This is a genomic window from Streptomyces albipurpureus (assembly GCF_023701525.1).
GTDB classification, from domain to species: Bacteria; Actinomycetota; Actinomycetes; order Streptomycetales; family Streptomycetaceae; genus Streptomyces; species Streptomyces albipurpureus.
The window spans coordinates 218,474-276,144 of record NZ_JAMQAW010000011.1; the positions used below are offsets into that span (position 1 = coordinate 218,474).

Consider the following 57,671-nt stretch of genomic DNA (forward strand, 5'->3'; position numbering starts at 1 on the left):
CGGTGGGCTGGGTGATCAGCGCCTCCACCCGCCCATCGGGCTGTAGCCGCCACCAGCCGCTCTCCCGAGCCGACGGCCGCAGAGGAGCGCCATCCCCGTCGAGCAGCCAGGCGCGCGACTCATAGTGGAGGAAGGGACGCCCGTCATGGCTGAAGGTGACCTCCTGCGCATAGCTGAACTCCTCGTCGAGCGTCGGGTATCCACCACGACCCCGACCCGCCCAGGTGCCCAGGAACCCGATCAGGGGCGCCAGCAGGGCATGCGGCGCGGGCCCTTCGTCCGGCCGGAACGCGTCGGGGTACGGGTACTTCTGGGCAGGGTCGAACACGATGTGCGCTCCTAGGTCGAAGGCCGGTGTCATTCGGCAGCCTAGGGCGTCGATCCGCTGCCGCCGGACAGCGGTGTGTTGGACACCATGGCTGGGCCGTCAGCGGCCTCGACGCTGATGAGCGCTCTTCGGTTGCTCCGCGTGCACCGGCCTCGAAGGACCGTCTGTGCTCCACGCTCGCCATAGCCGCGCGTAGGGGCCGCTGGCGGCGACGAGTTCCTCATGAGTGCCGGTCTCGACCACCCGTCCGGCGTCGAGTACGAGAACGCGGTCCGCGGTCGCGGCCTGGGAGAGCCGATGGGCGATCACCAACGCCGCCCGCCCCCGGACAGCGGCAGTGGCGGCATGGTCCAGCAGGGCGGCGTCGACGGTGCCGGCGTCAGCGGTGGCCTCGTCCAGGATCACCAACTCCGCGTCGGCGAGCACCAGCCGTGCGAGGGCGGCGAGTTGTGCCTGCGCCGCGGTCAGCGGATGGCCGCCGTGCCCAACCGGGGTGTCCAGCCCGTCGGGCAACGCGGACACCAGGGCCGTGGCGCCGACCGCCGCTAGTGCTCGCAGGATGCGCTCCTCGTCCGCTACGGGGGTCGCGAGGGTGAGGTTGTCGCGGAGGGTACCGGTGAAGACGTGGGTCTCCTGGGTCACGGTCATGATCCCGGCCCTCGGGACGCTTCGGGTGATCCGGCCCGCAAGGGGCTGGTGAACGCCGGAGACGAGGGAGGCGATCGTTGACTTTCCGGACCCTGTCGCGCCGACCAGGGCGACCACCTCACCGCGAGCGATCCGAAGACTGACACCGGACAGCACCGGGTTGTGTGGGCGGTAGGCGAAGTGCACTTCCTCAGCCGTCACGGCAGCGACGGGGTCACCGTGGGTGGTTGTGCCCGGCCCATCGATGTCCGCGTCGTCTCCATCGGTCAAGGGCGTTGGCTCATGCCCATCCGGGGGGCAGGGGTGATGGATGACACCGATGAGTCGTCCGAGGGCTGCGAGGGCGGATTGCATATCGTCCATGACGAAGAGCAGCGCGTCGATCGGGGCGACCGTGCGCAGGAACAGCAGCGCGGCGGCGGTCACCTGGCCGGGAGTGGCGTCGCCGGTGAGGGCGAGCCAGGCACCGATGCCGAGGACGGCGATCAGTCCGACCGCTTCGCCGAGGTTGAGACGCCCGAAGAGCCGATTCTGCACGATCCGGGTGCGCATGGCCCACCGCACCGCCTGCCAGGTGGAGTCCCTGATGCGTTCCAGTTGGCGGTTTTCGAGGCGGTGGGCGGTGACGGTGGGAAGCTCGGTGAGGGTGCCCAGGATGTGTTGCCCGCGCAGGGACTGGGCGGCGCGTTCGGCGGCGTAGACCTTCGGGGCGGTGCGCAGGTACCAGTGCACGGTGAAGGCGTAGAACGGGATGGTGACCGCGAAACCGAGCAGGTAGCGGAGGTCGAGTGCGCCGAGGCCCACGGCGACGAGCACGATCGTGAACCCCGATGCGCACAGGCGGGGCAGCACCTCCGGCAGGGGTCCCGAGATCTGGGCGATGTCGTCGCTGGCCCGGGTGACCACGTCCCCGGCGCCGGCGCTCTCCACCACCGGGCGCGGGAGGTCGAGGGCGGCGGCGACATAGGCCTCGCGCACTTCCGCGATCAGCGTCTCCGCGAAACGGGCCAACGCCGCCGCGGCAACCCAGGCAAGTGCCCCCGCAGCGACCGCCGCACCGATCAGAAGCGCGACCCGCCACCAGAACCCACCCGGCGCCCCTGTCCCGTCGGCGGCGATCACCGTGTCCGTCAGACCGCCGACAACCAGGGGGAACACGAGGGACATGGCGGCCTCGGCCAGGAAGAGGAGCAGAATTCCGGCCAGGGCGAGGCGGCGGCCGTGCAGCGCCCTCCACAGTTCCGCAGCCACCTGCCCGCCTGAGGCGACCGGCAACAACCGGCCGTCGCTCGTTAGAACCGTCAGCGGCTCAGACATCGACTCTCGTCTCCTCGTGGATCACGACAACCAGGTCGGCGACGGTGCGGAAGGCGGCGGAGGCGGTGAGTACCAGTGTGGTCCGCCCGGCCCGGTGTTCCCGCAGTCGGGTGGCGATGCCCTGCTCGGTGACCGCATCCACCGAGGTGGTCGGCTCGATCAGTACCAGCACCTCGGGGTCGGCGGCGATCGACCGGGCCAGGGCGACCCGCTGGCGCTGCCCACCCGACAGTTCCCATCCACCGTCGGCGAGCACGGTGTCGTATCCGTCGGGAAGTTCGGCGGCGTCAACACCCGCGACGGTCAGCGCAGTCCGTGCCGTCTCGACCGAGTTCGGGGTGGAGCCGGCGCGGACGTTGTCCAGCACCGTCCCGGCCAGCACTCCCGGCGTACGCGGGGCGACGAGCAGGTGCTCACGGAGCATCGTGGGATGGTGCTGGTGCACGGCCCGGCCACCATAGGTGACACCTCCCGCCGACGGCGCCGCCCGGAGGGTGAGGAGACCGGTGAGAGTCGCCTGGGCGGACTGCGGTAGATCGAGCACAGCGAACTGACCGGTGCGGACGGCGGCGTCGAGCACAACACCCTCGACCAGGCCGAGTTGGTCGAACACCAGGGCCCGGTCCACCTTGTCGACCGGCGCCGCCGTGCCGGCCGCGGCAGGATGGGGTGGGGTGGCCGCCAGATCGAGCACGCGCTGGGCGGAGGCCTGTGAGACCGCCCAGAACGACCCGAGCGTGCCCACCAGGCTGTCGAGGGGTCCGATCAGGGTGACCCCGACTCCGGCGACGGTGACCAGTTGCCCAGGCGTGATCTCCCCGCTGAAGGCCCGCGCTGCGGCGGCGATCACCACCGCGGCGGCAAAGGCCTGCGCCGTGGCGGTGCTCAGACCCTCGAACCGGGCCTGCGCACCGCGCGCCGACAGGGTCGCCCGCAACGCGGCACGGCTCACGCTCCGGTACCGGGCAGCAGCGGTGTGCTGGGCGTGCAGGCCTCGGATCACCCGATATCCCGCCACCAGGTCGGCGGCCGCCGCAGCCGCATCGGCCAAACCCGCCTGCTCTGCCCCGCTGCCACGGCGCAGGGGCCGGGCGGCGAGATGCATCAGCAGCAGCACCACAGGCAGCGCGACGATCACCCCGATACCGAGGGCCGGGTGCACCCAGAACAGGATGCCGGCCGCGACGATCAGGCCGATGGCCTCGCCCGGCGGGTAGACGGTGACGTACAGGGCCAGACAGGCGCGGTGCACATCGGCGGTCGCCAGCGACAGCAGCCAGCCCGGTGCCCGGGCGGCCCCAGCCAGGCCGCGTTCGTCGAGGATGCGGCCGAGCACGGCCTGCGACAGCTCGTACTGCGCTCGCTGCACCCCGAACCAGCCCAGCCGCCCGCCGAAGCGGTATCCGATGTTGATCAGGGCGTACAGGCCCATGAGTACGGCGAGCCAGCCCGTCAGCGCCGATCCGATCGAACCGAGGCTCGCCCCCGTGGAGGCTGGTGTGATCACCGTGTCGACGAACTGCCCGACGGCAACCGGCACCGCCATCGTGGCGACGTTGAACACCACCAGCAGCAGCGCGCCGGGCAGCACCCACGCCCACGCGGAACGGATGATCGCCCCACTCAACCGCGCCGGTGACCAGCCGGGATCGACGCGCAGCCGGGGCTCCCGGGGTGCGGCGCCGGCCTCGAACAGGCCCCAGCGCTGTTCGTCTCGTCTGCCTTGCGGTGCACACATCCGGGTCAGCCCCGAGGGGCGAGGGTGTAGAGGGTGTAGCCCCACCCGACCGTGGTGCGCTCCACGAGGTGCAGTCCCGCGGCGGTGAACAGCGCGCGGTGTGCTTCGTGATCCCGTGTGCCGCCGCCGTACAAGGCGAAGTCGATCAGATCGTCCTCGTAGTCGTGCTCGTCCGCCACATCCGGGTTGAGGACATCACCGAACACCAGCACCCGGCCGCCGGGGTTCAGGCTGCCGGCGGCCTGACGCAGCACATGGGCCGCGTCGGCGTCGGTGAGGGTGCGCAGCACATCTGCCAGGAGCACGGCGTCGGCGGGCACGGGGCGCGGCCCGAGCAGACTGCCGGGCTCGTAGGCGATGTGCTGGTTTGCCGGGTACACCCGTTGGAGGGCCTCGATCTCCGAGGGGGCGGCAACGATCGTTGCGCGCAGTTCGGGATGGACCTTGGTGAGGGCGGTGGCGAAGCTGCCGGGAGCCGGGCCTGCGACAGCGACCGTGGAGAGGCCGGCGAACGCGGCGGCAGCGGCGAGTGCGCCGGCGACGTAGAGCGCCTCCTCGGCCTCGTGCTCGGTGCGGGCGGCAAGCAGGGCGGGGTCGTTCTGGACGCGCTGGGCGTACTCGGCGCCGAACCATCGGGCGTGATCGCCCTGGCCGGTGCGCACGGCGGCGAGCAGTGACAGTACGCCGCCGAGTTCACGCTGGGCGCGCAGCCCATCGAGGTGGAAGGCTTCGGTGAGGTAGTCGCTCTCCAACTCGCCGCCCAGGCCGGTGAGTTGGTAGCGGTCGCCGTCGAGCCGTTCGGTCAGGTTGACGGCGGCGAGATAGCGCAGCAGTTTGCCGAGCCCTGCCGGGTCGCTGCCGGTCGCGGTGGCGAGCTCTGCGATGGTGCGCGGTTGACCGTCGAATGCGGCCGCGAGGCCGATGGTCGCCGCGATCCGGACGGCGAAGCCGGGGAGGATCTCGGCGAGTTCATGGAACCGCTTCGTTTCGTCCTCGCTCGCGGTGAAGTCGGGGAGCGAGGCGTCTTGGTCGGAGACCGCGACCTGTTGGCGACGCCAGTACCCGGTGATGTCGACCTGTTCCTTGGCCAGGCCCTTCTCGTTCCTCAGCCACCGTCGGATCGGGGTGAGGGTGAGGGTTTCTCCGGCGATCCAGGCGTGTACCGTGCCCTGCCGCCAGGGAGCCTCGCGGATGGCGTCGAACAGCAGGGTGGTCGTGCCCGGTTCGGCACCGTCGCGGCTCAGCCAGGTCAGCGTCACCCCGTCCGGGACCGGGAGGTCCTGCCGGTGCTGGGGCTGGCCGATCTCGATGAACACCTGGCCGCGGGCGCCGGCGGGCCACTCCTCCAGCCACCGGCCGATCGCCGGTAGCGCGGTCTCGTCACCGGCCACCAGCGTCCAGTCCGCGCCTTCGGGAGGAAGCGAGGAGGACTTCGGGCCGGCGATCTGCACCCGCTCACCCGGCCGCACCCGATACGCCCAGGCCGCCGCGGGACCGACGCCGTGTTGGACGAAATCGATGTCCAGCTCTCCGGCCACCGGGTCCCAACGGCGCACGGTGTAGGTGCGGAAGAGCATATGAGGGTCTTCGCGGGGCCAGTTCAGCACGCCGTCCGCCTGCGTCGGTCCCACGGCGGCCTCGGCGTCGGGATGCTTGAGGATGATCTTGAATTCATCATCGAACCCCTCCGAGCGGAACGCCGCCACCGGGTATCCGTTCGCCGCGGTGTGGGCGGCCAGTTCGGGACCGCCCAGGGTGACCCGCCGCATCCCGGGCGTCACATCCGTCACACGGAGAACGTCCAGGGTGCGGGTGGTGATGGGGAATACCTCGATGGACCTCAGGCTGCGTGCCATGGCTATCACTTCTCCGGGTGGATGTCGGCCGTGATGGGGCTGGTGGACGGGACGGGGCCTGCCACCGATGCGTCTACGTCGAGTACGCCTGGTGTATCCGTTCCGCCAGGCTGAACAGGCACCCCAGGGGCAACGGGCGGAACGGGCTGGGCAGTCACCACGGGCCGCACTGGCCGGACAGGTGCCACCGGCGGCACTGGCTGGGCAGGTGCCGCTCGCGGGTCCAACGGCACCACCATCGGGGTACCGGTGACGGGGTCGGGAACGACCAGGGAACGCAACCCGAATACTTCCTCGATCAACTCCGCGGTGATGACCTCGCCCGGTCTGCCGGTGGTGACGATGCCGCCGTTGTTCATGACCACCAGGTGGTCGGCGTAGCGAGCGGCCTGGTTCAGGTCGTGGAGAACCGTCACGATCGTCTTGCCCTGGTCGTGGAAGGTACGGAACAGCTCCATCAGTTCGTACTGGTGGGCGATGTCCAGGAACGTGGTCGGTTCATCCAGCAGCACGATCGGCGTCTGCTGCGCCAGCAGCATCGCCACCCACACCCGTTGGCGCTGGCCCCCCGACAGTTCGTCCACCAGGCGCCCGGACAGTTCGGTCAGCCGGGTCGCCCGCATCGCAGCCGCGACGGCGTCCTCGTCCGATGGACGCCACTGATGGACCAGGCTCTGGTAAGGGGCACGACCGCGGGCCACCAGGTCCGCGACCCGAATCCCGTCGGGAGCGAGGGAGGTCTGCGGGAGTAGGCCCATCCGGCGGGCGATCTCCTTGGACCGGTAGGTGCTGATCGCCCTGCCGTCCAGCAGTACGCGGCCCGCCCTCGGGGTCAGCACTCGGGCGAGTGCCCGCAACAGGGTCGACTTGCCGCACCCGTTCGGCCCGATGATCGCCGTGAATGACCCATCGGGTATCCGCACCGACAGGTGCTCGGAGATGACGGTCCTGTCGTATCCGATCGTCGCCTCATCGACGACAAGCCGTGGCTGGGCTGCGACGGCCGTGTCATCGGGTGGTTGTTCGTCGGTTCGTTTCTGATCGGTCATGAGGTCCATGGGTTCGTTCTCTTCGGTGCGATCAGTGCGGTGGGTTCGAGGCGTGCGGTGAGTGATGCCGGTGCGGTGGGTTCGAGCAGTGCGATGAGTGATGCCGGTGCGATGAGTGATGCCGGTGCGGTGGGTGCCGTCATGGGGAAACGCCGTACTGCCGTCGGGACTCACGGATCAGTAGCCGGATCAGATACAGACCGCCCAGGCAGACGGTGATCAGACCGACCGGGATCGGTCGATAGAACTGGGCGATGAGCATCGCGAGGAAGTGCGCGGCCGCCAGCAGTGCCGCCCCCATCGCGGCGGCCGAGAGCATGCTCACCCCGGGTGAGCGGGTCAGTCTCCGGGCCAGTTGCGGGGCGACGAGGGCGACAAACCCGATCGGCCCCGCCGCGGCGGTCACCAGCGCCGTCGTCGCGACGCCTACCACCAGCAATGCCAGTCGGGCGGGTTGGACCCTGGTGCCCAGGGTGATGGCCGCGTCGTCACCGAGCTCCAACCGACGCAGGTACGGCGCGAGGAGCACCGCCGCCAGAACGATCACCACGGCGATGACCAGCGAAGGGAACATGCCGCTCCACGCCACTCGGGTGATGGACCCGGCGCCCCAGAACCCGACGGTCATCGCGTCGGTGAGGTCGGCGCGGGCGATCAGATAGGCATTGATCGAGCCGAGCATCGCCGACACACCGATGCCCACGATGATCAAACGGAAGCCCTGTACTCCGCGCCGGTAGGCCAGCACGTACACCAGCAACGCTGTGGCCAGACCGCCCACGATCGCCGCGCCGGCGACGGACCAGTAGCCGCCCCTGCCGAACACCAGGATGCACAGCACCACGGCCGTATAGGAGCCGGCGTCAAAACCGATCACATCCGGCGAGCCCAGCGGGTTACGGGTCAGCGACTGGAAGACGGCACCGCCGATGCCCAGCAGCGCGCCGAAGACGATTGCGGCCACGACCACCGGCAGGCGCCACTCCACCACGATCACCCGGTGGAACTCCGCCCCGGAACCGGTGAGTGCCGCGATGACATCACCGATCGTCAAGGCGTACTCCCCGAACCGAATCGACATCACCGCCAGTGTCAGCGCCGCGAGGAACAGAACCGCGCTCACCGTGGCCAGGCGCACACCCATCCGCACGGAGAACCAACGGCAGCGAAGGCCGCGGACCTCGTATCCGAAATCGACTCTGTTCGGGTCGCGCTCGCTGGCCGTTGAGGCCTCGCCGGACGGGTTCCGCGCGATATCCGCGTTCACAGCCCGCTCGCCTTCCGTCGCCGTACGAATGCGATCAGGGCGGGCGCTCCGATCACGGCGGTGAGGATGGCGACCTCTATCTCCCCAGGGCGGGCGATCACTCTCCCCAGCACGTCCGAAGCCAGTACCAGCACCGGGCCGGCCAGCGCCGAGTAGACGATGATCCACCATTGGTCCGGTCCGACGAACCAGCGCACGATGTGCGGCACCATCAGGCCCACGAACGCGATCCCGCCGGTCAGGGCCGTCGCGCCGCCGGCCAACAGGGTCACTGCGACGACACCGAGGATCCGTGTGCGTAGCACCTTCGCCCCCAGTGCGACCGCGAGGTCATCGCCGAGGGCGATCGAGTTCAGCGACCCCGAGACCGCCACCGCGATCACCAGACCGATGACCAGGAGCGGAGCGACCGCGACCGTGTCGTCCAGGCTTGTGCGGGAGATGGAACCCAGGCCCCAGTTGCGGATCGAGCGGAAGGTCTCCGGGTTGATCAGGGTCAGGAACGTGCTGAATCCGTTCAGGACCGCGCCCAGCGCGACTCCGGCCAACACGAGCGTCACCGGTGTGACTGTCCCTCGCTCGGCTGAGCCGATCAGATAGACCAGCACCGTCGCGGCGGCCGCGCCCGCGAACGCGAACCAGACGTAGCCGGTGATCCCGCTCAGTCCGAAGAACCCGACCCCGAGGGTGACGGCGAACCCCGCGCCAGCGTTCACCCCGAGGATGCCGGGGTCGGCCAGCGGGTTGCGCGTCAGCGCCTGGATCGATGCCCCGGCCGCACCCAACGCCGCACCCAACGCGATTCCCACGACCGTGCGCGGAACCCGGAGGGTCCAGACGATGACCGATGCATCCGATCTGTCACGGTTCCAAAAACCCTGCCATACCTGGGCACCCGACAACTGGTTGGCGCCGACGGCCAGGCTCGCCAGGATGGTCAGCGCCAGTACGCACAGGAGCAGCGCGAGACCCAGGAGGCGACGAGGCGGGTCGATGTTCCGTCCGGCAGGAGCGGTCAGGCGGCTGGCGTGCTCGCGAACAGTCGTCATACGGAGGGAACCGCCCAACGAGCAGCGAAACCGTTGGGACGACTTCCGGAGTGCCCGGGAAGGCCGACCCCAGGTGGCTGCCTTCCCGACGTGTTGTGTCTCAACGGATCGCCTTCGCACCGAAATCGGCGAGCTGGTCAATCAGCCAGGGCACACTCAAGACGCTCTGGACGTTCAGTCCCCATGCGAAGTGGTTGGTGCGCGTCTTCTTGTCTGCCGGATTGACGATCGCCCGCCCGTCGGCCACCGCCGGAACGGCCTTGACCAGTGGCGCGTCGACGAAGTACTCGGGGTTGGCAGACGTGCTGAGCAGCAGGAAGTCGGCGTCGATCAGCCCGACGAGTTCGTCGCTGATGGTGCCGTCCTTGGTGAATTTCGCCGCTGCTTCGGGCAGTACGAAGCCCAGTTGCTCAAGGAGCAGTGCGGTGTCGGAGCCGGGGGAGCTCGCGTAGTACGGGCCGTACTTCTCCTCGTACACAATGATGTGAGTGGCGCTCCTGCCCTTGAACTCGGGATGATCGGAGCGGGTTTGCGCCACCTTCTTCTCCGCCGACGCGACAGCGTCCTTGGCCGCGGCGGTGAGGTCGAGGGTGTTCCCCAGCTTCCGGGTGAGCTCTTGCCAGGTCAGTTCGCCCTGCGCCGCGTAGAGCACGGGGGCGATGGTGCTGAGCTTGTCGAAACGAGCCTGATCGAACGTCTCGTAGGCGGCGAGGGCGACGATGAGATCCGGAGAGGCAGCGGCCACCGACTCGGCGGACACCTCGGTACCCGCGTCGGCGTCCCAGAGCTTCTTTATGCCCTTGACATCGCCCTTGTCGAGCCATGGGTTGCGGTCGACGGTGGACGGCGCAAACACCGGTGTGCCACCGAGAGCGAGCAGGGCATCGGTATCGAGGGTGTTCGCGGTGACGATCGCGATGCGCTCGGGACGCTTGTCGAGCGATGTGTCGCCAAAGGGCGTCTTCAGTGTGAGCGGGTACTCGGTGACGCCCTCGGCAGCGGGGAGGGCGACGGAGGTGCCACCCGAGGTCTCATCGGCGACGGGATCACCGGAGGCTGTGCATCCCGTGACCAGAAGCAGACCGGCGATGACGACGCCCATCAGGCGGGTGGCACGTGTGCGGGGCGTGCGCATGGCTTTCATGGGACCTCTCGGATGTTGATGCTCGGATCTTGATGCTCTTGGCCAGATCTGTGTGTCGGCCGAGCAGAGGGACGCCAGGGGCTCGCAACTATGGTTAGCCTTACCTATGTGATGGCTCCAGTGCGAAAAACGACAACTTCGCTGCAGATCGTGACAATCGGAGTGAGCTCGTGACCGGGCGTAGGAGGGATTCGCGATCACATGCGTCCCTCTCCTCGCTCGACTTCCCGCTCCATATACCGAGCGTCGACATCCCCGAACGAGTGCACGATGACGAACACATGGCGCTCTGGCAGATCAGGGGAAGCACCCTGGTGCAGTGCGGGGAGAGCGCCGTCGAGATCACCGAGGGAGAGGTCATCTGGTTGCCCGCGGGGACCAGACACGCGCTGGAGGTCCGGGCGAACTCGGTGCTGTTCCCGCTCTCCATCTCGGTGGATGAGATCGCCACCGTGCTCACCGGTATCACCGTGGTGTCGATCCGCAACGACGAGAAGATCTACTTCCTCGCCCTCCACCAGAGCCAGAGCACGATCATCAGGCCATCTGCGAACATCCAGCGACAGGTACTGTCGATCCTCGAACGCCGTGTGCTGGCCTCCGACGATCTGCCGCTGCCGACGAGCCCTGGTGCCGCGGCGGTGGCGGGTGCCCTGCTGTTCAATCCCGGCGATGACCGGCGCATCCTCGATTGGGCGCTGGAGGTGCGAACCAGCGGTCGCAGCCTGGAGCGGGCATTCGTCGCGGAGACCGGACTGACGTTTGGACAATGGCGCACCCGAAGCCGGATGCACGCCGCAGCCCGGCTACTGCGCGCGGGCTCGTCGGTGGTCTCCGTGTCACAACGAGTGGGGTACGAGGACCCCAGCAGCTTCGCCCGGGCTTTCCGTGACTTCCATGGCATGAGCCCCACCGAGTACGTGGCACCGGATCGGGAGACCTGACGAGGAGCCGACCGGAGCTGCTGGCGTTGTGCATCGGGGATTTCGCGGAGGAGGCGGCGCTCAGCGATCCAGGAGTCCAGCAGGCCGGGGTCTGTCGCAGTCAGCTCGCCGAGGACCAGTGGGAAGGAAGAGCCTACGTCGGTGCCCGGCTCCTCCCCCGGCCCACGCAGGCCACCATCCCCACCGATGCCGATCTCGGCGGCCGCCGTAGTAGCGGAAGCAGCACACGGAGAATCAGATGACCATGAGGTGCCCGGCCAGCGGCGGGCGTACTCCAGCAGTCTCTTTGTGAGGGCTTGGCAGAAAGCTGCGGCAGCTCTCCAGCGAAACACCAGACGGCGGCGCCCGGCCGAGTAACGCCTATCGTCAAGCGGACAGAGCGGGTAGGGGGCTCACCGCACCCGGGAACTCGACCCACGGTCAGAGCTGCTCCCCGCGTCGTCGCCGCTGTCGTCGTCTTCCTCCGGGACATGGACGTCGAAGACATGGATGTTGATCTCGACGACCTCCAGGCCCGTCATCGTCTCCACCGCGTCCGTCACATGCGTTCTGATCCGGTGGGCAAGTTCATGGATCGGTACGCCGTACTCCACCTCGATGGCGACGTCGATCGCCGTTTGCTTCTCTCCGACCTCGACTTTGACGGAGCGTCCCGCTCCGGACCCCCCGGAGATCTTTCCCGTAACCGCCCCGATCGCCTTCGTAGCTCCGCGGCCGAGGGAATGCACGCCCTCCGTCTCGACGATCGCGATGCCCGCGATCGTCGACACAACGGTGTCGGCGATCGTGGTCGTACCCCGCTCGGAGGCCGCGGCCGTGTTCCTGTCGGTCGACAAGTTCCTGCCTTCGGTACCAGCCATCGCTGCCTCACAGAGATTCGTCGCGAAGGGCGGCATCCGCCCGGATCGAACCCCCCACCCCACTCTGCGCCCGTTGGGGTCGATCCGCCATTGGGGGACCCCTGGGGGCGCTCACTGACCGAGGACGGCAGGGCGCGCAGTGACAGTCGTACGAGGGGTACGTCCGCGATGGCGATGACCCGGTCCGCGCTGATCAGCACTCCGGTGGCCAGCACTCGGTCCAGCAGGTCCCACGAGTGACACCCCGATGGGCCCGTCAGGGGTTCCGACCGTCCCAGGGCACCACGCCCGGCGACATCGTCACACCAACGAAGCAGTGGTGGACCCCTGGCCCGGAGAGCTCGATCTGTGCGCCGGTACGTTCCCGCAACGCGTCCACCAGCATCGCGAACCCGTCCGTCCGACGATCGACGAGCGGAAGGTGATGGCCGCGTTCTGGACCACGTGCTCAAGCCGCTCGCCGACCGGCCCCGGCCTGCCGCTGATCGAGGGCAGAGGCTTCGCCTCCAAGGAGTCCGAGGCCGACCTCGTCTTCCAGGCAGCGGGGTTGCCCCACCCGCCGTTCAGGCGGGAGCAGCCCGCCGCTGCCCACCACCCTGCCGGCCGTCGCGGCGCCGGGCGGATCTGTCAGCGCAGGTCGAGCCGCATCAGGACGCGGGGGTGACCGGCCAGCACCGAGGTGGTGCCGGCGGCGTGGACGAACCCAGCGCGCTCGAAGTTCTTCCGGATCCCGACGTACGCCATCGTCACATCGACCTTGGCGCCACCGTTGTCGAGCGGGTACGCCTCGATGGCCGGTGCACCGTGGGCACGAGCGAACTCGACCGCACCGGCGATCAGGGCGTGCGAAATCCCCTTCTTGCGATGGCCAGGGCGCACCCGGACGCACCACAGCGACCAGACCGGCAGGTCGTCAATGTGCGGGATCCTACGGCTGCGCGCGAAGGAGGTGTCCGAGCGGGGCGCCACGGCGGCCCAGCCGACCGGCTCGGCGCCGTCGTACGCGAGCACCCCCGGCGGGGGTTCCGCACGGCAGAGCTCGGCGACATACTCACCGCGGGCCGGCCCACGGAGCTCGTTGTTGAGCTTGGACGGGACCCGATAGCTCAGGCACCAGCAGACGTTGGCCCCAGGTGACTTCGGACCGACCAGGGTGCGCACATCCTCGAAGGCTGAAGCCGAGCGAACTGCGATGGTCATGGTCCCACGATGTCACGACGTACCTGGTGACACCCCTTAACCCCTTAACCCCATAACCCGGCAGCACGGCAGCACGGCATCGGAACTACTCGCCGGGGTCGGCGGTCAGGGCGATGAGGGCCGTGTCGTCGGTGACGGATCCGCCGGTGTGCCGCATGACGTCGGCGACGACCATCTCCAGTAGTTCGGCGGGATGGGAGAACAGTGTGTCCGCAAGTGCTGTGAGGGGCTCGTAGAAGGTGCCGTGGGCGTTTCTGGCCTCGGTCAGACCGTCCGTGTAGAGGAGCAGGGTGGCCTGCGGACCGAAGGGGTACTCCTGGGGCCGTACCTGTGCGGAGCCGAGCCCGGCCATCCCCAGCGGCAGCGCCGCCTGTTCGGGCTCCAGCAGCCGAGGTGTCCGGCCTGGATCGATGAGGAGCGGTGCGGGGTGACCGCGGTTGACCAGCCTCACCACCCCGCCCGCTGCCGGGAACTCAGCGAGGACCGCGGTGGCGAACAACTCGTCGGCTTCCTGGCCTCCGCGCCTCTCCCTCTCACGGGTCAGCGCGCCGTCCAACCAGCCGGCCACGGTCGCCAAATCGGCCTCCCTCTCGACAGCCTCTCGGAACGCGCCGACGGCCACCGCGACCGCGCCGACGGCTTCGAGCCCTTTGCCCCGTACGTCTCCCACCACGGCCCGCACCCCGTACGGTGTCGTCTGTACGGCGAAGAAGTCACCGCCGATCAGGGCGTCCGCGGCGGCGGCCTCATAACGCGCCGCGACCCGTAGGCCGTCGAATCGTTGCGCGGGTGTCGGCAGGACCGCGCGTTGCGCGGCCTCGGCGTTTTCCCGGGCGGAGGCCAGTTTCACTCCTCCGCGACGAATCACCACGTTGATCACCAGGGCCAGCGCGGAGACCATGACCAGGGTGATCTGCTCCGTGTACGCCTGCGGCTTTGCCAGAGTGCCGCCTTGGAGGTGTTCGGCGGTGACGACGGCGGTGGCCGTCAGGGCCGTCAGCAGGGTGCCAGTGAAGGAGAAGAAGGGCGCCGCGGCCAGCGGAGCGGCGGCGAGCAGGGGTACGGCCGTGAACTGCCGAGGTGTGGTGAAGGCGTACGCCGCGCCCGCCACGATCAGCAGCACGGGCAGCAGCCGGATGAATCTGGCGAACCCCGTCACATGTCGCTGCCTGCCCCCGGCCGGTACGGCGCTAACCGGTACGTACGCCAAATGGCCATGCATCCGTCGGGAGCCTGCCCTCGGATCTGCGAGGACACCCGCCTGCTCCTGGCCAAAGCCAGGACCTCGCGCAAGTCGGGTTCGCCTCTCGTGGATCCAGGGCTCGTTTGGATGGTGAAACGTACAGTTGGCCTATGAGCGCGCGGCTTGCCCTGCTCACTGCCGTCGACGAGGACGTCACGGAGAGTGAGGCGTACAGCTGGCCGTGGCTGCCTACCGACAGCGGGTTTCCAGTTCCGGTGTGTGCTCCGGGGTGTGCAGATCCCACCGGACGCTACCGACCAGCTCCTACGCCTGCCGTTCTCGTGTACGTCGGCTCCGGCCCTGGGCGAGCGTCTCCCGGACCGGTGCACATCTGCTGTCGCCTTCCGCTATCCGTACTCAGCCAGCCGAAGCCACAGGACCCCGAGGATCGTGGTGACCTGCGCCCACCAGGTGACGCCGGGGAACGCCAGCCCGTCCCCGCGCCGGAGCGCACACGCCCTGCCCGCGGGGGCGCGGGCGGGAACACCGCGGCGGACTCTGCCAGCGCGGCCGCCGGCGGCGCCGTCGCGGCCCGACCGCTGTCAGGAACCGCCATGGCCGGCGGCCCCGTTCCCACCAGCTACAGCCTCCCCTACTCTTACTTCCGGGACACCCTCCACGGTGTCAACGCGCAGGCGACCACGGCCCTGGCCTACTGGACGCGGACGCACGGTGGGGTATTCGCCGGAGCTCCAGGCCTTCCTCCTCTCGGCCGTCCACACGGACAACGACATCGCGTTCGACCCGTGAGCCTTTGACCTCTCACCCGGCGAAACGCGGCAGACGGGCCTCTTCACCAGATGGCACATCCCTCATGCTCGGGAGACCTCGATGAGCAACGACCCATCCCTGCACCACAACGCCCCGTCGTCACCGGACGTCGGCCGGCTCCATGACGAGCAAGCCGAGATCGTGGACGGCGCGGCCGTCGACGGGAACATCCACGTCGGCTACTGGGACAGCGCCGCAGACGAACGCTCACTCAACCAAGCCACCGACCGGCTCACCGACCTCGTGGCGGAGCGGCTGGCCGCCGCACCCGGCCAGCGCCTGCTGGACGTCGGCTGCGGAACCGGACGGCCCGCCCTGCGCATCGCCCGGGCCACCGGCGCCCATGTGTCAGGAGTCTCGGTCAGCAACCAGGATATCGACCTCGCCCGAACCCGGGCGGAAGCCGCCTCGCTCGCCGATCGGGTGGACTTCCGGTACGCGGACGCCTGCGCACTGCCCTTCGAAGCCGCGTCCTTCGACGGTGCCTGGGCGATCGAGTCCATGATGCACATCGGCGATCGGACCACCGCCCTCACCGAGATCGCCCGGACCCTGCGACCAGGTAGCCCGCTGGTCATCACCGATGTGCTGCTCCGGTCGCCGGTGACCGGGGATACCGCGGATCTGGTCCGCCAGACATGCCGGGCGTTCGGGTCCCCCTCGTTGCCCGAACCGGCGGAGCTCCGCACGGCCCTGGACCGCGCCGGTCTGGAGCTGGTGGAGTTCAACGACATCGGAGAGCACGTCCGGCGCACTTACCAGGCGTTCGCCGACGCCTTCGACGATGTCGCACCCCCAGCCGACGACCCCCATCACGAGTTCTTCAACTCCACCCGCTCCCTTCCCCGGTTCGGTGCGCTCCCTCAGATCGGCTACGTCTTCCTGGTCGCGCGCCGCCCGTGAACGAATGCCCCGCCCGGGGAGCAGGAGTGGTACCGCGGGACCCCGCCGGCAGGCAGGGGCGGACCGGCCCCCTGCCGGCAGGCCCCTGCTACTCCGGGCCGCCCGGCGGCCGGTGAGCGGTGTCCTCGTGGCGTCCGAGCCGCTCCGAGGGAGGGCGTATGTACGTGCGGGGAGGCGGGCCAGGCGAATGAGTCATCGCCGGCGTCTCGATCTTCGTCCGCTGCTGCCTGCCGCAATGCCGTACTGAGCGAGAAGGACCGACGTCTCCTGGCGGCGGCACGCCAGGTTCTGGATGCTGCCGAGCTCGCGGTCCGGGCAGCCCAGCCCAGCGAGCGTCGCCTCCGGCGTGTCGATGCGGTCGACGGGCGGCGTCACCGAGCCACGGTGAGTGGCCAATCTGGCCAACCTATTCCACCGCGAAACGGTCAACCGTGGCAGAAATTGATGTTTAGGGCAAGCGCGATAAGGAAACCCCTCGCGCCACGGAGTAGGTGGATCGAGACCATCATGGCCCGCGGATCGGTACGGGCCGCGCGAGCGCCTACGCCCGACCGGATGCGCGGTACTCATCAGGCCACACCCCTCAACACGCGAGTTGACACTCTGTCAAGAAGAAGTTGAGGCGTCCCGAAGCCTGTTGTGAACCCATGCACCTCCTAGGAGGCCAGGTAGTGTTCAGGGCGGAAATGTAGGTCCGATATAAATCATGATCCGGTGAGAATTCGGGCTTCTTTTGATGTTGCCGTTTGAGTTGTTCGACTGTGCGCGTGTTCTACCCTGCGCATGGTGCACGTGAGTTCTCTGTGCAGGTGAAATGAGGCAAGAATGGCCAGCTGGTTCCGTGAGGCAAGGCCTGCGACCGTAGGCGCAGCTGGAATTTCATTCCTCCCTCATTCCCTCCAAGAGCCGTTCCCGGCCGCTGCCGCGAACTCGTCTACCGTGCGATGCCCTCTCACAGGGGAGCAGGGGGAAACCCGCCTGGCTGGACATCCCGACGCCCCCCGCCACCACCTGCCCTGTGACAGAACCGCGCGGTACAGCCGCGAGGCGGCGACACCGCGCGAAACGCCTTCCATCAGGTCCTCACCCGCGATGCGCCCCATCGACCGGGCGCGGTGAACGGCTGACGTGACCGAGGTGAACGAACCCCGACGAGTGGTGGGCGCGCTGATCCGCGACCCGTACGACCGGATCTTCGTCCAGCGCCGCTCGGCCGACCGACTTCTCTTCCCCGAGTGCTGGGACGTCGTCGGCGGAGCCGTGGAGGAAGGGGAATCCCTCCTGGACGCGCTCCACAGGGAGATAGCGGAGGAGACCGGGTGGCGGCTGCACCGCGTTCTTGCCCGGGTGGCGCACGAGGAGTGGACGGCGAACGGACTACGGCACATCGAGTCGGACTATGTCGTCGAGGTGGACGGGGACCTCTCGTCGCCCGAACTCGAATGGGACAAGCACACCGACTTCGCCTGGATAGCGGCCGAGGAAGTCTCGCTGCTTGACGAGAACGCACAACGCAGCGGAAGCACCTTCATCAAGGATGTTGTGACCGCAGCACACGCCTGGCTCGCCGATGCTTCCGGGAAGAGCCGCAGAGCTCTCTGAACCGCCCGCGGCCAAGAGACCGATGGGATCTCCACGGGCCTTTCCTGGCTGCCGGCGTCATCCTCAAATGATGTTCTGCGAGGGGGATATTCTGTATGCCCGGCTACGGATTAGAGAACGTACGTCCGCGACCGCGAGTAGTGGTGGTCGGATTCGCTGGACACCAAGGAAAAGAGTATCTGCCGATCGTGCGGGAGAGTGCAGATATCGTCGGCGGCGTCGACCCCGCCCCGGCGGCCTCATCCCTCGCCGACGAGTGGGGGTTCCCGCATTTCGATTTCCTCAGCGAGGCACTCGAAAGAGTCGAATTCGACGCCGCAGTGGTCACCGTGCCGCATAGCGAGCACTTCCCGGTCTGTACAAAACTCCTGGCGCACGGCAGGCATGTCATCAAGGAAAAGCCGTTCGCCGTCACCGAACAGGAAGCCCGGCAACTGATACACCTGGCGCAACGGGCTGACCGCAGCGTCTTCACGCTGCTGCAACGGAACTTCGACCCCGTTTTCCAGTTCGCCCAGGAGAACCTCGCGCGGATCGGGGAGCCCTACTGGTTCTCCTACGACTACCACTTCAACCTGGCTCATCCGACCACGGGTTGGCGCGCCTCCAGGGAGCAGGCGATGGGCGGTGTGCTCCTCGATATGGGCTACCACCTCATCGATGTGCTCAGCGGGCTGTTCCCCGAACCCCCTCGGGTGCACTCCGCCTTCGTGCACCGCTACCAGGAGATGCGGGATCGTCGACTGGAGGATCTCGTCAGCCTCATGTGCAGCTATCCCTCAACGGGACTTGCGGGCTCGCTGCGCATCTCACGCCATAACTACGAGAAGGTCGAACACCTCTGCGTGCTCGGTACGGAGGGCGCGTTGAACATCGCCCCCGGGGTCGCCATCCTGCACTCCGTCGGAGGGCTGCCGTTGGAGCGCCACACCTGGGACGGCCCCAAGATCGACGCAGTGCGTTCCATGATCGCCCACCATCTGGGGCACCTGGACGACCGCTACTACCGCCAGGGCCACCTCCAGCGTCAACTCGTCGCCGTGCGCACGATCGACGGGATCTACCAGGAGCGGCTACGTGAGCAGAACGAGCTCGCCGACCGGTGCGCCTGACTCACCGACCGGGCCCGACGCGCCGGGCCCGGGTCCACCCGCGAAGGCAGGAAGGACACATGGCCACCGCCGAACAACTCGCCCTCCTCGGAGGCGCACCCGTCATCGAACAGCCGCTGCCCCACGAGGTCTGGCCGCCTCCCGCCGACGAGGCGGAGCTGTCCGAACTGGCCGAGCAGCGGAACACCGACATCTCCATCAAGGGCAACAGCGGTCCCATCGGCCGGCTTGAGGCCGACTTCCTCGCCTTTCTGAACGACGGAGCCCGCTTCGCGGTCACCTTCAACTCCGGTACCAGCGCCCTCCTCGCCGCCTACTTCGCCCTCGGTGTGCGCGAAGGCGTGGACGTCGTGGGACCCGCACTCACCTACCATGCGGCGCTGAGTCCCGTCTTCGCGCTCCGCGGTGACGTGGTGCTGGCCGACATCGACCCCGACACCCGCGGTCTGGACCCCAAAGCGCTGCAAGCCGCGCTCACCGAGCACACCAAGGTCATCACGGTCGTCCACCAGTGGGGCCACCCCTGCGACATGGACGCGATCCTGCGGATCGCCGAGCGGCACGGGCTGCGCGTTCTGGAGGACTGCTCTCACGCCCACGGCAGCCATTACAAGGGCAAACCCGTCGGCACCTTCGGCGACGCCGCGGTCTTCTCCCTCCAGGCCAACAAGGCCGTCTACGCGGGAGAGGGCGGCATCCTCGTCACGAGCGACCCCCAGGTGCACGACCGCGCCACTCTCCTCGGGCACTACCGGGACCGCTCCCGTGACACCGTCCTCGACGAGGAACTGCGTGCGCACTGGGTCACCGGTTTCGGGCTCAAGCTGCGCATGTCGCCGTTCAACGCCATCGTCGCCCGACACTCGCTCGCAGCGTTCCCGGCCCGCAAACAGGCCCGCCACCGCTGTCTGCGCTACTTCGGCGAACAGCTCGGCGACGTGACCTATCTGGAGCCGGTACACGTCGCCGCCCACGTCGACATGGGCGCCTGGTACGGCTACAAACCGCTCTACCGGCCCGGGGCGCTGGGGGGCGTCCCACGCTCCGTGCTCATCGAGGCGCTGCGCGCCGAAGGCATGGAGGTGGGCGCCCCCTCCGGCCCCCGGCTGTCGACCCTGCCGCTCTACGCCCGCCCGGAGAACCCCCTCTTCCCCGGAACGCCGAAGAGGGGCATCGCACCGGAGACCGGCTCACACGCCGAGCACGTCGAGCGGCACGCGCTGTCCCTGCCCACCTTCACCAACTGGCCCGAGGACACGACGCTCATCGACCAGTACGCCGAAGCCTTCCGCAAGATCGGTCGTCACCGCGAGGCGCTGGTGCGGTACGCGGCGGGCCCCTCCCGATGACCACCGCCAACGAAGAGGAAGAGACCATGACTGTCAAGGAGTCCCCCGAGGCCGTGGCCCAGGTCCTGCAGCACGCCCTCGTCGGTGACGACCTGCCGGACTCCTTCACCCTGCTGGGGCGGGAATGGACCCTGCGCCGGGGCGTCTTCCCCAGCACACTGAGCGCCGCCACCGAGGTGATGGCCTCGATCGTGCCCTATCCCCAGGGCGGCTCGTTCCTGGAGGTCGGCTGCGGCACGGGCGTCATCTCCGTGACCGCCGCGCTCATCGGCTGTGCCTCCGTCACCGCGCTGGACATCAACGAAAAGGCAGTGGCCAACACGGCGGCCAACGCCGAGCGGCACGGTGTGAGCGACCGGGTACGCGTCCTCCAAAGCGACATGTACACGGCGCTTGAGCCCACGGAGCGCTTCGACGCCATCTTCTGGAACGTGCCCTGGACCTATGTGGAGGACGGCTTCGCGCTCTCCACCGATCTGCACTCCGCCGTCTTCGACCCGGGCTACCAGGGCCAGGCCCGGTACATCGCCGGCGCCCATGAGCATCTGGCCGACGGTGGCAGGCTGCTGCTGGGCACGGCCGACCTCGGGGACCGCGAACGGCTCGACGCCTTCGCCGAGGAAGCCGGTCTGCGGGTCGAACTGCTGCACCGCGTGCGCCGGATCGAGGAAGTACGGGTCATGGAGTACCACATGCTCGAACTGCACGCGAAGTGATCCGTCAGCCCCTGGCGCTCCGCCCGGATCGCCAGGGGCTGAGCCCCCGAAACCCACGATGTGTGCAGTGAGGCGCTCCATGTCACAACAGGCCGATCTCGAACTGGCCCTGCGACTCGGCGATATCGCCGACAGCATCACCAGCAGTCGCTTCCAAGCCCGCGACCTGCGGATCCAGGAGAAGCTGGACCGTACGCCCGTGACCGACGCGGACACCGCCGTCGAAACGGCCGTACGCGAGGCCCTGAGGTCCGCCCGTCCGGACGACGCCTTCGCCGGGGAGGAGACCGGCGGCTCCGTCACGGCCGGGCGCACCTGGATGGTCGACCCCATCGACGGCACCAAGAACTTCCTACGCGGGATACCGGTCTGGGCGACACTGATCGCCTTGCTGGAGGACGGCCGACCCACCGTCGGTGTGATCAGTGCCCCCGCCCTGCACAGCCGCTGGTGGGCGGCTGCCGAACGAGGCGCCTGGCTGCGGCGCGGGTCGGTCGACAGCGCCCCCCTGCCCCTGCGGGTCTCCGGCAACACCCGCCTCGCCAAGGCCTATCTGTCCACCACCAGCACACGTACCTGGGATGTCTTCCACTCCTGTGAGGCATATCTGCGCCTGGCCGAAGCGTGCTGGGAGGACCGTGCCTTCGGAGACTTCCTCCAACACTGCATGGTGGCCGAAGGAACCCTCGACATCGCGGCCGAACCGGTCGTGAACCCCTGGGACATCACCGCCGTACAGATCCTCGTGGAGGAGGCCGGCGGTGTCTGCACCGATCTCCTGGGCGCCTCGCCCCAAAGCGGCACCGGCGCCCTGTCCGCCAACCCGCGGTTGCATCAGCTCGCCCTGAGAGTCCTCTCGGCCCCGCCTGGTGCCGCCCTCGATGACGAGACAGATGACCCCGCGAGGGCAACATAAGCCCGTTTGATCCCGGCGCCCAACCGCCAGGTCGGAATTCCACAGAGAAACGGACCATCATGCTGATTCTTTCCCTCAAGGAAGGCCATGACGGGGCGGTAGCAGCCGTCGAGGATGGCAAGCTGCTCTTCTCCCTGGAGGCGGAGAAGGACTCGTTCATCCGCTACAGCGGCCTGACCGCCGAGGTGTTCGCCGTAGCGGCGGACCGGCTGGACAAACAGCCGGACGTCATCGCCCTGAGCGGCTGGATCAAGGGGACCCAGGCCACCGACCAACCCTCGCGTAGCGGGTACTTCGGTGTGGGCGAGTCCGCGATCTCGGACGAAGCCGGCCGGTTCTTCGGGAAGCCCGTGCGCGTCTTCTCCTCCACACATGAGCGCTCCCACATCATGACGTCCTACGGAATGTCGGCACTCCGTCGGGACCAGCCCTTCTACGGTCTGGTGTGGGAGGGGAACATCGGCTCGTTCTACCGCATCGACGAGCACGGGGAGGTGACCCATCTCAAGGAGGTGCTCAACCACCCGGGCAACAAGTACTCCTACGGCTTCGCGCTCGCGGACCCCGAGTTCAGCGCGCACCAGGAATTCGTCCGCTTCCAGGACGCGGGCAAGCAGATGGCGTTGGCCGGATTTGCCGAGGATCGATCGGCAACCCCTGCTGAGCAGGAGGTAATCGACTTCATTCTCGGCCAGAAGAAGGTCATCACCGGAAACCTGAAAGACCGGATGACCGATTCCCCCTTCCATAACATCGGCGTGGAATCGGATGCGTACAAGAGCCTCGCCGCCCGCCTGTCGAACGCCATCTTCGACCGGTTCCACGCATACGCCAGGGAGCATTTAACGGAGGGCCTCCCGCTGCTCATCTCAGGTGGCTGCGGTCTCAATTGCGAGTGGAATCGCCGCTGGCGCGAGTGCGGGCTCTTCCCCGCGGTCTTCGTCCCGCCGTGCCCCAACGACAGCGGCTCCGCGATCGGGACCGCCATCGACGCCCAGCACTTCTACACCGGGTCGGCGGACCTGGACTGGGATGTCTACGCGGGTGGCGAATTCGTCGAGGACATGGAGTTCGACCCGCAGCGTTACGAAATCCGCCCGGTGCACTACGGCGAGGTCGCACGCTACCTCCGCGACGGAAACATCATCGGCTGGGCGCAGGGCCGTTGGGAAATCGGCCCCCGCGCGCTCGGGAACCGGTCGATCCTGGCCGCTCCCTTCACCGTGGAGACGACAGTCAGGCTCAACAAGATCAAGCAGCGCGAGAGCTACCGCCCCATCGCCCCGATCTGTCTGGAGCAGGAGGCGAGCCGCTGGTTCGGTGGCGGGGTCCCCGATCCCTACATGCTGTACTTCAGCCAGGTCGAGTCCGGCGAGCTGCGGGCGGTCACCCACGTCGACGGAACGGCTCGCACCCAGACCATCGACCCGACGACGAACCCGGAGATGGCCGATCTACTGACCTGCTTCGGCGAATTGACCGGATTCAGCGTCCTCTGCAACACCTCCCTCAACTACTCGGGGCGCGGGTTCATCAACCGCAACAGCGACCTGATTGCGTACGGCGAACTCCACGGACTGGATGGATATGTCGTGAATGACGCCTTCATTACCCCGCGACGATGATTCTCCGGCCGCCGAATCCCGGGCATCCGCGCCGAATACCGCGAACCGGATCCGTTCCGGTGGGTGACCGGGGATTCCGCTTAAGGCTTCAGCGGGGGACGGTGGTTCGAACTGGAGCAGGCGGACGTCTTCCGACGTCATGGCCCTACCCGGCACGACACCGTCATGACCCGCCGGGCACTTGATGACCACCCCGTCCATGACCTGTTCCCCGGTCCGCCCGACAGAAGTGGTAACGCCGTTCCTGCCGCGAGGCAGCCCACGCCGGCGGATCCCTGACTGTGCCCGCGTCGAGGTCCGGCCCTGGCAGCGCGAGGGCCGTGGGCAGTGGGTGATCGCCCGCCACCAGCAGACTGTAGTGGGGTGAGAGTTGCGCAGGCAGGGCCTGCCGTGAGCCACCGCGCATACCGTGTGGTCCCCAAACACAGCGGGCAACAATCGGTCAGATACTGAAGGGAGGGCCGCCGTCACCGCTGCGGCAAGGGTGAGCGCGACAGAACCCTGACGGAGGCGGGCGGTGAGGGTACGGAGGCTGGCCGAAGCCGCGTGATCATCCTCGTGGGAACTTCCTCGACCGGTAAGCCTGTCGATTGACGCCCAGCTGTCGAACGCCGTTCGAACTTGCCAGGTCATGGGCGGTTTCGAGGACTGGCGAGAGTCTGGACCCCGCAGGCCCCGAGTGAAAAAATAGGGGATGACATCGTTCTGGACTGGTAAACGTGTACGCCTGCGCGGTATCGAGCCCGACGACTGGACCGCGTTCATGCGCTTCGCCGAGGACGAGGAGCGGCTGGGAAACCTGCTGAGCCCACCCCGCTCCGCCGAGGGCTTCCGTACCTGGGCGAAGGAGCAGGCCACTGCCAAGACTGATGGCGACTGCTTTGGATTGGCGATCGAATCCGTCGAGACCGGGGAAACTGTCGGGGCTGTCGGCTCGCACCACGCTGATCCACGTGCGGGCTGGTTCGAGTACGGCGTCACGATGGGCGCCGACCATCGGCGCAAAGGCTACGCGGCAGAAGCCGTGGTGATACTGCTGCGGTTCATGTTCGCGGAGCGGCGCTTTCATAAGTGTGGAGCGCGGGTCCTCGCGCACAACGAGGCATCGCTGGCACTTCAACGTCGGCTCGGGTTCACCGAGGAGGGCCGCCTCCGCGATCACGTGTTCTTCGCGGGTGGGCACCACGATGTCGTCATGATGGGCATGCTCGCTGACGAGTTCGCCCAACTGCACTCGATGAGGGAACTATGAGCCTGTTGTCGATGTCCGTGTCGAGCATGACTCGAACTTGATCTGTGTTTTCGCAGTTCAGCGGACGTTCGGGTGGCCTTCGCCTGATCCTGTGCTCCGACCAGGGAGCGCACGTGACCGTGACGAAGGCCGTGGAGACGAGTCTGCCGCACGAGGATGCCCGCCGGGAAGCGTTCGCGAATGCGTCGCCCTTCCGGTCGGAGTTCTATGCCTGTCTGACCAGACGAGGTGACGAACTGTTCGATCTGTGCGACGCGTATGTTGTGCGCCGACGGGCCGGTACGGACCTTGGTCGATCTCGCGCTCGCACCCGAACACCGCCGTGGACACGGCGCGTTGGTGGAAAGCGTGCGACGGCCCACCGCCGCGGGTCTGCGACCCAAGGGCGGTCGGCCGCCCGAGCACGCGGCGAGTTCGCCATCGGCGACCCCACCACCTGGGGCACCGAGCAGGCCGCGAGGCCACGGAAAACCGGTTCTACGGGAAGGCGACCGCGCAGGCGTGGGTCCGGCTGCACCTGCGGTTGACCCTCCAGGCAGCCTGGCTCGACCAGGACGGACCGCAGGCGGTTTCACCGGACGCTCCACCCGTACGTCGTTCCGTTGGAGAACCGGTCGGATGCCCGCGCAGCCACTCGGCCACCCGACCAACGGCCCGGCACCCGGTGGACCCGGGCGTCGCCGTTCCCGACCGAGTCTCGTATCACGCGCCGTACGATGGCGCGGGTGTCTCCGGAGCAGCCGCTGCGGGGGTTGCCGCAGTCACGGACGGCACGGGCGGCTCCGCTCCCCTACCCGCCAGGTCCCGCTGCTCGTAGATGACCCGCAACAACCAGAACCGCATGAAGCGCTGGACGCTCATCGCCGCGTAGACGATCGCTCCCAGTACGGTGATGCCCACTCCGAGGATGGCCAGGACGACCATCTCCATCTGATCGCGCAGGTCGGACTGGGCCGCAGTCTGGTTGAAGCACACGAAGACCCAGATCAGCCCGCCCACGATCAGGGCGATGCCGAGCCGGCCGATCAGTTGGTCCCGTGGTCCGGGTCCCGCGTCTGCTCTGAGTCTTTCCAGCTCCGCGAGGAAGGCGGTACGAGAGCCTCCGCGCATCCGTCCGCCGGTATCGCTACTGGCGGAATCCGAACCGGGAACGACCCCGTTCATTCTGTCGCTGTCAGTCATCACGATCCTTTCTGAGTCGGGACGCGGCTGGGGCACATCGGCCTGCGCACGTTGGCCGGAGGCGGCCGCTGTCACTGTGTGCGGTCCGTGTGCGAACGGATCGGCCCGGCGGCCAGGTAGAGGCCTTCAAGCGTCTCGCCGATGTCCGAGGGCACTCCCTCGGCGACGACGGTCCCTTGGCTGAGGACCACGGCGTGGTCGGCCAGGCCGAGGATCTCGTGGATGAACTGTTCGATGACGACAACCGCGACACCGGTCGAGGCCAGCGTCCTGATGTGCTCGTAGAGCTGTTCCACGACACGTGGAGCCAGGCCCATCGACAACTCGTCGACGACCACGACCCTGTTGTCCAGGGCGACGGCACGGGCCATGGCGAGCATCTGCTGCTCGCCGCCCGACATCGTCCCGGCCAGTTGCCTGCGGCGCTCTCCCAGCCGGGGGAACTGCTCGTAGACCCGGTTCTGGATCTCCCGTACGGAGGCCCGGTTCGGGGAGATCAGCCTGAGGTGTTCCTCGACGCTGAGCCGGGGGAACACCCCTCGACCCTCGGGCACCACGCACACCCCCAGCCGGGCCAGGGCGTCCGGGGCGGCGCCGGTCACGTCGACCCCGTGGATGACAACGCGCCCGTGGGTGGGGGTGATCAGGCCGCTGAGCGCCCGGACGGTCGTGCTCTTCCCCGCTCCGTTGGCCCCGAGTACCGCGAGCACCCCTCCCGGGTCCACCGACAGGGAGATACCGTGCAGCACCTCGATCTGCCCGTATCCGGCGTGCAGCCCGACCAGGGCCAGCGCGGCGGAACCGGCTGCGGGTTTCGTACCGTCGGGATTCGCTCCCGCGCGTTCGCCGAGAATCCCCATGGGCGTGTTCATGACCCGCCTCCCGCCGCCGTGCCGAGGTAGGCCTCCAGGACCGCGGGCACGGTCCGCACCTCTTCGGGTGTGCCTTCGGCGACCAGGACCCCCCGGTCCAGCATCGCGATCCTGTCGCACAGTTCCATGACGAACGACATGTCGTGCTCGACGAGGACGATGGTCAGGCCCTCGCCCGCCAGCCGCCGCAGCAGCTCCGCCGTCTGCTCCGTCTCGTAGGCCGAAAGCCCCGAGGATGCCTCGTCCAGGAGCAGGAGCTGGGGCCTCATCGCCAGTGCCCTGCCGAGTTCGATCAACCGTTGTGTCCCGGTGGGCAGGGAGTCGGCACGCCGGCCGGCCACCGGGCCAAGCCCCAGGGTGTCGATGAGTTCCGCCGCGACGGCCTGGGGCTGGACCGACCGGTCCCAGCCTCGGTGGGCTTCCGCGCCAACCAGGATGTTCTCGCGGGCGGTCAGAGTCCCGAAGGTCTCCAGCCGCTGAAAGGTCCTGGCCAGGCCGAGCTGGGCACGGATGTGCGGCCTGGCATGGGTGATGTCCTGTCCGGCCAGCTCCACACGGCCGGTGTCGGCGGCCTGGATGCCGGCAACCACGTTGAACAGAGTGGTCTTGCCAGCGCCGTTGGGTCCGATGAGTCCCACGATGCTGCCCGGGGCGACGTCGAGGCTCACATGGTCGACGGCGACCGTGCCGCCGAAGCGGACCGTGGTGTCGTGGACGCGCAGGAGGGGCGTCATCGTGTCCTCTCCAGTTCAAGGCCGAGGGACCTGTCGAGCATGGCGACTCCTGTCGCGGTGAAGGGGGTGTCGATGCCCGTGCCCGCGTCGGCGGGGCCGCCTTGGCCCCCGCCAGGCGGCGGGTCCGCCGGGAGCCGGCCGCCGTCGTCCCGGCGAGCGGCCGTGACGACGACCGCGGCCCAGGCGAGCAGGACCGCGACGACGACGCCCACGGAGCCGGGCAGGCCGAGGCCGATCCCGGCCGCGAGCCCAGCCGCCAGGCCGGTGGTCGCGGCGGCGAAGGCGAACGGCCGCTCCCGGATCAGTTCGCGGAACATCGGGATCTGCCCGCGGGGGTGGTCGCTGAGGGCGAGGACCGCAAGGGCGGGTCCGACGAGTTCCAGGGTGTGGGTGAAGTTCCCCGGCGCCCATTCCAGGCTGAGCGTGGTGAGCAGGGCACCCATCAGGCCCGCGGCGAGAGCACCGCTGACGGTGCCTACGCCCATGACGGTCAGCGACAGGACGATGGCCAGGCCACCGATCATCCCGAACTGGTCGGAACTGGCGAACCGGGCGCCCTGGACGAGCACCCCGCCGCCGATACCGCTGACGGCTCCCGCGATGGCGAAGACCAGCGCCTTGTGCCGGGCCACATTGATGCCCGAACAGGCCGCCGCCGCCTCGCTGTCGCGCAGTGCCACGAACCGTCTGCCCAGCGGCGACCGGCGCAGGCGTACCAGGGTGAGGGCGAGGAGCAGGTAGACGACGGCCGCGTAGCCCAGGAACCTCGCGGGATCGCCGATGTCCACTCCGAGCAGGCTCAGCCGGTCCAGAGTGCGCGCCTGTTCGAAGATCTCGGGCTGAGTGAGGACCACGCTCGCGGTCACCAGGGCCAGCGCGACCGAGCTGAGTGCCAGATAGAGGTCCCGAAGGCGCAGTGCGGGGAGGGCGACGAGCACCCCGACCACGGCTGTCGCACCACCGGCGACGAGCAGCGCCGCTACGGAACCGCCCGCCCAGTAGGTGAAGAAGCCTCCGCAGCCGGCGAGGGCCAGGGGTGCCAGGAAGGGGATGCCCGCCCATCCCATCAGCGGAACGAGGCCGAGCAGGACGATGGCCAAGGACATGGCCATGACGAGCCGGCCCAGGACGGAGTCTGAGGCCAGCAACCCGGCGAGGAGCACGAAGAGTGCCAGCGCCAGGGTCCCGCCGCCGACGCTCCGGCGGGAGGGCAGGCGTTCCATGGGATAGGTGCGTACCGCGCCGCCGAGTCTGATCGTGGCCTGCGGGAGCAGGAGTAGGACCGCGAACAGGGCGAGGGCGGGAAGCGCGTTGGGAAGGTTCGCCCAGCGTCCGCCGAACTGGAGGAAGGTGGAGGAGAACGTCACCAGGAGACCAAGGAGCAGCGCTCCGAGGTAGGTCATCGACAGGCTGCGAAGCCGGCCGAAGACCGCGGCGGCGAAAGCGTTGACGATGAGCAGGCTCAATGTCTCCGCGCTCATGTTGCCCACCTCGGGCGCGATGAGGATGCCCGCGAGGGCGGCGCTGACGCAGCCGATAACCCAGGCGGTGGCGGAGACCCTGGCCGGCCGCACCCCGTACAGGGCTGCGGTGTCTTCGCTGTCGACCACGGCGCGCATGGAGATCCCGAGCCGGGTGCCCCGCAGGATGAGCTGCACCGCGACCGCGAGGAGGATCGCGACGGTGATCGTGATGAGCCGGTGCCAGGTGAGCTGCACACCTGCTATCTCGATGCCCCCGGAGCCTCCGAGGGGGGACAGCGGGTAGGAGTTGTTGGGGTTCCAGGTGAGGGTGGCAAGGCCGAGGAGGGCGATCAGCAGGCCGACGGTTCCGACGAGCTGGGCGGCCAGGGGCGCCCGCTTGAGCCGCCGCATGAGCAGTTTGTCCAGCGCGATGCCGAGCAGGGGTGCGAACACGGCGACCACCAGGACCATCGCCAGCCAGACGGGAAGGTCTCGCCGGACGCTGAGTTCCCAGTACACGAAGGCGCAGAGCATACCGATGGCGCCCTGGGCGAAGTTGAAGATTCCCGTGGCGCTGTGCACCACGACCAGCCCGGTCGCGCTGACCGCGTAGATACCGGCCACTGGCAGGGCGAACACCAGGAGCTGGGTCACTGTCTCCAGGGTGACCGGACGGCCCGCCCAGGCTGCGTTGGCCACCAGGCACAGGCCGGCCGCCAGCACTACCGGGACCACAGCTCGGCCCCAGGGGACCCTCTGCATGGTGATGATCCTCGCCATGGCGGTCAGCCCTTGAACGCGGTCGAGGGGTCGAGGGTGATGTCGTCCATCTTGGCGCAGTGCATGGTGCCCCGCTTCTCGGGCCAGGTGCGCTTCCAGGAGCCGTCCTTCTGCAGCTCCACCGCGACCAGGCAAGGCGGGGGGATCTTGGCGCTGGGGTTGTTCTTCGCGACCATTCCCTCGTTGTCGAAGGAGTCGACGGCCTTCAGTGCCTCGGTCAGCGCGGAGCGGGTCAGGCCGTTGGGGCCGTCCTTGGCCACCACGTCCTCGACGGCCTTCTGGAACAGCCGGGAGGCGACCCAGGAGGGGGTGGAGAAGGTGTTGTGCGTCTTGACCTTCTCGGTGAAGAGGGCCAGTTCGTCGTTGGCGTCCTTCTCCTCGTACGGAAGGTGGGTGATGAGCGCGGTGGAACCGATCACCAGGTCGCCGCCGGCCTTGACGAACGCCGGGTCATAGCAGGTGGCCTGACAGATCCACTTGTCCACTGAGTTCACACCCTGAGTGGCGGCCTCCTGGCGGAGCAGGATGAAGCCGGGGAAGCTCATCGAGGACAGGGCGAATTTGGACTTCTTGTCCTTCATCGTCTGCGCCATCGGCGTGTAGTGCGTCTTGGGGTCGCTGCCCTTGGCCCCGGTCTGTAGGTCGGCGGTGAACCCCTGCTTCTCCTGCAGCATGGTGTAGAGGGGAACGATCGCCTGGACGGTCGCCGGAGAGGTGTTGGCGATCACGTAGGCGCCGTTTGCACCCTTGCCGACCGCGCTTTGGAGGTAGTCGCCGTAGGCGAGGGGCTGTGTCACCTTCTGCTGGCCCTTGACGGCTGGGCAGGGCTGGCCGCCTGCACCTGCGGGGAGGAAGGTCGACTTGTTGCACGCGTGTACGGAGCCCTGGGCGGTCCCGGGGATGTCCGGGAGTCCGGTCTTGGCGCCCGACTTGTCGGCGCACTCGCTCAGCGGCGCCGCGTCGGCGACCGCCAGCATGAAGCTGCCCACCATGGCGAAGCTCTTCTGGCACGCCTCGATCATGGCGTTGCGTGACTCGGTCGGGTCGATCTTGGTGTCGTAGGCGGATACCTTGACCTGGCGGCAGGCGAGGCCGCCCTCGGAGTTCATCAGCTCGGCCCACGCCTTGACGGCCTCGACCGATCCGTTGGCCATCCCGGGAATGGCCTGGGCGCCGGTGTCCGCGCCCAGGTGGATGTTGATGGTGTCCTTGGTGATCCCGGTTTCCGTGGCCTTGAGTTCTTCGTTGTCACAGCCGGCGGCGGTGGCCGAGGACTTGCCACCCGGCTTGGACGTCCCGGCCTGCCCGTCGGAGTCGCCGCGTGCGCCTCCCTCGCCGCATCCGGCGAGAAGAAGTGCGCCGACCGCGGCCAGCGCGGGAACGAGTGCAATCCTGAATCGTTGCATGGAATCTCCTGACGATCACTCTCGGTGACCCGAAGTGAAACAGGATTCTAAGTCTGCGTCTAGATGTCGGCAGCCGTATCCTGATTCGGTTTACTTCCGTGGCTTTATGACGGTGCATTACCAAGTGACCGGTCCGAGAGGGAACCGCACCCCGACACCCCCTCCCCCACCGCCCCGGAGGCCGGAAGACCACAGCATGGAGATCCCGCCCGGAGGGCGTCCGGGCGCCACCGGAACCAGCGCACCGAACCCCCGTGGCAGCCCAGGTCAACGGCTTGACGCCCCCGCCCCGCGACCATTCGCCCCCGTCAACGCGCCCTCCGCGTCTCCGCCGACTCCCCCGGCGGCTCTTCCCCAGGGGCTTTCCACGATGTGGCGAGCAGGACCACGGCACCGCCGAGCCCGGCACCCGCCGCCACCAGCCCGCCGGCCCAGCCGGTCAGCCCGAGGAGTTGGCCCCCGTCGCCGGTCACCCCGAGGGCATGGTCGAGGGACAGTCGCCCGGGGCCGAGCATCGCGAGCACCACGGCGCAGACGGCGAGCACCAGGACGTACTCGTAGCCGTCCCTGAAGACGAAGAGACCGTTGGGACGGTGGGCCACCCAGCCGGCCACCGCCATCACCCCCACCACGGCTGCGGCGGCGAAGGGGGTGAAGAGCCCGAGCACCAGGGCACCCCCGGCGGCGATTTCGATCCAGCCGCTCATCAGGGCGTGCATCCGGGCGGGCGCGAAGCCCATACCGCCGAACCAGCGCGCGGTCCCCTCAACACCACCGGGACCGAAGAGGTGGTTGCATCCGTGCGCGATCATCACACCGCCAAGGAGCAGGCGGAACAGCAGAACAGCGACGTCGAAGTCGTACATCCGGCGGCCTTTCACACAAGGGGCGGGAGGGATCCGGAAGAAGGAACGCGTCGGAGAGGGCACGAAACAGGTCGCCGAAAGGGACATGTAGGCGGCGCGGAAACGGAGGGCTAGGTCGTCGACCGTGGAGCGGGGTCACTTCCCACCGACCGGGGACATCGCAGCCGAACAGTCCGGCGGCCCCTTCCCCATACACACATGACGGCCGGTCAACCGGGCCCGGAACGGGGTCGAATCCCCGTCAACGTAGCAAAACTAGAATCTAATTATCACCCCTGGACACGAACTTAGAATCCTGTTTCACTTTGGCTGGTCACGGTGAGGAAATCTCCTGCGATGGCCGAGAACTGCCTCAACCCCCGCGGTACGCCCCCTGAAGAGCCTCAAGACAGGTGATGTCCGGTGAACTACTCCCTGGTACTTATCGACAACCCGGCCCCCTACGTACGGCGCGTCACACTGAACCGGCCGGAGAAGCGCAACGCCCTCAACGCGACCCTGCGCAACGAGGTCTCCCACGCACTGCGCGCTGGAGACCTCGACGACGACGTCCGCGTCACCATCGTTCGCGGGGCGGGTAAGTGCTTCTCCGCCGGATACGACTTGGCCGCAGGTGCCGAGGAGTACGGGATGGTGGGCACCGGCGAGGCCGCCTTCCAGCGCACCGTCGTCGACATGTGGACCGGTATCTGGGACCTAGACAAACCGGTCATCGCCCAGGTGCACGGGCACTGTCTGGCCGGAGGGTCGGAACTCGCCACCGGCTGCGACCTCGTCTACGTCGCCGACGATGCCAAGATCGGCTACCCGGCCGTGCGGTTCGGGACCCCCGACATGCAGTACCACGCGTGGATGATGGGCCTGCGCAAGGGCATGGAGGTCATGCTGACCGGCGACGCGATCAGCGGTGTGGACGCCGCGGCCAGCGGATGGGCCAACCGGGCCTACCCCGCCGAGGAGTTGGAGGCCCGCACACTGGAGATGGCACAGCGGGTCGCCAAGATCCGTTCCGATGTGCTCCAGATCAACAAGCGCACGGTGCACCGAGCCATGGAGCACATGGGCATGCGCCAAGCACTCCGCGCCGGTACGGAGATGTCCGGTCTGGCCGTCCACACCGAAGGGTTCAAGGCCTTTATCGCCTCGGTCACCGAGCAGGGCCTCACCAAGGCCCTCAGCGCGCGGGACGAGACATTCGGCGACGGGCGCACCGTCGAATCCCGCTGACCTCCCACTCCCCCAACGGTCCCGGCGCGCCCTCGCGCCCGGCCCCCTCAGCACGGCGGAGGCCGGCGCCCACGCGGCCACCCCCCTTGTGACCCTGCCCAGGCCCGCATCCGGAGGTCATGCATGTCCATAGCGCTCTTCGACGAACACATCCAACTTGCCGAGGCAGCAGGCAAGTTCGCCAACAGGAACGCCCCCGTGTCCGCCACCCGCGAGCTGTTCGCGGCGCTCGGCGCCGGCGGACGACCCGGGCACTGGGACGCCCTGGTCGGGCAGGGTCTGCACTCAGTCCACATCGACGAGGAGGCCGGAGGCGGCGGGGGCGGGGTGGAAGAGCTCGCGGTCATCGTGGAACAGGCGGGGCGCGCCCTGCTGCCCGGTCCGTTCGTGCCGACCGTCATGGCAAGCGCCGTCGTGGCCGGGGCGCCGACGGGCCCCCGGCGCAGCGCACTGCTGCGTGAGTTCGCCGGAGGCGCGCTCGGCGCCGTACTGCTCCCCGGCAACGGAATCACGGCACGCCGCAAGGGCAGTGGCGGTTGGACCCTCTCCGGCTGGACGACCCCGGTGCTCGGCCTGATGTCGGCCGAGATCATCGTCGTGGGTGTGGAGTTGGAGGGGCGGTCGGGATGGTTCCATCTGTCCCCGTCCGCCACCGGGCTGACCCGGACCGCCGAGGAGGGTGTCGATCTGACCCGGGACGTCGGCCGCCTGGAACTGGACGACGTACTCGTCTCCCCCGCGGATCAGATCGGCGGGGTGGACGACGTCGCCGCGGCGGCGGCCGTGGTCGCCCTGTACTCCGCCGAGGCCAGCGGGCTGATCCGGTGGTGTCTGGACACGGCCGTGGAGTACGTCAAGGTACGCGAGCAGTTCGGCAAGCCGGTGGGCTCCTTCCAGGCGGTCAAGCACAAGGCCGCCCGGCTCATGATCACCGCGGAGCTCGCCGCTGCGGTGGCCTGGGACGCGGCCCGCAGCGTCACCCAGGACTCGGTGCAGCAGCGCCTCGCCACAGCCGGAGCCGCCGTCGTCGGTCCGGGGTCGGCGGTCGACGCGGCCGTCGAGGCGGTCAGCCTGCTCGGCGGGATCGGCTTCACCTGGGAACACGACGTCCATCTGTACTGGCGGCGGGCGATCAGCGTCGCGGGGCAGGTCGGCCCGCACACCTCGTGGAGCGTGGCCCTGGGCAAGGTGTCCCTGATCACCCACCGGGACTTCAGCCTGAACCTGCCAGAGGAGGACACGGAGTTCCGCGCCTGGGTCGCCGGGCGGATCGAGGCCGCGCTCGCGCTGCCCGAGGACACCCCACGCAGCGAGGGCTGGTCCGGCGGCGCGACAGGCCCCCGGCGCACCCTGCTCGCGGATGCCGGCCTCGTCGCTCCGCACTGGCCCAAGCCGTGGGGTCTGGGAGCCTCGGCGGTCCAACAGGTGATCGTGGCCGAGGAGTTCACCCGCCGTGGCCTGGTCCAGCCGTCGACCGTCATCGGCGAGTGGGCGTTGCCGACCATCCTGGCCCATGGCACCGATGGCCAGAAGGAACGATTCGCCACACCCACCCTCCGGGGCGAGACCGTCTGGTGTCAGCTGTTCAGCGAGCCCGGCGCGGGCTCCGACCTGGCCGGTCTGTCGACCAAGGCGGTCAAGACCGACGGCGGCTGGCGGCTCGACGGGCAGAAGGTGTGGACCTCCTCCGCCCACGAGGCCGATTGGGGCATCTGCCTGGCCCGCACCGATCGCGACGCCCCCAAACACCGCGGCATCAGCTACTTCCTGGTCGACATGCGCTCGCCCGGGATCGAGATCCGCCCGCTCAAACAGGCGACGGGGGCCTCGGAGTTCAACGAGGTCTTCATGACAGACGTGTTCGTCCCGGACGACTGCCTGGTAGGACGGCCCGGTGAGGGGTGGCGGCTGACCGCGACCACCTTGGCCAACGAGCGGCTCTCGATCGGTACGACCATGCGCGGGCCCGGCGACCCGGCCCGGCTGCGCGACCTGATCGTCAAGGGTTCGCTGGCCGCCGCGCAGGACGACTCGCTACGGGTCCTGGGCCGGGCCGGGGCTTTCGAGGCCGCGCTGTCGGCCCTCAATCTGCGCGAGGCCCTACGCCGGGTCTCCGGCGGGCAACCCGGGGCCGGATCGAGCATCGCCAAGGTGGCGGGCGCCCTGATCCAGCGGGAGAACTCCGCGACCGCGCTGGCTCTACTCGGCCCCGAAGCCAGCCTCGACGTCAGCCCCGGCGGCCTGGTGGCCGACCAGATCTCCCTGCCCAACGTGCTCATCGGCGGGGGCACCGTCGAGATCCAGCTGAACGTGATCGCCGAGCGCATCCTGGGCCTGCCCCGATGACGGCGCCCGGAACACCACTCTCGCGGAAAGGCATGCGATGACCATCACACCGGAGCGGGCCGCCGATCGGCGCGACCCGCTCACCGCGCAGCGGCTGCACTCCCTTCTGGCTCCGGAGAGCATCGCGATCATCGGTGCCAGCGACAAGTCCGCCTGGTCGCAGCTCACCTTCAAAAACCTGCGCGACGGAGGCTTCACGGGGAACATCCACCTGGTCAACCGGCGCGGGGCGACCACCCACGGGCAGGCCACGTACACCTCGGTGGGCGAGCTTCCCGAAGTTCCCGGTCTGGCGGTCGTTCTGACCTCCGGCACGGCGGTCCCCTCGGTCCTCGACGACGGCGCCAAGCTCGGCATCAGCAACTTCATCGTCCTGGCGGGCGGCTTCTCCGAGGGCGGGGCGCAGGGACAGGCCCTGCAGGACCACGTGGTCGCCACCGCCCGGGCCAACGGGCAGCTCATCCTCGGGCCCAACAACCTGGGGTTCGTCAACACCTGGGGCAAGGTTTCGGCGTTCAGCCACTTCACCCCGGCCCCGATGCTGACCGGAGGTGTGGGCCTGCTCAGTCAGAGCGGCGCACTGGCGATCTTCCTGCTGCCGTTCCTGCAGTCGCGGGACGTCGGCATCAGCCATGCGATCACCCTCGGGAACGAGGCCATGATCAGCGTCACCGACGGCCTCGAATACCTGCTGCACGACGAGAACACCAAGGTGATCGCGCTCTATGTGGAGCAGATCCGCGACTGCGCCCGGTTCGCCGATCTCGCGGGCCGAGCCCGGGAAGCCGGCAAGCCGATCGTGATGTTCAAGGTCGGCCGGGGCAAGACCGCGGCCCGTGTCGCGGCGGCGCACACCGGCGCGCTCGTGGGCGACGACCGGGTGATCGACGCCGTCTGCCGCCAACAGGGCGTGATCCGGGTGGAGTCCATGGAGGACCTCGCCGTCACCGCGGGCCTCCTGGACGGGTACGGGGAGATGCCCGGCCACCGGGTCGGTTTCGTGACCGGCTCGGGCGCGATGTGTGCGTTGATCAGCGAGAAGGCCGACGCCGTCTCGCTCACACTGCCGGAGCTGTCTGCCGAGACCGTCGCGGCTCTGCGCGAGGACGGCCTGCCGGAGTCGGCCACCGCGCAGAACCCCCTGGATGTGACCGGTGTGGTCGCCGTCGATCCGTCGATCATGTACAAGGCCCAGCGCCGGGTCCTGAACGACCCCGACGTCGACATCGCGGTCTTCAACAGTCAACTGCCCCAGTCGAAAGAACACGCGGCGATGTCGAGCGCGATGGCCGAGGAGACGATCCTCTCGGCCGCGGGGAGCGACAAACCCGTGATCATGATGGGGTTCCTGCCGGTGGAGAGCACCGAGTTCGGCAGGCAGTGGCGTCGGCAGATGGGCATGGCGCATCTGGTGGAGTCCTACGACCGCGGGGTCCCGGCCCTGGCCAGAGCCATCTGGTGGTCGCAGCGGCGGCGTGATCTCGCGGCGGTCGATCCGGTGGCGCCCCCCGCGGTCATCGCACGCCCCGAGGGCACGGGTGACTGGACCGAGGCCGACATCGGCGCGTTCCTCGGCGGACACGGGGTCCCCTACGTTCCCGCCACCGTGGTCGGCTCGGCAGACGAGGCGGTGGCCGCGGCCGACGGTATGGGGTACCCGGTGGTACTCAAGATCGCTTCGCGTGACATCGCCCATAAGACGGACGTCGGAGGGGTCCGCCTCGATCTCGCGGACGGCGAGGAGGTCCGTGCCGCCCACAATGACATCCTGGCGCGGGTGGGCGCCGCGCAACCGGCCGCGCTCATCTCCGGGATCACCGTGTCGCCGATGCGCGGGCGTGGCACGGAGCTGCTGGTCGGTGTCGTACGCGACCCCGACTGGGGCCTGGTGCTGGTGGTGGGCTTCGGCGGTGTTCTGGTGGAGGTGCTCCGCGACACCGCCCTGCGGGTGCTGCCCGTCTCCCGCGACGAGGTCCGGAGCATGCTCGACGAGTTGCGGGGCATCGAGGTGCTGCGCGGCTTCCGCGGCGGCGAGGCAGCGGATCTGGACGCCGTCGTCGAAGCGGTCCACCGGATCGCCCTGGTCGCGGAGGGACTCGGTGACGGGGTCGAGGAGCTGGAGATCAACCCCCTACTCGTCCAGGGCGACCGCGTCGAGGCGCTCGACGCGCTGATCCGCTGGAGTGACAGTCCGTCATGAGTGCCTCCAAGGCCGGCCGGGAAGGTCCCGGCCAGCCGGGTACGGCCGATCTGGGCCATGGCCTCTGGAAACTGCCGGTCGCCGTCGTCCGCAACGTCCCGCCCACCGTGAACGTCTACGCGGTGGAGTCGGGCGACCGGATCCTCCTCGTGGACGCCGGCTGGGACGAGGAGAGCCTACGGTCGCTGGAGTCGGGTCTCGACGGTCTCGGGGCCTCTCTCGCGGACGTCGAGGGGATCTTCCTCACCCACGGCCACCCGGACCATGCGGGCCTGGCGGCCGGACTCCAGCAGCGGACCGGCTGCTGGGTGGCCGCGCACCCCCATGAGCGCAGATGGTTCGCCGCAGGGTCGGACGGACCTGAACCCGGCTGGACGGACTGGCTGGGCGCTCCGCCGAGCGCCGGGGAAGCAATGCGGGAACGGTTCGGCGGTAACACAGTCATGCGTGCCCCCGTCATCACCGACCTGACGGACGGGCAGGTGCTGCGCTCCGAGGGCGGGCGCGCGATCACTGCAGTGTGGACTCCGGGGCACAGCCCTGGCCACCTGTGTCTGCTCGACGACTCGGGCGCGCTGTTCACCGGTGACCACGTCCTGTCCACGATGTTGCCGAGGCTGCATCAGGAGATGGGGAGCGAAGAGGACCTGCTGGCCCGGTTCCTGTCCTCGCTGGGGCGCACCCGCGCCCTGTCGGCCCGGGTGCTGCTCCCGGGGCACGGCGAGAACGTCACCGACTCCGAGGCCCGCCACGGGGCGGTGGCGCTGCACTACCGGCTGCGTCTGGACGAAGTCCTGGCGGTGCTGGGCCCGCGGAACGGCGACGACCCGACGACCTGGGACGTGGCCGCCCGGCTTCCCGGGAGACGTCCGTGGGAGGAACGTTCCCTGGTGGCACGGGCGATGGCGGCGACCGAGGCGGCCACCTTCCTGTGCCACCTGGAAAGACTCGGCCGCGTCGACCGGAGGGGGCGCCCTCCCCGGTGGCGCCCGGCGGCCGGGTGCGGGGCCGCGCCGTCCTAGGGGGTCCGGAAATCACTCCCCAAGGATCTCCGAGCATGCGCAGGAGGGTGGCCGACTGACCATAGCCGGACCCGATCCACATTGACGAAATTAGAATCCTATTCTAGAATCCTCCCAGGCTCTGGGACCCTTGATGAAGGAGCACACCATGACAGAACCGGACTTCCTCGGCTTCGATGGGGACAACCACTACTACGAGGCCACGGACGCCTTCACCAGACATCTGGAGCCCGAGTTCGCGGGCGCCGTCCAGTGGGCCGAGATCAACAAGCGCCAGCGTCTGGTCCTGTCCGGAAAGGTGTGCAACTTCCTACCCAACCCGACGTTCAGCAAGCTCGCCGCCCCCGGCAGCCTCGAACAGTACTTTCGGGGCAACAACGAGTCGGGGGGCTCGATCATCTCCCAGTTCGGGGCTCTGGAGCCGATCCGCCCCGAGTACCGAGACCGTGACGCGCGCATCACGGTGATGGACGAACAGCGCCTGGAGGGCGCGTTCTTCTTCCCAACACTCGGCGTGGGCATCGAGCAGGGCATGCGCCACGACCTTCCGGCGTCCCGCGCCGCCTTCCGCGCCTTCAACAGGTGGCTGAACGAGGACTGGGGCTTCGCTTACAAGAACCGCATCTTCGCCGCGCCGTACATCACGCTCTCCGACCCGGACGCCGCAGTCGAGGAGTTGAAGTGGGTCCTGGAGCAGGGCGCCAGGATCGTCGTCCAGCAGACCGGTCCGATCAAGACGGCGGAGGGGTACAAGTCCCCCGCCGACCCCAGGTTCGACCGGTACTGGGCCACCGTGGCCGAGGCCGGCATCACCGTCTCCTACCACTCCGGGGACACCGCCTACAGCCAGATCCTCGGCATGTGGGGCGAGGACGAGGAGATGAACGCGCACCATATGACCCTGATGCGCGCCGTGGTCTCCCCCGCACCGGAACGCGACACCATAGGTGCCCTGATCACCGGGGGAGTGTTCGCCCGGCACCCCAACCTCCGGGTGGCGATCATCGAGTCCGGAGCCGATTGGGCCGCCCCCCTGCTCAAGTCCCTCGGCAAGTCCTTCGGTCAGCAGCACCAGCTGTATGCCGAGGACCCCGAGGACACCTTCGCCCGACATGTGTGGGTCACCCCGTTCTACGAGAACGACCTGCGTGAAGTCGGCGCGCTCCTCGGCGCCGACCGGATGGTGATGGGTTCCGACTGGCCCCACACCGAGGGCCTGGCGAACCCCCTCGACTTCAAGAAGGACCTCGACGCGGCGGATTTCTCTGCCGCCGACCAGCGCCTTATCATGAGGGAGAACGGCTTGGCGCTCTCACGCCCGCGAATCTCAGCACTCACCTGACAAACCCAGGGCGGCCTGAGGGTCGTTCCATCCGCTCTTGACAGATGCCGTCGCGTCGAATGCGTGCCGCACGTGGCCAGCCGGCGCGACGGCACCGCCATTAGCCCCCGATGCTGCAGCGGGGCCACAAGCAGGGGGTGCCACCGGTTTCGGCCCTGGCACCGGAGGTAGACGTATGTCTGGTCCGCAGTCGGCGGAACCGACGGCATTGGACGTCGCGGCGCTGCCCGCGCACCAACTCGCCCGCCGTCGGCGCATCATCGTCGGCGCCATGGAACTCCTCGAACGCGAGGAGTACGAGCAGATCCAGATCCGACACGTCGCCGAGCAGGCGGGCGTCGCCCTCGGCACGCTCTACCGCTACTTCAACTCGAAGGAACACCTGTACGCCGCGGTGCTCCTGGACTGGGCCGGCCCCTTCTGGGCAAAACAGGACCCCGCCGAGCAGAAGCTGCCCCCCGAGCAGCGGCTGCGCCGCCGGATGCGGGGAGCAATCAGGGCTTTCGAGCGTAGGCCGCAGTACTTCCGTGTCCAGAGCCTGCTCCAGATCTCCTCGGACCCCCACGCCAAGTCTCTGTACGCGGAGTTCGCCCTGCGCAACCAGGAGGCGGTGGGGCGTGAACTCGCCGGCATGCCCAAGCAGAAGGCACAGGACAGTGTGATGATCCTGATGTCCGTGCTCTCCCAGATGCTGGCCGCCTACGCCTTCCACGGCAAACCGGTCGAGGAGGTCTACCGGGTCATGGACCTGTGCGTCGATCTCATCGTGACCACTCTGCCGTCCTGACTCCTCCCCCTAGGTGTTTGGTCAAGGTCCAGGGTCAGGATGGCGGGGGCCTTGACCCCGGATTTTGGACACCGGAGAGACTTGGACCTTGATGGTCCAGGAGAACGGAGTCCCCGTGGGGATAAAGCATTACCCCGAAGGCGGACGCGGTCGCGTTGTACGGTCGAGGCCGGGAGCGACGATCAAGTCGGTCGCGGCTGATCTCGGGGTGAACAGCGAGACGCTGCGGAACTGGATCCGGGCTGCCGACGGGCGCCGCCCCGGTGCCCATTCCGTACCGCCGGCCGCTGCGCAGGCCGGTGGCGACAATGTTCAGGCGGATCTGGCAGCGGCCCGGAAGAGGATCCGCGAGCTGGAGGAAGAGCGAGACATTCTCCGCAAGGCGGCCCGGTACTTCGCCACGGAGACGCGCTGGTGAACCGCTGCCAGTTCGTTGCAGATCACCAGCGCCGGTTCGGCGTGAAGCGGCTCTGCGACATCCTCGGCCTCTCCCGCTCGAGCTTCTACTACTGGCGCCGCACCGCGGCCGCAAGGGCGGCCCGGCAGACCGCCGAGGCCGGGATCGCGGCCCGGACACGCAAGGTCCACCAGGATTCCGACGGCACCTACGGCGCCCCCAGGATCACCGCCGAACTCCGCGGCGAGGGCGAACGGATCAACCACAAACGCGTCGCGAGGATCATGCGGACCATCGGAGTGGAGGCAGTTCGTCCGCGGCGTCGGCACCGCACCACCGTCGCAGACCAGGCGGCGTCGAAGGCGCCGGATCTGATCGGACGTGACTTCAACGCATCCGAGGTGGACACGAAGTACGTCGGCGACATCACATACCTGCCGGTCAGCGGCGCGAAGCCGCTCTACCTCGCAACCGTCATCGACCTCGCCTCACGCCGACTGGCCGGGTGGGCGATCCCCGACCACATGCGAACCGGGCTCGTCACCGACGCCCTCAAGGCCCCCGAACTGCTACACCCCGCACTGAATCACTTCTGTCCGGTGCGTGAGCTCTTCGCCGCGGCGGACTGGGCGCGGGAGGCGAACCCGGTCTGCGCGGTCCGGCTGCCGGGGTTCATCGCGCCGGCGGACTGGACCCGGGAGGACGCCGCCGGGGTCATCCCGGACCGCTTGCCACCGCCCTGCTGCCCGCCGCCCGTACGGCTGTGTGCCACGGCTGCGATCACTGTACGGCCGGGCCTGTGTCTTCGTCCGCTGCACCCGCCGCTTCGGCGGCCCTGACGTCCGAAGCGCGTCCATGGTTGTACGTCATTGGGCTGATTGAACACGTCGGGCCCGCTGCGGTTGTATCGCGGATTACCCCGGTAGGGGTTGGGGCAGGGTCACGAGTGTTCGGGAGGGTACATGCGAAGGCTTTTACCTGCGGTGGCAAGTGCGTTGGGGGCCGGTCTGTTGGCGGCGCTGCTGCCGATGGGGACGGCGAGCGCCGACCCCGGCGGTGGTGGTACGGGGACGGTGCGGGTCAGTGTGGCCGCTGACGGGACGCAGGGCAACGACAGGTCGTTCAATTCGGTGCTCAGCAGGAACGGTCGCTACATCGCTTTCGCCTCGTGGGCGACGAATCTTGTGCCCGATCCGATCCCGACCCATCAGCTCCGGACGTACCTGCGCGACCTGCGCGAAGGCACAGTGGAGCTGGTGACCTTGGATGGCACCCCGGTGGACATATGCGACTTCAGCGCCTCGGGGGACCGGATGCTGATCAAGTCGGGCGATCGCCTGTATGTGCGCGATCTACCGACGGGCCTCACCCAGCGGGTGGACGTCGACCTCGGTGAGTTCACCGGCGGCTACCCGCGCGACCCCCGGATCAGCGGCTCCGGCCGCTACGTCGCGTTCGCGCAGAGCCGTCCCCCGGGGTCGACGGCGGCCGAGGGTTCAAGGGTGTATGTGCGTGATCTGCTGGAGGGCACGACGCAGTGGGTGAGTCGGCCCGACACCGCGACCGGGACCTACTACGCGGGCGGACCCGCCATCAGCGACGACGGGCAGCGCATTGCGTACAGCAACCTCACATACCCCTCCCCGGGCCCGGGCCCCACACCCCCCGCGAAGGGCCATGCCTACCTCCTCGACCGGAGTACCGGCGAGGAACAGATGGTGGATGTCGCGCAGAACGGATCGACACCTGAGCGAGCCCTGAGCGGCCGGCTGTCGATGAGCGCGGACGGCAACCGGGTGCTCTTCACCCGATCCGACAGAAGCCCGGTGACGGCGAACGACCAGAACTCGACCATTTTCATCCGCGATCTGACGACCGGCACCACCCGGCCAAACCCGTTCAGCCAGCCCACCAGCTTCGGCTCGCTCAGCGCCGACGGCCGCTTCGTGCTCCTCCTGCCGGCCGTCATGGGCCCGAACACGTCGCTTCCGCCGGCCTTCATGTGGAACCTGACGACCGATCAGGCGCAGCTCGTGACCCTCACCAAGGACGGCTATCCGGTCAGCGCCTATCCCGGGCAGGTGGCGGCGATGACCGGCGACGGCCGCACGTTCGCCTTCGAATCGCGCGACTCCGATATCGTCCCCGCTGACACCAACGGCACATGGGACGTCTTCGTTCGGACCCTGCCGCCCGAATCCTGAGACTCCCGTGGCGCGGGGGCGGTCGTTGCACGACTGCCCCCGCTCTCACTCGGCATGATGACGGGCAGCAGGCGCGCCGGTCCGCAGTGACGACGACCACGATCGTCCGCACACCGCGCTCGGCGCCGGCCACCCCTCCGCCGGACCGCCGAAAGCAACTACCGGATCACCTACGGCCAACCGCCGGAACCGCTCGTAGATACTCAGCAGCTCACCTGCGTCCAGCACCCGCTTCCCGCCCGTCGCCGCGTCGAGCGCCTTCGACTCGCCCAGCAGCGACAGGAACCGCTTGACCGTGTTGTAGCGCAGCGCCAGCGCACTCCGCAGCGCGGTCTCGGCCGCGTCGTCGTCCTCCGGCACCAGGCTCACCACCACGGCGGCCGCGTTGGAGAGCGCGGCCCCCGCACCTACGCGGACACCGAGGCCGATGCCGCGCGATGAGCTGGTCGCACAGGCGTCAGCGATGCCAGGCGGTCGCCCGTCGCTGTCCTTGTCTGCGGCGTTGCCACACGTTCGAGGGGCGGCCTCCGTGGGACCGCCCCTCGGCCGCCTCACAGCCCGCCACAGTCCGCAGGCCCCAGCGAAACCCGCAGGTCAGGCAGCGAGATCCTGGTGGAGTACTAGTGGTCGGTGGAGGTCCGGACGGGCTTGAGGACCTTGGTGGAGGTCGGATGGGTGCCCGGGGCCGGTGCCTGGATCGTGTAGACGTCCGGCAGGCCTTCCAGGGATCTGGAGGAGCCGCGGGAGGGGCCGGTGGGCTGGGGGTCGGCGGCGTCTCTGACGGGCCTCAGCGTCTCGCATTGCTCTGCCCCGGTGAAGGTCTGGGCGATGAGCGAGCTCGCGGTGACGGTGGAGGGGCTGTCGACGGTGATGTTCTCCACCGTGGCGTTGCCCGTGTCGTCGTTGACGTTCAAGGTGCCGGTGGTGCGGACCATGGCGTTCTGCGAGGAGAACGTGAGGATGTCCTTCGGTTTGAGGGTGGTCTTGTAGGTCATCTTCTCCGAGGTGCCGGTGGCGAGCTCGGTTCCGGCTGTGAGCCGGAAGGCCGCTTCGAAGGCTGCCCTGACACCGACTTCGAGCTGATCTCTGGCCTGGACGGTGCCGGTGGCCTCTGTGGTGTTGGTGAGCTGGTTCTCGGCCTCTTTGGTGACCGAGTTCTCCGCTTTGTTGGTCACGGTGTTCGTGACTTCGGTCGCGGCTTCGCTGGACGTGGTGGACTCGTTGTTGGGCCCGGTGTCCTTGGGAGCGGTGTGGAAGGTGTTGGAGCTGGTGTTCGTGTTGGTGCCCTTTGCCTCACCGGCGACCTCCTGGCTGCCGGTGGAGGTGTTACTTAGCTTCTCCGTGGTCTGCTGGGTGACTGTCTGTTTCAGCTCTCCGGAGACGGTCACCTCGGTTTGGTTGTCGACGTGTCCCTCGATCGTGGCGGTGCCGGAGATCTCGCCCTCGATGTTGTCGGTGATCGAGGAGGTGAGGGTGACCTCGCGTTCGACGGCCATGTCCTCGTTGGTGCAGTTGATGATGGCGCTGCCGACGTTAGTGACGGCGGTCAGGTACTCCGCCGGACCGGCGGTCACCCGAAAGCCGCAGTTGCTGCCCTTGCAAGCCTTCACAACCTCCTTGACCGCGACGCTCTGGCCCTTGCGGAAGGCCTTGGCGGCCAGGTTGCCGCCGGGTGGTGCGGCGGCGAAGGCCGGCAGCGCGGCCATCGCTGTGAGCGTGAGCGTGACGGCTCCCACGTTGGTGGTCAGTATCGGGCGGCAACGCAGGGGGGAGCGAAGGGAGCTGTTCTTGAGGTTGCGCATGGGACTCTCCTGTTGAACGAGGGGCGTTCCAGGGACGGAGATCCGGTCACGGCTTTGCCGCAGCCGTGATGGGGGTGAGCCTGGTCTCGCGGCTGAACGGTGCGACCGGGGTGTGCACCAAGCTGTCGCCTGCCTCATCGCCGCCCCGCATGAGGGAGCGGGTGCCGCCGTTGTCCGGGGTGACCTTCAGCGGGCGCTCGGTGAGACAGTGCTTCTTCTCGTCCTGGGTCAGCGGGCCGGTGCGCTCGTAGAGGCGGTCGGGCACCTTGCCGGAGGGGAGGTCAAAGCTCGCCTCGATGGTGACGGCGGTGTTGGTGGCGGTGCTGCGGAAGAGTCCCTCGACGCGCTCGCGTGAGCCCTGGACCTCGATCCAGCTCGCCTCGCCGGGCTGGACCGCGAGGTCCACCTCTTTGGTGGTGGTGCGGGACCCGGCGAACGGGTTGGTCGTGTTGACCAGGTTCGGGTTGCCTTCGTTGCGCTGGAAGCCGGCTGCGGCCTGCTGGAGCATGTTCGGGTTTCCGCCCAGACTCGCGGGCGTCGTCTGCGTATTGACGTCGTCCGCGCCGGTGTTCGCGGCGCTCTGGTCGACGGAGTGCGCGTTCTTGACCCGGCCCAGTTCCTGACTGATGCTGTCGAAGCCCTCTTCGGTCCAGGTGACTTTCCGCCGGTCCACGATCTGGTTGCGGGTGCAGTTCAGGTACGCCTCGCCCAGGATCCGGTTCGCCAGGTAGTACTGGTAGGTGTAGCGAGGGTCGGCGGTGAACCTGCAGGCCGTGGGGGCCGACTTGCAGGTGTTGCTGGCCGTGGCCATGGAGGTCTCGTCGACGCCGTTGAAAGCGCTGAACGGCATCTCGTTCTGCTCGACGTCGTGGTTGATCGCCACCGCCTGCTCCTCGGCCGAGACGTCCGTGACGAGCGGTCCGCAGCTGGCGTCGGCGGGGGCGTTCTCCTCAAGGGACTCGAAGACGATCAGCGGGTTGTCCTCGGCCGCGGTGAACTCGAACACCTTCGGCGCGTCCGACCAGGCGCCGTTGCCGGGGGTGGTGGTCCCGGTCTTGGGGTAGCCGAGGGTGGTGTAGTCCTGCGTGGCGTGCACAGTACGTGCGATCTCCTGGGTGTTGCCTACCTTGGCTGGCTCGCCGTTCGCTTCGTAGGCGGTCTCCTTGTAGGCCGTCAGCCGGTACTTCTGGCCGGCGGCGACCTCTCCGGGAGTGCAGGCGGCGAGAGTGGAAGCGGAGTCAGAAAACCGCACGCGGACCTTGGAGCCGACGTTCACGTTCCACAGCCGCTGTCGCAGCTTGCCCGCGCCGTTGTTGTTCAGCGACACGGCCTGGAGGTTCTGCGGATGCCGGGCGAGTGTCGGGGAGAACATCTGCAGGCGGAACGGGTTCGGGGTCGACTGGTACCAGCCGGTGGGCGTGTTCGTGTTCGACGCCGCCGGGGGCACTGCCGGAAGGGCGAACTGGGGATTCTCGATGTCCACCGGCGTCCATGCGCTTTCCGCGTGGGCGGGTGTCAAGGCCACCAGGGACAAGGACAGAGAGAGCAGGAGGACTCCTCCGAGAACGCAGGAGGCGGGAGTCCGCGAGACACTGATCAACACAGGTTCTCCTGTTCTGGCTGGGGCCGCCTGAGGCGACCAAGAGCAGAGGGGAGGCACGTCAGGGCGAGAGCGGCGGCACACTGCGGGCGCCCCGGGCCGCAGGCCGCAGACTGGCGGGGGACCTTCAGGTTCAGGAGGAAGGCAGCTGGGTCAGAGTGCCGCCCGGGGTGGGCCGGATCTGCTCACCGTCCTGGTTGGACAGACCGCCCTTGCAGTTCCACGTGCCGGGAACGTACTCGTACTGGTCCTGCGTGTACGCGCTGGTGTGCTGGGTGGAGATCCCGCACATCTGCTGCGCGGCGTTCTGCGGGCTGGAGTACCGGTCCTTGTTCACGATGCCGTCCACAAGACCGGCGGTGTAGGCGGTGTCCTGCTTGGTTGCCGCACCGTCGGTGGCGTACTTCGCCACACAGGAGGCGTTGCCTGGTGGGCATTCGTCGATCGCCTGCTGGTTCTCCGTCTGCTCCACACAGCCGGTCGGCAGGGAGCCGTCCGAGAAGGGCACGCACGTGTTGGAGTTGCCGACCGGCGGCTTGTCACCCGAGGGAATCGGGGGCCGGCTCGGATCCGGCGTGTTCGTCGTCGGTTTCGCCGGGTTCGGAGTGTCCGCGGCGGCGGAGGTCTGGTCGATCCGTACGTCGGCAACTACGGCACCGTAGATGCCGGTGTCCAGCGACGTGAACGTCAGGACGGGGTTTTCGGTGCCCGCGGTGAACGTGTAGGAGTTCGTGAACCGCCAGGGCGTACCCACGGTAGTTCGCGGCAGTGTGTTCAGCTCTTGTGTGGCCCCGCCTGAGGCGCTGACGTTGTACCGTCCGGTGGCGGGGGCAGCTGCGTCGTACTGGTTCGGCGAGTCGTCCCACCGCACGGTGACAACCGAGCCGGCCTTGATGTTCTGCAGCGTCTGCCGCAGGAACCCCGTCGTTGCGGGGTTCAGGTCGAAAGCCTGCAGGTGCCTGGGGTGCTTGGCAAGTCCGGAGCCGTACAGGTCGCCGCTGCCCTCCCAGAAGTCCGGCGCCCTGGTCTGGAAGCCGCCGGTGGCGACCGAGGGCTGGGCCATGGTTCCGTTGAGGGTGGTCGGCTGGCCGTCGGCGGCCAGCGCGGGCGTTCCGAGGCCGAACAGGCCAAGGACTGCCGCCGATCCCACCGCGGCCGTGAACGCGCCGCGCAGGTTTCGATGAGACATGTCTGCCCTTCGAATCGAACACATGTGAGGTTTTCCCTCACGGGAACGATGCTTTGGCCGCGCCGAGAGTTCAGCAAGCCGGAACGGCGGCGAGTAGGCCGTCTTGATCACATCAAGTCCGCAAACAGAATCGAAGATGAATCACTCGCGCCCGCTGCCCCGGCTCGGGAGGATAGGAGCCGAGGCAGGCGGTCAGTGACGCCTACGAGGCGGTGGGCGCGGGCTTCCGCTGGGACGGTGACTGCGAGGTTCCCCGAATGCGGGAAGTAGTGACAGGCTGCCACATGGGTCTCATGAGAAGAACCCAGACGATGCCTGCCGAGGAAGTACCCGTTGGGAACTGCGTAAGCGTGCGGTGCGGAAAGTTCGACCTACTGATCTGAAGCCGGTGATCCGCCGACGACCAAGGATCTCGGCGTCCATCACAAAGCCCTGCGGAGCTGAATCCGTCAGGCCGACGCCTGCGGGCGCGGTGACCTGCTGAGCGTAGGGAGCTTGCGGCCTGTGGACAGAGAAGGTTCAGCCGAGAGGACAAATGAGGTCCTTCGGACGGCTTCGGCTCCTTTCTCGGCCCAGTTCGACCCGACCCGGCCCTGGTGAGGGTGCTCGTCGACGAGCACCCTCACCTGGGAGACGAGCCCGTACTACGGGAACTGCACATCCCCCTCCTTCACCTACTATCGCTGGCTCCAGGTCGAGAAACAGCCGCGCGAGCAGCGTCGCCAAGAAGCTGCGAGAGGCGTGGAACGCGTGCTCCAGGCCATCATGGACAAGCTCAGCGAGTCGTAGGCTGCAGCCGTTTGAGCCCTTCAGCGCTCGGTGCGGACGCCCTGGTATCCGGCCCGCGCCCGCTCCGCCGCGCCCGGGACCGGGACGGTGCCCCGGATGCGGAGACGTCCTGTTGTCCGGTACGCGGTGCGGGCACAACCAGCTCCTTCCCATCCGGGTGGGGGCCAGGGTCAGTGGGGAGACTGAGGTGGCAGCGCGCCGTGGTCGTGTCCTCCGCCACGGCAGCGAGCGGCTCGGCTGTTTCCGGGCCGTGGGAGTAGACCTCTTCCCCTTCGCCGGTGTCTCAGAGGAAAGGAGAGAGGTGTCAGCGTGCCGGGAGGTACCTCGTCGGGTGGTGTGAGCTACGAGGTCGGGCGCGACGTGGGAATCGTTTACGGCACTGGACGCGGCACTGAAATCCGACCCGCCTGGGAGGCGTTCGGTACCCCTTGTCCAGGTCGGGCGTGGCCCCGGGACGGGCTGCCGGGCGCTGCTGGCGTATGTCATGACGAGGCTCCTCACGCAGGTGGCGCGGGACCCCGAGCAGAATCCCGTAGACCTCTGATAGAGGTGTGCGCGAAGACAACGGTGTGACAGCCGACCCGGCGACGTTTACCCAGCCGTGATCATCAGGCGGGCGTGGTGGCTGTCTTCCCACGCCGAACCGGGACCGTTTGCCAGGGAAGTTGGACAACCCTAGGAGAAACGAGGCGACCCCGGGCTCAGAGCAGGAGGGGGTTCAGCGGCTGCCCGACTTGATCCACGGCCACTTAACAAAGCAGACCACTACGGGTGCGACGAGCATGGCCAGCATCCACAATCCCACGCTCGCCGGCGAGTAGATGTAGTAACGCCACTGCTCTGGCAGGGGAGAAGGCGCGAGCAGGAGCACGATCAGCACGGCCCACGTGACCAGCACCGATCTCACCAAACGTCCTGCCACCACGCACCACCCCTGTCGGCACTGACTGCAACTGCCCGCCTCTTGGAGACGAATGATAGAACCCGTCGCCACCCGGTCGTGCCCCACCAGATCGGCCACGAGATGATCAAGCTGGCGCTTCCCAGGCTCAGATCGGCGAGGAACACACCGTAGGAGGCATGCCGGCGGGCACGACCAGGCCCTCCACGAGATCGCGCGGGCCAGACTTGCCGACGACGAGACGGGCGCACTCATCCACGACCGGGAACGGCAACCGCCGCGTGCCATCCCCGCAGTCTCCCAGCGGCACACCCCGAGCGGTAGTGGCTCTCCCCCGGGCGTCGCACCTTGTCGGGACGGAGACCTCTCCCCCATCGGTATTGGTGGTATGTCGCACGTAGCGAACCCGGTCAGGAACAACGCGGTGCGTGGCAGGAGTGTCCGCTCGCCGTCGGTACGCGGTCTCTGGACGCTGGTGGATATCGGCTGCTTGGTGGCCAATCAGGACCGGTCTGACCGGGCTCGGCGGTGCGGGCCCAAACGGCCGGTTCAGGCATGGTCGCCTGGCGGTGGCGTCTTCACCGTCCGTGCAGCATGGCGAGCGTGGACCGTACTTCCTGATCTGCTGGAGGAATAGTGCCCCAAGCATCCTTGCTGGCTCGGCATCAGGCTGTCTCGCCACATTGGATGTCGCTCTGCTACGACGAGCCTCTGGAGATCGTGGGAGGACAAGGCGGCCGGGCCATCGATGCCCAGGGGCGCCGCTACCTGGACTTCATCGCGGGCAGCTGGACGAACAGCCTCGGCTACGACATCCCTGAAATCGCCGACGCGATCAGCCGGCAACTGGCCGAGGCAGAACTGCTCACCGCCGCCTCACACCTCCATCGCAGTGAGGTCGAGCTGGCGGAGCGGACCGCCCGCCTGTCCGACATCCCCGACGGACGCCAAGGTGTGTTCGTCCAGTCCGGTACCGAGGCCACCGAACTCGCCTTGATGCTGGCCTGCAAGTACCGGCACAGCAACCAGCGTTGTCAGCACTCGACGCGGTGTTGCCGTCTGGCGGAAGGTTGGTCCGGTAGCCGGGCCACATGTCACAGGCGCCGGAACCGTGGATCCCGTGCGATCGCCGAGAATAGCGACTCCACAGGCGCCTCCCGGGGCAGCTGCCCCCCAATCAGGCGGCATTGGTCACTGGCTGGCTCTGGGTGTGACGATCGGTAGGCAGGTAGGGAGTGAGCAGAGGAGGACGGGACCGTGTCCTTCGGTTGAGCTGCGAGGGAGGGGTCCCGTGTTTGAGGCGGAAGACATCAGGGAGTGGCGTGGTCACGACGTGGTCGACCATGAGCGGGACAAGATCGGCTCCCTGGAGGCGGTCTACGTCGACATGGTCACGGACCAGTCCGCGTTCGCGACGGTCAAGGTCGGGTTGCCGACCCGGCATCGGTTGGTGTTCGTTCCCTTGGGCGGCGCGACGGTCGGTCCGGACTACCTGAAGGTCGCCTACGACAAGAAGCGGGTCAAGGAAGCGCCTTCGATCGGCACGGACGGCGAACTGCTCGCGAAGGATGAGAGGGCGGTCTTCGCGCACTACGAGCTGGCCTATCGAAGGGGGGGCGGGCGGAGAACGCTGCCTCGCCCGTCGCTGATGCCCCCATCAACTCCTTCTCCTGTGAGGTGACGCGGATGGCTCTCTTCCTCCTGCTGGTCATTGTGGCCATCGCGCTCGGCGTCATCGGAGTGGTGGCGAAGGGCCTGTTCTACCTGTTCGTTGTCGGCGTGGTGGTTCTGGTCGCCGACCTCGTCCTCCTCGGCGTGCGTCGGGGCCGCCGCCGCAGGCGCCTGCCCCGGTGACGCGGTCACCCGGGACAGAACTGAGCGCGCCCTGGCCCTGGTCGAAGCGGGTGTCGACCGCTCCGGCCGCCCCAAGGGGCGGCTGAAGCGGGCTCTGGGTCATTGCCCAGGGGTGGTTTGCCCTGTTCGTGACCGTGCGGAGGCGTCGGCGAGGTCGGCGCCGGTGTCGGCGTTCCGGCGGGATTGGTCGACGCCGTGCCAGTCCAGGCACATGACGGTCGCGTCGTCCTGTAGATGGCCTTTGTTGGCGTCGACGATCGCCGCGATGAGAGTGCGGGCGGCCTCACGGGGATGCAGTGCACGGGTGCGGACCATCAGGTCCGCCAGGTCGAGGCTTCCTGCGTTGCGTTCCAGCATGCCGTCGGTCAGCATCACCAGCCGGTCGCCCGGCCGCAGGTCCAGCGACTGGACCCGGTAGGTGTGAGGGGTGTGGAAGCCGAAGGGCATATCGACCTTCGGAGTGATCTCCCGCACCTCGCCGTTCCGCAGCCGCAGCGGCCAGGGGTGCCCGGCGTTGATGAACTCGGCCGTGCCGTCGATCAGGCTGATGCGCAGGAGTTGGCCGGTGACGTAACCCTGGCGGCCGTGGTCGCGCATGGCCTGGTCGGCCTGGCGGGCCTGCTCGGCGAAGTCGGCACCGGCCCGCCGCGCCCGACGCAGGGCACCCACCACGAGGGTGGCCAGCAGCGCGGCCTCGACATCGTGCCCCATGGCATCGGTGACGGAGAGTTGGACCGCGTCCCGGTCGATCACATAGTCGAAGGTGTCACCCCCGACATGGTCGGCCGGCTCCAACGCCCCAGCCACCGCGAACTGCGCCGCCTCGCACGTCAGCGACGCCGGGAGCAACCGGTGCTGGATCTCCGCTGCCAGACTCAACGGGACGGTGCGGCGGCCCCACTGGTACACATCGGTGAAGGACCGGTTCGCGATGACGATGTACGCCAGCGCGTGCGCGGTCTCGCCGATCTCCCTCATCACCTCCGCGCCCGGCGCCGCGGGCAAGAACAATTCGAGCAGCCCGATGGCGTCCCCGCGATTGGTCACCGGGGCCACGACCCGTACTACGCCCTCGCCCCCGTCCTCCACACTCGGCCGCTGCGTGCGGATCACATCGTCGTACAGAGTGCCCCGCAGCGGGATACGCCGTGCCGGTTCATCGGTATCGACACTGCCCGCCACCCCCAGCCGCACCACCGAGCCACCCGTGAAATCGGTGATCAGGAACGACACCGCCGCGGCCCCGAGGTGCTCCTTGAGCATGCGGGCGACAACATCGAGCGACTCCACAGGCGCCGCGGTCTCCGCAGCCGCCAGCGCCCCCGCCAACGTCATCTCCCTGCCCCGGCCACCACCATTCTCAGGAGCACCAGTGGCCGGCCCATGACCCCCGTCAGGCCCGTCAACGGTCACGGTGACTCCTCACTACTCGCTGGCGTCAAGAGCTCCGTCTCGGATGCGCGAGAGGCCGGCGCCAAGCCCGGTACCGGGCCGGAGCCATTGCACCACAAAGCCCGGAACGGCGAGGGCACCACGGGCAGGACTCACCTCGACCGGACGGAGACTGCACTGCGAAGCCCCAGAGGGATGCTGTTCCCTCCAGAGCTCCAGTTCTCCGTACCGAAAGCCATGCTCCAAGCCCGTGCAGGCGTGTAGCGCGTACTGTCCGGGCCATTGCTGTGCCAGCGCCGTCCGGCGGTGGTGCGATTGACCAGCGGGCCAGCCGCCGAGGACGGTGCCGGTCGGCTTGAGACCGAGGCGAGTGCTGAGGGCGCTGGTTCAGGCCTGCGATGTGCGGGGGCCTCTTCCGGTCGTACCGCCGGTGACGTCTCTGCATAGTGACCCGGGAGATCCGGAATGCTGCAGAAGCGGGGCACAAGTGCCCCGCGCGCTGTAGGTCTGCTTGAGGCCCGACTGTTCTTGCACTTCCACCGAGAACAGCTCTCGGGCGAGAAGGATGGTCTCACGGCCGTCAGCGCAGCTGCCGATCCATTTCCCCTTGGGAGACGTCGTCAGGAACGCGTGATTGCTTGCTCAAGAAGGCTCCGAAGGGCGTGCTGCTGTTCAGGGTTGAGAGTGGCCAGGGGTGAGTCCTGGCCGAGGAGTTCGAGGAGCCGTTCGCGGGAGGCGTTGCCTGCCGCAGTGAGGACGAGGTGCTTGGCGCGGCGGTCGGTGGGGTGTGCGCGGCGCTTGACCAGGCCCTGTTTCTCGAGTTTGTCGATGACGAAGGTGGCGTTGGAGGGCTCGCAGCTCATGCGTTCGGCGAGCTCTCGCATGGTCATCGGCCCAGTCATCTCCCGCAGCGCGGTCGCTTGGGCCGCGGTGAGGCCTAGCGTGACGGCGCGTTCGCGTACGTGGTCGGCGATCTGCTGGGCCAGCCCGTTCACCAGGCAGCACAGCTCTCGCTCGGCGATGGCGTGCGGCTCCAAGGGCGTCGTCATGCATCCCAGCTTAACAAGTCCTTCAAGTAAGAGTATTCCAAGCTTGCATGGTTCTAACTTGATGCTTATGGTCGTCACCGTCGCCTCCAAGGGGCACGGTGACGACCCACCAGAACGCAGGGGAGATGGACATGACGTATTCCGCGATGGACCGGGATGGGCGGCTGCGGAGGCCAGCCGGCATCCGTTCGATACACCTGGGCGACACGAGGGTGTCGTACGTGCCGGACGGAGCGGTGCAGCTGCGGCCGCGCGATTTAATCCCCGACACAACCAGCGAGGTGTGGGCCGCCCATCCCGAGTACCTGGACGAGTCCGGCAGCCTGGTGGCGAGTATCGGCGGCCTGCTGGTGGAGAACAGCGACCGCGCACTGTTGATCGACGCCGGGTTCGGACCGCAGTCATGGCCGCCTGCGCCGGACGGCCCGCGCGGTGCGATCCACGGGGGCGCGCTCCTGGACAGCCTGGCCCAACTCGGCCGCAAGCCCGAGCAGATCGAGGCGGTGGCCCTCACTCACCTGCACCCCGATCACACCGGTTGGGCCTGGCATCCCGCTCCTGGCGCCGACCGGCCCGCATTCGCCCATGCCGACTACCTGGTGTCCGAACCGGAGTGGGCCCGACGCGACCTCCTTGAGGCACAGGAGATCGCGGGCCTGACACCGCACGTCCGTACCGTGGCCGGCGGGCAGGAGATCTTCCCAGGCGTACGGATGCGGATCACCGCCGGTCACTCGCCCGGACACGCCGAGTACGTCATCACCTCGGGCGGGCAGCGGCTGATCGCTTTCGGCGACGCCCTGCACTCCCCGATCCAGGTCGCCCACCCCGAATGGTCCACCGTCTTCGACCACGATCCCGTCCGCGCCGCCGACCACCGGCGTCAGCTCGTCGCAGAGCTAGCAGAACCCGACACGATCGGCTTCGGCATCCACTTCGCCGACGTGGTGTTCGGCCGTGTCCGGCGGGACGGCGACGACCTTGCCTGGCGCCCCCTGGACACCTGACAGCGCAGAAGTGAGTGGTGGTCCAGTCCGCGCCGGTGATCCGTGAGTCGGGCTGCGATCCCAGCACGGTCACCGGCGTCTGATGCGCTGACTGCGACCTCTCGGATGTCCGAGCCGTGGAACGGTGAACCCCTCGGGGTGGAGGCCGGCCCATGTGGGGTGCTCGGACAGCTGGCGAGAAGAGTGTGTGCCTTCTGGCGAGAAGTTCCTGTTCAGCGGCGCGGGAATCCCCATGATGCGCACCACCGGTCCTTCGGGTCGTGCACTACATGAGGGTCAGGTGCACCGGATGCGGAGTCGCCGGTGCGGGATGCGCGTCGAGGGGCCTGGCCCACGCCGACTGCCTTCAGTTGCCGGAGGTGTCGGCGACGTCCTCGTGGCCCTCGGTGAGGATCTCGGCGGTGAACCGGATGATGCTGTGGGCGATGCCCTGGGCCGCGTCCGGTCCGGTCTGCTCCCACAGGCGCAGAGTGTCCGGGAAGACGCGTCCGAGTGCCTCCAGGGCGAAGGTATCCGCTCACGGCTCGTCCTCGTCGGGGCCGTCCAGCTCGGTGACGGTTCGCCGCCTCTGCATCGCGACATCCATGAGCCGCGCGGCTGTCCGCGGTTCGGAGGCGGCGAACCTGGCGGCTGCTTCGGTGTCGGCGGGCCTGGACCGCGCAGAGGTAGCTGAAGGGTCACGGCGTTCGGGGTGAGCGGAAGGTCCGGGATGTGTACTGCTCCGTCCGGTCCTCAGTGTCGCGCACTCCGCCAGGTCACCGTCCGTTCCGTGGAGATTGCGCCATCCAGGAGACCAGCGCCGGGTCATTTCGGTTAATTCGCTTGCCGCAGGGCGACCGGGGCAGGCGGAGGGGGAACCACCGTGTCGAGCGCCGCCGCCAGCAGTTTCGCCCAGCCGGGCGAAAAGCACCCTGAGTGCGGGTGGCGCGGCACCATTCTGGAGGTTTCCGCATGTCTGGTTCCGCTGAATACGGTCCGCTTGCCGATCTGTCCGCTGCGGGGGTGTCGGTCTGGCTCGATGACCTGTCCCGCGAGCTCTTGGCCGGTGGAGAGCTCAAGAAGCTGATCACGGACAAGCACGTAGTAGGGATCACCACGAACCCCACGATCTTCGCCTCCGCGCTGTCCCGGGGGGACCGCTACACCGCGCAGCTACGCCGCCTGGGCAGGGCGGGTACCAGTGTCGATGACGCGGTGTTCGCGCTGACGACCGATGACGTACGGGACGGCTGCGATGTCTTCGGCCCGGTCCATGAGCGCACCGGCGGCATCGACGGCCGGGTCTCCATCGAGGTCGACCCCCGGCTGGCGCAGGACGCCGACGCCACCGGCGCCCTGGCCCGCAGGTTGTGGGACACGGTCGACCGGCCCAACCTGTTCATCAAGATCCCGGCCACCAGTAAGGGGCTGAAGGCGATCACCGCCGTCATCGCCGAGGGCATCAGCGTCAACGTCACGCTGATCTTCTCCCTGGAGCGCTACCGCGAGGTGATGGACGCCTACCAGAGCGGTCTGGAGCAGGCTCAGGCCGCGGGCCGCGACCTGGCGAACATCCACTCGGTCGCCTCGTTCTTTGTCTCCCGCGTCGACACTGAAGTCGACCGCCGTCTCGATGCGATCGGCACCCCGAAGGCCAGGGCACTCAAGGGCAGGGCTGCGGTCGCCAACGCCCGACTGGCGTTCCAGGCGTACGAGCAAATGCTCATGGACCCGCGCTGGCAGCGCCTCGCCACAGCGGGAGCACGCGTGCAGCGCCCCTTGTGGGCGTCCACCGGGGTCAAGAACCCGGACTATCCCGACACGATGTACGTCACCGAACTCGTCATCGCGGGCACCGTGAACACCATGCCCGGCACCACCCTGGCCGCGTTCGCCGACCACGGCACCCTCCCCGCCCATGCGCCGACGGAGGATGACTTCGCGGCCGCCGCCACCCATCTGGAGGCGCTGGAACAGGTCGGCGTCGACTTCCCGGACGTCACCGACACGCTGGAGCGCGAGGGGCTGACCAAGTTCGAGGACAGTTGGACGGAGTTGGGTGAGTCGGTAGAGCGCGAAATGCACGCCAAGGCCGACAACGCGAACGCCGACGGCGGGAGCCGGGACGACGACTCCGAGAGTACCGACCTGCTGGCGATCTACCTGAACGACCACTACGCCGGCGCCACCGGTGGCCTGGAGCTGTTCCGCCGCGCCGCGAAGACGCGCACCGACGCGGAGGGCGGCGCGGCACTGGCTGAACTGGCCGAGCAGGTCGACGAGGACCGTGACGCACTGGCCCGCATCATGACTGATCTGCACGTGCCCACCAGCCAATCCAAGGCTGCCATGGGCTGGCTCGCGGAGAAGGCGGGCCGCCTCAAGCCCAACG

General features: G+C 68.3%; 45 protein-coding genes and 5 pseudogenes (1 of these 50 cut by a window edge). 25 read left to right on the top strand and 25 right to left on the bottom strand.

Annotated features, from left to right (window positions below):
* The 8 genes and pseudogenes from NBG84_RS15150 to NBG84_RS15185 form a co-directional block, all read right to left on the bottom strand.
* The coding region (locus NBG84_RS15150) for a nitrobindin family protein (protein ID WP_250919953.1) at window positions 1-328 on the bottom strand (328 nt) is incomplete at its 3' end.
* Window positions 329-427: 99 nt separating this feature from the next.
* Window positions 428-2,293: an ABC transporter ATP-binding protein gene (locus NBG84_RS15155; protein WP_250919954.1), complete on the bottom strand. Its 1,866-nt coding sequence runs from the start codon at window positions 2,291-2,293 to the stop codon at window positions 428-430.
* Window positions 2,286-4,031: an ABC transporter transmembrane domain-containing protein gene (locus NBG84_RS15160; protein ID WP_250919955.1), complete on the bottom strand. Its 1,746-nt coding sequence runs from the start codon at window positions 4,029-4,031 to the stop codon at window positions 2,286-2,288. The genes NBG84_RS15155 and NBG84_RS15160 overlap by 8 nt, the downstream gene beginning before the upstream one ends.
* Window positions 4,032-4,036: 5 nt before the next feature.
* Complete coding sequence (locus tag NBG84_RS15165) at window positions 4,037-5,887, bottom strand: SIP domain-containing protein (RefSeq protein WP_250919956.1); 1,851 nt, start codon at window positions 5,885-5,887, stop codon at window positions 4,037-4,039.
* A 212-nt stretch (window positions 5,888-6,099) separates the two neighbouring features.
* Window positions 6,100-6,936 (bottom strand): annotated as a pseudogene (locus NBG84_RS15170) (ABC transporter ATP-binding protein); the annotation flags it as partial.
* Between the two features lie 139 nt (window positions 6,937-7,075).
* The gene (locus tag NBG84_RS15175) at window positions 7,076-8,203 is read right to left on the bottom strand and encodes a FecCD family ABC transporter permease (protein ID WP_250919958.1); all 1,128 of its coding nucleotides are present in this window, start codon (window positions 8,201-8,203) and stop codon (window positions 7,076-7,078) included.
* Window positions 8,200-9,252: a FecCD family ABC transporter permease gene (locus NBG84_RS15180; protein ID WP_250919959.1), complete on the bottom strand. Its 1,053-nt coding sequence runs from the start codon at window positions 9,250-9,252 to the stop codon at window positions 8,200-8,202. The genes NBG84_RS15175 and NBG84_RS15180 overlap by 4 nt, the downstream gene beginning before the upstream one ends.
* A 100-nt stretch (window positions 9,253-9,352) precedes the next feature.
* Window positions 9,353-10,387: an ABC transporter substrate-binding protein gene (locus tag NBG84_RS15185; protein ID WP_250919960.1), complete on the bottom strand. Its 1,035-nt coding sequence runs from the start codon at window positions 10,385-10,387 to the stop codon at window positions 9,353-9,355.
* 179 nt (window positions 10,388-10,566) lie between these two features.
* Between NBG84_RS15185 and NBG84_RS15190 the strand changes: the two genes are divergently transcribed.
* A complete protein-coding gene (locus NBG84_RS15190) occupies window positions 10,567-11,340 on the top strand; it encodes a helix-turn-helix transcriptional regulator (RefSeq protein WP_250919961.1) in 774 nt (257 codons plus the stop codon).
* 392 nt (window positions 11,341-11,732) lie between these two features.
* On the opposite strand, the gene NBG84_RS15195 is transcribed toward NBG84_RS15190, so the two are convergent.
* From NBG84_RS15195 to NBG84_RS15210, 4 genes and pseudogenes are all read right to left on the bottom strand, one after another.
* A complete protein-coding gene (locus NBG84_RS15195) occupies window positions 11,733-12,200 on the bottom strand; it encodes an Asp23/Gls24 family envelope stress response protein (protein WP_250919962.1) in 468 nt (155 codons plus the stop codon).
* Window positions 12,201-12,283: 83 nt separating this feature from the next.
* Window positions 12,284-12,498, bottom strand: a pseudogene (locus tag NBG84_RS15200) (gas vesicle protein); the annotation flags it as partial.
* Between the two features lie 329 nt (window positions 12,499-12,827).
* The gene (locus NBG84_RS15205; RefSeq protein ID WP_250919963.1) at window positions 12,828-13,400 is read right to left on the bottom strand and encodes a GNAT family N-acetyltransferase; all 573 of its coding nucleotides are present in this window, start codon (window positions 13,398-13,400) and stop codon (window positions 12,828-12,830) included.
* Between the two features lie 85 nt (window positions 13,401-13,485).
* A complete protein-coding gene (locus NBG84_RS15210) occupies window positions 13,486-14,559 on the bottom strand; it encodes a PP2C family protein-serine/threonine phosphatase (RefSeq protein WP_250919964.1) in 1,074 nt (357 codons plus the stop codon).
* Window positions 14,560-15,474: 915 nt separating this feature from the next.
* On the opposite strand from NBG84_RS15210, the gene NBG84_RS15215 reads away from it, so the two are divergent.
* From NBG84_RS15215 to NBG84_RS15260, 10 genes and pseudogenes are all read left to right on the top strand, one after another.
* Entirely contained in the window at window positions 15,475-16,317 is an 843-nt protein-coding gene (locus NBG84_RS15215) for an SAM-dependent methyltransferase (protein WP_250919965.1), read from the top strand.
* A 1,128-nt stretch (window positions 16,318-17,445) separates the two neighbouring features.
* On the top strand, window positions 17,446-17,919 hold the full coding sequence (locus NBG84_RS15220) for an NUDIX hydrolase (protein ID WP_250919966.1): 474 nt from the start codon (window positions 17,446-17,448) through the stop codon (window positions 17,917-17,919).
* A gap of 95 nt (window positions 17,920-18,014) precedes the next feature.
* Window positions 18,015-19,031: a Gfo/Idh/MocA family protein gene (locus NBG84_RS15225; protein WP_285366734.1), complete on the top strand. Its 1,017-nt coding sequence runs from the start codon at window positions 18,015-18,017 to the stop codon at window positions 19,029-19,031.
* A gap of 59 nt (window positions 19,032-19,090) precedes the next feature.
* On the top strand, window positions 19,091-20,380 hold the full coding sequence (locus NBG84_RS15230; RefSeq protein WP_250919968.1) for a DegT/DnrJ/EryC1/StrS aminotransferase family protein: 1,290 nt from the start codon (window positions 19,091-19,093) through the stop codon (window positions 20,378-20,380).
* Window positions 20,381-20,406: 26 nt separating this feature from the next.
* Window positions 20,407-21,096: a methyltransferase gene (locus NBG84_RS15235; protein ID WP_250919969.1), complete on the top strand. Its 690-nt coding sequence runs from the start codon at window positions 20,407-20,409 to the stop codon at window positions 21,094-21,096.
* A 79-nt stretch (window positions 21,097-21,175) separates the two neighbouring features.
* Complete coding sequence (gene hisN, locus NBG84_RS15240; protein ID WP_250919970.1) at window positions 21,176-22,012, top strand: histidinol-phosphatase; 837 nt, start codon at window positions 21,176-21,178, stop codon at window positions 22,010-22,012.
* Between the two features lie 59 nt (window positions 22,013-22,071).
* On the top strand, window positions 22,072-23,637 hold the full coding sequence (locus tag NBG84_RS15245; RefSeq protein WP_250919971.1) for a carbamoyltransferase C-terminal domain-containing protein: 1,566 nt from the start codon (window positions 22,072-22,074) through the stop codon (window positions 23,635-23,637).
* 51 nt (window positions 23,638-23,688) lie between these two features.
* A pseudogene (locus NBG84_RS15250) lies at window positions 23,689-23,980 on the top strand (IS701 family transposase); the annotation flags it as partial.
* Window positions 23,981-24,331: 351 nt separating this feature from the next.
* A complete protein-coding gene (locus NBG84_RS15255) occupies window positions 24,332-24,889 on the top strand; it encodes a GNAT family N-acetyltransferase (protein ID WP_250919972.1) in 558 nt (185 codons plus the stop codon).
* 143 nt (window positions 24,890-25,032) lie between these two features.
* Window positions 25,033-25,246 (top strand): annotated as a pseudogene (locus NBG84_RS15260) (NF041680 family putative transposase); the annotation flags it as partial.
* 345 nt (window positions 25,247-25,591) lie between these two features.
* Here NBG84_RS15260 and NBG84_RS15265 read toward each other — a convergent pair.
* From NBG84_RS15265 to NBG84_RS15290, 6 genes are all read right to left on the bottom strand, one after another.
* Window positions 25,592-26,071 carry a hypothetical protein gene (locus NBG84_RS15265; RefSeq protein WP_250920072.1) on the bottom strand — a complete coding sequence of 160 codons (480 nt, stop codon included), beginning with the start codon at window positions 26,069-26,071 and terminating at the stop codon, window positions 25,592-25,594.
* 71 nt (window positions 26,072-26,142) lie between these two features.
* Window positions 26,143-26,943, bottom strand: coding sequence for an ABC transporter ATP-binding protein (locus NBG84_RS15270; RefSeq protein WP_250919973.1), 801 nt, complete (start codon window positions 26,941-26,943; stop codon window positions 26,143-26,145).
* A complete protein-coding gene (locus NBG84_RS15275; RefSeq protein WP_250919974.1) occupies window positions 26,940-27,677 on the bottom strand; it encodes an ABC transporter ATP-binding protein in 738 nt (245 codons plus the stop codon). The genes NBG84_RS15270 and NBG84_RS15275 overlap by 4 nt, the downstream gene beginning before the upstream one ends.
* Window positions 27,674-29,920, bottom strand: a complete 2,247-nt coding sequence (locus tag NBG84_RS15280) for a branched-chain amino acid ABC transporter permease (protein WP_250919975.1) — start codon at window positions 29,918-29,920, stop codon at window positions 27,674-27,676. Before NBG84_RS15280 ends, NBG84_RS15275 begins: the two co-directional genes overlap by 4 nt.
* A gap of 5 nt (window positions 29,921-29,925) precedes the next feature.
* Window positions 29,926-31,326 carry an ABC transporter substrate-binding protein gene (locus NBG84_RS15285; protein WP_250919976.1) on the bottom strand — a complete coding sequence of 467 codons (1,401 nt, stop codon included), beginning with the start codon at window positions 31,324-31,326 and terminating at the stop codon, window positions 29,926-29,928.
* Between the two features lie 308 nt (window positions 31,327-31,634).
* Entirely contained in the window at window positions 31,635-32,192 is a 558-nt protein-coding gene (locus NBG84_RS15290) for a DoxX family protein (RefSeq protein ID WP_250919977.1), read from the bottom strand.
* A 402-nt stretch (window positions 32,193-32,594) separates the two neighbouring features.
* Here NBG84_RS15290 and NBG84_RS15295 point away from each other — a divergent pair, with 402 nt between their 5' ends.
* The 9 genes from NBG84_RS15295 (at window position 32,595) to NBG84_RS15335 (ending at window position 43,717) form a co-directional block, all read left to right on the top strand.
* Window positions 32,595-33,419 carry an enoyl-CoA hydratase-related protein gene (locus NBG84_RS15295; protein ID WP_250919978.1) on the top strand — a complete coding sequence of 275 codons (825 nt, stop codon included), beginning with the start codon at window positions 32,595-32,597 and terminating at the stop codon, window positions 33,417-33,419.
* A 123-nt stretch (window positions 33,420-33,542) separates the two neighbouring features.
* On the top strand, window positions 33,543-35,765 hold the full coding sequence (locus NBG84_RS15300; RefSeq protein ID WP_250919979.1) for an acyl-CoA dehydrogenase family protein: 2,223 nt from the start codon (window positions 33,543-33,545) through the stop codon (window positions 35,763-35,765).
* 37 nt (window positions 35,766-35,802) lie between these two features.
* Entirely contained in the window at window positions 35,803-37,965 is a 2,163-nt protein-coding gene (locus NBG84_RS15305; protein ID WP_250919980.1) for an acetate--CoA ligase family protein, read from the top strand.
* Window positions 37,962-38,987: an MBL fold metallo-hydrolase gene (locus NBG84_RS15310; protein WP_250919981.1), complete on the top strand. Its 1,026-nt coding sequence runs from the start codon at window positions 37,962-37,964 to the stop codon at window positions 38,985-38,987. The genes NBG84_RS15305 and NBG84_RS15310 overlap by 4 nt, the downstream gene beginning before the upstream one ends.
* A gap of 148 nt (window positions 38,988-39,135) precedes the next feature.
* A complete protein-coding gene (locus NBG84_RS15315; protein ID WP_250919982.1) occupies window positions 39,136-40,329 on the top strand; it encodes an amidohydrolase family protein in 1,194 nt (397 codons plus the stop codon).
* A gap of 175 nt (window positions 40,330-40,504) precedes the next feature.
* Window positions 40,505-41,116, top strand: a complete 612-nt coding sequence (locus NBG84_RS15320; RefSeq protein WP_250919983.1) for a TetR/AcrR family transcriptional regulator — start codon at window positions 40,505-40,507, stop codon at window positions 41,114-41,116.
* Between the two features lie 115 nt (window positions 41,117-41,231).
* Window positions 41,232-41,534: a transposase gene (locus NBG84_RS15325; RefSeq protein WP_250919984.1), complete on the top strand. Its 303-nt coding sequence runs from the start codon at window positions 41,232-41,234 to the stop codon at window positions 41,532-41,534.
* Window positions 41,531-42,352, top strand: a complete 822-nt coding sequence (locus NBG84_RS15330; RefSeq protein ID WP_250919985.1) for an IS3 family transposase — start codon at window positions 41,531-41,533, stop codon at window positions 42,350-42,352. The genes NBG84_RS15325 and NBG84_RS15330 overlap by 4 nt, the downstream gene beginning before the upstream one ends.
* A 144-nt stretch (window positions 42,353-42,496) precedes the next feature.
* Window positions 42,497-43,717 carry a TolB-like translocation protein gene (locus tag NBG84_RS15335; protein ID WP_250919986.1) on the top strand — a complete coding sequence of 407 codons (1,221 nt, stop codon included), beginning with the start codon at window positions 42,497-42,499 and terminating at the stop codon, window positions 43,715-43,717.
* 222 nt (window positions 43,718-43,939) lie between these two features.
* Here NBG84_RS15335 and NBG84_RS41540 read toward each other — a convergent pair.
* The 5 genes and pseudogenes from NBG84_RS41540 to NBG84_RS15360 all read right to left on the bottom strand — a co-directional run.
* Window positions 43,940-44,128 (bottom strand): annotated as a pseudogene (locus NBG84_RS41540) (hypothetical protein); the annotation flags it as partial.
* A 209-nt stretch (window positions 44,129-44,337) separates the two neighbouring features.
* On the bottom strand, window positions 44,338-45,519 hold the full coding sequence (locus NBG84_RS15345) for a hypothetical protein (protein WP_250919988.1): 1,182 nt from the start codon (window positions 45,517-45,519) through the stop codon (window positions 44,338-44,340).
* A gap of 46 nt (window positions 45,520-45,565) precedes the next feature.
* Window positions 45,566-47,122, bottom strand: a complete 1,557-nt coding sequence (locus NBG84_RS15350) for a hypothetical protein (protein ID WP_250919989.1) — start codon at window positions 47,120-47,122, stop codon at window positions 45,566-45,568.
* Between the two features lie 130 nt (window positions 47,123-47,252).
* Window positions 47,253-48,308 carry a carbohydrate binding domain-containing protein gene (locus NBG84_RS15355; protein ID WP_250919990.1) on the bottom strand — a complete coding sequence of 352 codons (1,056 nt, stop codon included), beginning with the start codon at window positions 48,306-48,308 and terminating at the stop codon, window positions 47,253-47,255.
* A gap of 1,507 nt (window positions 48,309-49,815) precedes the next feature.
* Window positions 49,816-50,118, bottom strand: coding sequence for a hypothetical protein (locus NBG84_RS15360; protein ID WP_250919991.1), 303 nt, complete (start codon window positions 50,116-50,118; stop codon window positions 49,816-49,818).
* A 567-nt stretch (window positions 50,119-50,685) separates the two neighbouring features.
* On the opposite strand from NBG84_RS15360, the gene NBG84_RS41545 reads away from it, so the two are divergent.
* The 3 genes from NBG84_RS41545 to NBG84_RS15375 all read left to right on the top strand — a co-directional run bounded on the left by NBG84_RS41545 (window position 50,686) and on the right by NBG84_RS15375 (window position 51,852).
* Window positions 50,686-51,222: an aminotransferase class III-fold pyridoxal phosphate-dependent enzyme gene (locus NBG84_RS41545; protein ID WP_425608638.1), complete on the top strand. Its 537-nt coding sequence runs from the start codon at window positions 50,686-50,688 to the stop codon at window positions 51,220-51,222.
* Between the two features lie 67 nt (window positions 51,223-51,289).
* On the top strand, window positions 51,290-51,679 hold the full coding sequence (locus NBG84_RS15370; protein ID WP_250919993.1) for a PRC-barrel domain-containing protein: 390 nt from the start codon (window positions 51,290-51,292) through the stop codon (window positions 51,677-51,679).
* A gap of 5 nt (window positions 51,680-51,684) precedes the next feature.
* Window positions 51,685-51,852 carry a hypothetical protein gene (locus NBG84_RS15375; RefSeq protein WP_250919994.1) on the top strand — a complete coding sequence of 56 codons (168 nt, stop codon included), beginning with the start codon at window positions 51,685-51,687 and terminating at the stop codon, window positions 51,850-51,852.
* A 99-nt stretch (window positions 51,853-51,951) separates the two neighbouring features.
* Here the strand turns inward: NBG84_RS15375 and NBG84_RS15380 are convergent, their stop codons facing one another.
* Window positions 51,952-53,187, bottom strand: a complete 1,236-nt coding sequence (locus NBG84_RS15380; protein ID WP_250919995.1) for a PP2C family protein-serine/threonine phosphatase — start codon at window positions 53,185-53,187, stop codon at window positions 51,952-51,954.
* Window positions 53,188-53,864: 677 nt separating this feature from the next.
* Window positions 53,865-54,293 (bottom strand): MarR family winged helix-turn-helix transcriptional regulator, encoded by a 429-nt coding sequence (locus tag NBG84_RS15385; RefSeq protein WP_250919996.1) that lies wholly within the window; start codon window positions 54,291-54,293, stop codon window positions 53,865-53,867.
* A 131-nt stretch (window positions 54,294-54,424) separates the two neighbouring features.
* On the opposite strand from NBG84_RS15385, the gene NBG84_RS15390 reads away from it, so the two are divergent.
* Together NBG84_RS15390 and tal are read left to right on the top strand one after the other, a co-directional pair.
* Window positions 54,425-55,300, top strand: coding sequence for an MBL fold metallo-hydrolase (locus tag NBG84_RS15390; protein ID WP_250919997.1), 876 nt, complete (start codon window positions 54,425-54,427; stop codon window positions 55,298-55,300).
* Between the two features lie 951 nt (window positions 55,301-56,251).
* On the top strand, window positions 56,252-57,671 hold the 5' portion of the coding sequence (gene tal, locus NBG84_RS15395) for a transaldolase (RefSeq protein WP_308312067.1). 245 nt of this gene lie beyond the right edge of the window; only the first 1,420 of its 1,665 coding nucleotides appear in the window; the start codon lies at window positions 56,252-56,254; the stop codon falls past the right edge of the window.

Coding starts and splice junctions, on each gene's coding strand:
- NBG84_RS15290 (WP_250919977.1), bottom strand. CDS start 32,192: ATGTACGACTTCGACGTCGCTGTTCTGCTGTTCCGCCTGCTCCTTGGC.
- NBG84_RS15155 (WP_250919954.1), bottom strand. CDS start 2,293: ATGTCTGAGCCGCTGACGGTTCTAACGAGCGACGGCCGGTTGTTGCCG.
- NBG84_RS15245 (WP_250919971.1), top strand. CDS start 22,072: ATGCTGATTCTTTCCCTCAAGGAAGGCCATGACGGGGCGGTAGCAGCC.
- NBG84_RS15165 (WP_250919956.1), bottom strand. CDS start 5,887: ATGGCACGCAGCCTGAGGTCCATCGAGGTATTCCCCATCACCACCCGC.
- NBG84_RS15300 (WP_250919979.1), top strand. CDS start 33,543: ATGTCCATAGCGCTCTTCGACGAACACATCCAACTTGCCGAGGCAGCA.
- NBG84_RS15270 (WP_250919973.1), bottom strand. CDS start 26,943: ATGAACACGCCCATGGGGATTCTCGGCGAACGCGCGGGAGCGAATCCC.
- NBG84_RS15390 (WP_250919997.1), top strand. CDS start 54,425: ATGACGTATTCCGCGATGGACCGGGATGGGCGGCTGCGGAGGCCAGCC.
- NBG84_RS15205 (WP_250919963.1), bottom strand. CDS start 13,400: ATGACCATCGCAGTTCGCTCGGCTTCAGCCTTCGAGGATGTGCGCACC.
- NBG84_RS15275 (WP_250919974.1), bottom strand. CDS start 27,677: ATGACGCCCCTCCTGCGCGTCCACGACACCACGGTCCGCTTCGGCGGC.
- NBG84_RS15185 (WP_250919960.1), bottom strand. CDS start 10,387: ATGCGCACGCCCCGCACACGTGCCACCCGCCTGATGGGCGTCGTCATC.
- NBG84_RS15265 (WP_250920072.1), bottom strand. CDS start 26,071: ATGACTGACAGCGACAGAATGAACGGGGTCGTTCCCGGTTCGGATTCC.
- NBG84_RS15215 (WP_250919965.1), top strand. CDS start 15,475: ATGAGCAACGACCCATCCCTGCACCACAACGCCCCGTCGTCACCGGAC.
- NBG84_RS15235 (WP_250919969.1), top strand. CDS start 20,407: ATGACTGTCAAGGAGTCCCCCGAGGCCGTGGCCCAGGTCCTGCAGCAC.
- NBG84_RS15320 (WP_250919983.1), top strand. CDS start 40,505: ATGTCTGGTCCGCAGTCGGCGGAACCGACGGCATTGGACGTCGCGGCG.
- NBG84_RS15310 (WP_250919981.1), top strand. CDS start 37,962: ATGAGTGCCTCCAAGGCCGGCCGGGAAGGTCCCGGCCAGCCGGGTACG.
- NBG84_RS15160 (WP_250919955.1), bottom strand. CDS start 4,031: ATGTGTGCACCGCAAGGCAGACGAGACGAACAGCGCTGGGGCCTGTTC.
- NBG84_RS15225 (WP_285366734.1), top strand. CDS start 18,015: ATGCCCGGCTACGGATTAGAGAACGTACGTCCGCGACCGCGAGTAGTG.
- NBG84_RS15315 (WP_250919982.1), top strand. CDS start 39,136: ATGACAGAACCGGACTTCCTCGGCTTCGATGGGGACAACCACTACTAC.
- NBG84_RS15385 (WP_250919996.1), bottom strand. CDS start 54,293: ATGACGACGCCCTTGGAGCCGCACGCCATCGCCGAGCGAGAGCTGTGC.
- NBG84_RS15255 (WP_250919972.1), top strand. CDS start 24,332: ATGACATCGTTCTGGACTGGTAAACGTGTACGCCTGCGCGGTATCGAG.
- NBG84_RS15285 (WP_250919976.1), bottom strand. CDS start 31,326: ATGCAACGATTCAGGATTGCACTCGTTCCCGCGCTGGCCGCGGTCGGC.
- hisN (WP_250919970.1), top strand. CDS start 21,176: ATGTCACAACAGGCCGATCTCGAACTGGCCCTGCGACTCGGCGATATC.
- NBG84_RS15305 (WP_250919980.1), top strand. CDS start 35,803: ATGACCATCACACCGGAGCGGGCCGCCGATCGGCGCGACCCGCTCACC.
- NBG84_RS15345 (WP_250919988.1), bottom strand. CDS start 45,519: ATGCGCAACCTCAAGAACAGCTCCCTTCGCTCCCCCCTGCGTTGCCGC.
- NBG84_RS15280 (WP_250919975.1), bottom strand. CDS start 29,920: ATGGCGAGGATCATCACCATGCAGAGGGTCCCCTGGGGCCGAGCTGTG.
- NBG84_RS15355 (WP_250919990.1), bottom strand. CDS start 48,308: ATGTCTCATCGAAACCTGCGCGGCGCGTTCACGGCCGCGGTGGGATCG.
- NBG84_RS15180 (WP_250919959.1), bottom strand. CDS start 9,252: ATGACGACTGTTCGCGAGCACGCCAGCCGCCTGACCGCTCCTGCCGGA.
- NBG84_RS15230 (WP_250919968.1), top strand. CDS start 19,091: ATGGCCACCGCCGAACAACTCGCCCTCCTCGGAGGCGCACCCGTCATC.
- NBG84_RS41545 (WP_425608638.1), top strand. CDS start 50,686: ATGTCGCTCTGCTACGACGAGCCTCTGGAGATCGTGGGAGGACAAGGC.
- NBG84_RS15380 (WP_250919995.1), bottom strand. CDS start 53,187: ATGACGTTGGCGGGGGCGCTGGCGGCTGCGGAGACCGCGGCGCCTGTG.
- NBG84_RS15195 (WP_250919962.1), bottom strand. CDS start 12,200: ATGGCTGGTACCGAAGGCAGGAACTTGTCGACCGACAGGAACACGGCC.
- NBG84_RS15375 (WP_250919994.1), top strand. CDS start 51,685: ATGGCTCTCTTCCTCCTGCTGGTCATTGTGGCCATCGCGCTCGGCGTC.